The 57,671-nt window shown below is 44.9% G+C and carries 32 protein-coding genes (2 of these 32 cut by a window edge); 21 read left to right on the top strand and 11 right to left on the bottom strand.

The features are described 5' to 3' along the window. The 6 genes from E2R66_RS08670 to E2R66_RS08645 form a co-directional block, all read right to left on the bottom strand. Window positions 1-175: the beginning of a porin gene (locus E2R66_RS08670; protein ID WP_133228796.1), read on the bottom strand. Its footprint begins 971 nt before the window's first position; only the first 175 of its 1,146 coding nucleotides appear in the window; the start codon lies at window positions 173-175; the stop codon falls past the left edge of the window. A 111-nt stretch (window positions 176-286) separates the two neighbouring features. Next, window positions 287-1,717 (bottom strand): class II fumarate hydratase, encoded by a 1,431-nt coding sequence (gene fumC, locus E2R66_RS08665; protein ID WP_133228794.1) that lies wholly within the window; start codon window positions 1,715-1,717, stop codon window positions 287-289. A 114-nt stretch (window positions 1,718-1,831) separates the two neighbouring features. After that, the gene (locus tag E2R66_RS08660; protein WP_133228792.1) at window positions 1,832-3,436 is read right to left on the bottom strand and encodes a L,D-transpeptidase family protein; all 1,605 of its coding nucleotides are present in this window, start codon (window positions 3,434-3,436) and stop codon (window positions 1,832-1,834) included. Window positions 3,437-3,442: 6 nt separating this feature from the next. Further along, window positions 3,443-5,845, bottom strand: coding sequence for a phosphoketolase family protein (locus E2R66_RS08655; protein WP_133228790.1), 2,403 nt, complete (start codon window positions 5,843-5,845; stop codon window positions 3,443-3,445). Between the two features lie 7 nt (window positions 5,846-5,852). After that, window positions 5,853-7,049, bottom strand: coding sequence for an acetate/propionate family kinase (locus E2R66_RS08650; RefSeq protein WP_133228788.1), 1,197 nt, complete (start codon window positions 7,047-7,049; stop codon window positions 5,853-5,855). A 135-nt stretch (window positions 7,050-7,184) separates the two neighbouring features. After that, on the bottom strand, window positions 7,185-8,039 hold the full coding sequence (locus tag E2R66_RS08645; RefSeq protein WP_133228786.1) for a universal stress protein: 855 nt from the start codon (window positions 8,037-8,039) through the stop codon (window positions 7,185-7,187). A gap of 465 nt (window positions 8,040-8,504) precedes the next feature. Between E2R66_RS08645 and E2R66_RS08640 the strand changes: the two genes are divergently transcribed. From E2R66_RS08640 to E2R66_RS08575, 14 genes are all read left to right on the top strand, one after another. After that, window positions 8,505-10,874, top strand: coding sequence for a glycoside hydrolase family 31 protein (locus E2R66_RS08640; protein ID WP_133228784.1), 2,370 nt, complete (start codon window positions 8,505-8,507; stop codon window positions 10,872-10,874). A gap of 311 nt (window positions 10,875-11,185) precedes the next feature. Continuing rightward, a complete protein-coding gene (locus E2R66_RS08635) occupies window positions 11,186-15,376 on the top strand; it encodes a hybrid sensor histidine kinase/response regulator transcription factor (RefSeq protein ID WP_133228782.1) in 4,191 nt (1,396 codons plus the stop codon). Between the two features lie 693 nt (window positions 15,377-16,069). After that, on the top strand, window positions 16,070-19,204 hold the full coding sequence (locus E2R66_RS08630) for a SusC/RagA family TonB-linked outer membrane protein (protein WP_240049265.1): 3,135 nt from the start codon (window positions 16,070-16,072) through the stop codon (window positions 19,202-19,204). A 32-nt stretch (window positions 19,205-19,236) separates the two neighbouring features. Next, window positions 19,237-20,826, top strand: a complete 1,590-nt coding sequence (locus E2R66_RS08625; protein WP_133228778.1) for a RagB/SusD family nutrient uptake outer membrane protein — start codon at window positions 19,237-19,239, stop codon at window positions 20,824-20,826. A gap of 25 nt (window positions 20,827-20,851) precedes the next feature. Beyond that, window positions 20,852-22,348, top strand: a complete 1,497-nt coding sequence (locus E2R66_RS08620) for a glycan-binding surface protein (RefSeq protein WP_133228776.1) — start codon at window positions 20,852-20,854, stop codon at window positions 22,346-22,348. Between the two features lie 79 nt (window positions 22,349-22,427). Next, the gene (locus E2R66_RS08615; RefSeq protein ID WP_133228774.1) at window positions 22,428-23,963 is read left to right on the top strand and encodes a cellulase family glycosylhydrolase; all 1,536 of its coding nucleotides are present in this window, start codon (window positions 22,428-22,430) and stop codon (window positions 23,961-23,963) included. Between the two features lie 232 nt (window positions 23,964-24,195). After that, the gene (locus E2R66_RS08610; RefSeq protein WP_240049264.1) at window positions 24,196-26,331 is read left to right on the top strand and encodes a beta-galactosidase; all 2,136 of its coding nucleotides are present in this window, start codon (window positions 24,196-24,198) and stop codon (window positions 26,329-26,331) included. Between the two features lie 22 nt (window positions 26,332-26,353). Further along, a complete protein-coding gene (locus tag E2R66_RS08605) occupies window positions 26,354-27,913 on the top strand; it encodes a GH39 family glycosyl hydrolase (protein WP_133228770.1) in 1,560 nt (519 codons plus the stop codon). Between the two features lie 383 nt (window positions 27,914-28,296). Next, window positions 28,297-30,339, top strand: a complete 2,043-nt coding sequence (locus E2R66_RS08600) for a beta-galactosidase (protein WP_133228768.1) — start codon at window positions 28,297-28,299, stop codon at window positions 30,337-30,339. 31 nt (window positions 30,340-30,370) lie between these two features. Then, a complete protein-coding gene (locus E2R66_RS08595; protein WP_133228766.1) occupies window positions 30,371-32,737 on the top strand; it encodes a PDZ domain-containing protein in 2,367 nt (788 codons plus the stop codon). Between the two features lie 161 nt (window positions 32,738-32,898). Further along, a complete protein-coding gene (galA, locus tag E2R66_RS08590; protein ID WP_133228764.1) occupies window positions 32,899-35,379 on the top strand; it encodes a beta-galactosidase GalA in 2,481 nt (826 codons plus the stop codon). Window positions 35,380-35,412: 33 nt separating this feature from the next. After that, the gene (locus tag E2R66_RS08585; RefSeq protein ID WP_133228762.1) at window positions 35,413-36,876 is read left to right on the top strand and encodes a glycoside hydrolase family 2 TIM barrel-domain containing protein; all 1,464 of its coding nucleotides are present in this window, start codon (window positions 35,413-35,415) and stop codon (window positions 36,874-36,876) included. Then, window positions 36,815-37,096, top strand: coding sequence for a sugar transferase (locus E2R66_RS29255; RefSeq protein WP_133228760.1), 282 nt, complete (start codon window positions 36,815-36,817; stop codon window positions 37,094-37,096). The genes E2R66_RS08585 and E2R66_RS29255 overlap by 62 nt, the downstream gene beginning before the upstream one ends. Window positions 37,097-37,146: 50 nt before the next feature. After that, window positions 37,147-38,532, top strand: a complete 1,386-nt coding sequence (locus tag E2R66_RS08575; RefSeq protein ID WP_133228758.1) for a protoporphyrinogen/coproporphyrinogen oxidase — start codon at window positions 37,147-37,149, stop codon at window positions 38,530-38,532. A 324-nt stretch (window positions 38,533-38,856) separates the two neighbouring features. On the opposite strand, the gene E2R66_RS08570 is transcribed toward E2R66_RS08575, so the two are convergent. Together E2R66_RS08570 and E2R66_RS08565 are read right to left on the bottom strand one after the other, a co-directional pair. Then, complete coding sequence (locus E2R66_RS08570) at window positions 38,857-39,213, bottom strand: GNAT family N-acetyltransferase (protein ID WP_133228756.1); 357 nt, start codon at window positions 39,211-39,213, stop codon at window positions 38,857-38,859. Between the two features lie 174 nt (window positions 39,214-39,387). Beyond that, on the bottom strand, window positions 39,388-39,594 hold the full coding sequence (locus tag E2R66_RS08565) for an SDR family oxidoreductase (RefSeq protein WP_133228755.1): 207 nt from the start codon (window positions 39,592-39,594) through the stop codon (window positions 39,388-39,390). A 492-nt stretch (window positions 39,595-40,086) separates the two neighbouring features. On the opposite strand from E2R66_RS08565, the gene E2R66_RS08560 reads away from it, so the two are divergent. The 5 genes from E2R66_RS08560 (at window position 40,087) to E2R66_RS08540 (ending at window position 55,450) form a co-directional block, all read left to right on the top strand. Next, window positions 40,087-40,914 carry a hypothetical protein gene (locus tag E2R66_RS08560; protein ID WP_133228753.1) on the top strand — a complete coding sequence of 276 codons (828 nt, stop codon included), beginning with the start codon at window positions 40,087-40,089 and terminating at the stop codon, window positions 40,912-40,914. A gap of 11 nt (window positions 40,915-40,925) precedes the next feature. Further along, complete coding sequence (locus E2R66_RS08555; RefSeq protein ID WP_133228751.1) at window positions 40,926-42,881, top strand: T9SS type A sorting domain-containing protein; 1,956 nt, start codon at window positions 40,926-40,928, stop codon at window positions 42,879-42,881. A 24-nt stretch (window positions 42,882-42,905) separates the two neighbouring features. Further along, window positions 42,906-52,406, top strand: coding sequence for a SpvB/TcaC N-terminal domain-containing protein (locus tag E2R66_RS08550; protein ID WP_133228749.1), 9,501 nt, complete (start codon window positions 42,906-42,908; stop codon window positions 52,404-52,406). A 3-nt stretch (window positions 52,407-52,409) separates the two neighbouring features. After that, window positions 52,410-52,652 carry a hypothetical protein gene (locus E2R66_RS08545; RefSeq protein ID WP_133228747.1) on the top strand — a complete coding sequence of 81 codons (243 nt, stop codon included), beginning with the start codon at window positions 52,410-52,412 and terminating at the stop codon, window positions 52,650-52,652. Between the two features lie 206 nt (window positions 52,653-52,858). Beyond that, entirely contained in the window at window positions 52,859-55,450 is a 2,592-nt protein-coding gene (locus E2R66_RS08540; protein WP_158288363.1) for a T9SS type B sorting domain-containing protein, read from the top strand. 72 nt (window positions 55,451-55,522) lie between these two features. Here E2R66_RS08540 and E2R66_RS08535 read toward each other — a convergent pair whose 3' ends face one another. From E2R66_RS08535 to E2R66_RS08530, 3 genes are read right to left on the bottom strand one after another with little or no spacing between them, the layout of a single operon-like run. Next, window positions 55,523-55,828 carry a hypothetical protein gene (locus E2R66_RS08535; RefSeq protein WP_133228743.1) on the bottom strand — a complete coding sequence of 102 codons (306 nt, stop codon included), beginning with the start codon at window positions 55,826-55,828 and terminating at the stop codon, window positions 55,523-55,525. A gap of 4 nt (window positions 55,829-55,832) precedes the next feature. Further along, window positions 55,833-56,105, bottom strand: coding sequence for a hypothetical protein (locus E2R66_RS28295; RefSeq protein WP_158288362.1), 273 nt, complete (start codon window positions 56,103-56,105; stop codon window positions 55,833-55,835). Between the two features lie 22 nt (window positions 56,106-56,127). Then, window positions 56,128-56,433 (bottom strand): hypothetical protein, encoded by a 306-nt coding sequence (locus E2R66_RS08530; RefSeq protein ID WP_134737916.1) that lies wholly within the window; start codon window positions 56,431-56,433, stop codon window positions 56,128-56,130. A 270-nt stretch (window positions 56,434-56,703) separates the two neighbouring features. Between E2R66_RS08530 and E2R66_RS08525 the strand changes: the two genes are divergently transcribed. Continuing rightward, window positions 56,704-57,525, top strand: a complete 822-nt coding sequence (locus tag E2R66_RS08525; RefSeq protein WP_133228741.1) for a hypothetical protein — start codon at window positions 56,704-56,706, stop codon at window positions 57,523-57,525. A gap of 68 nt (window positions 57,526-57,593) precedes the next feature. Next, window positions 57,594-57,671: the 5' portion of a HEPN domain-containing protein gene (locus E2R66_RS08520; RefSeq protein WP_133228739.1), read on the top strand. The gene runs 498 nt beyond the window's last position; 78 of the gene's 576 nt are visible here — the first part of the coding sequence; the start codon lies at window positions 57,594-57,596; its stop codon lies off the right edge, out of view.

Raw genomic sequence — 57,671 nt, 5'->3', positions numbered from 1 at the left:
TGGTGAGCGAACCCAGGAAGCGGGTTTGCAAAAGGCCGGCGAAGGTGATAGCCCTTTTATAAGTAGAGAAGTTTTTGATGGTATCGGTATTTGCCTTTGGCGATGCCGCGGGTTGTTGCGCTGATGCCTGTAAACAGGCAAACAGCAGGAGTATCGGAAGGGTAAGATTTTTCACATGGTGATGATAAAGAACGTTTGATTGAATATAACAAGTTGATGCACCAGAACAGGTTATAACATGCCCCGGTGCATAATATAAAAACGATATGCGTAATTAAGGAGGAAATTAGAGCGTGCCGACCATATTAGCGGGTTTTACCCATTCGTCGAACTGTTTGCTCGTCATTAGTTTTAAACCAATGGCCGATTCGCGCAGCGATAAATTTTCTTTCATGGCCTTTTGGGCTATCCGGGCAGAATTTTCGTAGCCAATATGCGGGTTTAAGGCCGTTACCAGCATCAGTGACGCTTCCAGATGCTTTTTGATGCCATCATAATTGGGTTCTATCCCCATAGCACAATGCTCATTAAAGGAAGTGCAGGCTTCGCCGATAAGGCGGGCAGATTGAAGGAAACTTGCTGCCATAACCGGCTTAAATACGTTTAGCTGAAACTGTCCGTTCGATCCGGCTATCGATATAGAAACGTCGTTCCCCATCACTTGCGCAGCCACCATGGTCACCGCTTCGTTTTGGGTAGGGTTTATCTTGCCGGGCATAATAGATGATCCCGGTTCGTTTTCGGGCAAGTGCAATTCGCCAATACTGCAGCGCGGGCCCGATGCCAGCATACGGATGTTGTTGGCAATCATCATCAGCGATACTGCTATTTGTTTTAGCGCGCCGTGGCTTTCTACCATAGCATCATGGGCAGATAATGCCTCAAACTTGTTGTCGGCTGTCCTGAAGGGCAGGTTGGTGAACCGGGCGATATATTCAGCCACCTTCACGTCATAACCTTCGGGGGTGTTCATGCCGGTACCTACTGCCGAGCCGCCAAGGGCCAGTTCAGAAAGGTGATCGAGCGTATTTGTTAAAGCCCGCAATCCGTGATCTAGTTGAGATACATAGCCGGATATTTCCTGCCCAAGGGTTAAAGGTGTGGCATCCATTAAATGCGTGCGGCCAATTTTTACAACGTTTTTAAAGGCTTCAGATTTAGCTTTCAAGGTATCACGCAATGCTTCAATACCTGGTATAGTAACATAGATGAGCATCTTGTACGCCGCTACATGCATGGCTGTTGGGAACGTATCGTTTGATGATTGCGATTTATTGACATCATCATTGGGGTGAATCACCGTTTTGCTATCGCCCAGCACGCCGCCATGTAATACATGCGCCCGGTTGGCTATAACTTCGTTCACGTTCATGTTAGATTGCGTGCCCGAGCCGGTTTGCCAGATAACGAGCGGGAACTCATCAGGCAGTTTACCTGCTAATATTTCATCGCAGACCATCGCAATCAGGTCGCGTTTATCTGCAGGCAGCACATCCAGTTCGGTATTTGCATAAGCAGCCGCTTTTTTAAGGTAGGCAAAAGCTTCGATAATCTCTGCCGGCATGGATGCCTTAGGGCCAATTTTAAAGTTATTGCGCGAGCGTTCTGTTTGTGCTCCCCAGTATTTCTCTGCCGGTACCTGCACTGCGCCCATGGAGTCGTGCTCTGTTCTGAAATACGGTTCGGTATCCGGAATGTTTATAGTTAATGTTGACATAGGAGGTGTAGTTTGATGTGCCGTAAAGGTGGACTAATAACCACGGGCAGTTATGATGGCGGTCATTAAAAAAGATGATGGCTGTCACAAAATAATTCGTTAAATGCTTAAATATTAATTTGTTACGTCGGTTTCTGATAGAAGTATCTCTGCGAGTCGCCCGTCCAGGTTGTAAATGTCTTTCCTGAAGTTAAGGTGGCCTGCCCGGTCTGTAAAGGCAGTAAAGTAGGCTATAAATACCGGCACCTTTTTGTTTAGGGTTACATAGCGTTCTTTGCCTGCATGCATGTATCGGCTGATTTTAGCATCGGTCCACGTGGTATTATCTTTTAACAGGAAGGCGGCGAGCTTTGCAGGTTGGGCTATGCGGATACAACCGTGGCTAAAGGCCCGGGATGTTTCGCCGAAGAGTGATTTTGAGGGGGTATCGTGCAGGTAGATGTTGTAACTGTTTGGAAAAAGGAATTTCACCAGGCCTAAAGAATTATCCTTGCCGGGTTTTTGCCGCACAACAGGCAAACCGTCGCTGTGCCCGGTTATTTCCATATTGTGATTGCGCAGGTAATTGCCGTTCCGGTTCATTCCGGGTATAACCTCGTTAACTAAGATCCCGTGCGGCACGTTCCAATAGGGGCTGAAAACTACATATTTTATTTCCCCATAAAAAGCAGTTGTAGGGTGCTCAGATTTACCAACCACCACGCTACAGCTCCAAAGCAGGCTATCGGCATGGTACACATGCATTTTAAATTCGGGTATGTTTACGGCAACATAATCTGCATCTAAACTTACCGGTAGCCAGCGGCTTCGCTCCATATTTACCAATATTTGTTTTATCCGCGCCGATAAGGGCACATTCAGTTCCGCTAAAGTTTCTTTATTCAAAAGCCCATTGCCAGGTAGTCCGTGCCTTTCCTGAAATACTTTAATTCCGCTTTGTATTTCGGGGTCATAACTGTTCTTTAACGTATCGTCGCTAAAATCCTCCAATTTATACAAACGGGCTCTAAGTAATTGAATTGCTGCCGCTGTATCGCCCAATGCCGGTTTCTTACTCAGGGTTATAGGCAGCCATTTGTCATTTGCGGCCAACAGACTGTACTTTCGCAGGTAGGTTCTCAGTAATTCATACTGGCGGTAAACCGGCTCTTTTGCCGCAAGCTGCTTGCCGGGCGTTTTCAGCAAACTATCCAGGTATTGTGCGTACGCAACCTTCTTCCTGGGCAATAACCAACCGCTTGCTTTGCTTGCCGAAACGTCTATTCCCTGGTAAACCGATTTTGAAAAATTGAAGTATTGAGCGGTAAGCATTAATTCTGCCTCAATTTCGGGCGGATGGCCGGCTACGTTTGGTTTTGCTTCGTTTATCAAGGAATCCAGCACGCGCTGATAGGGCGAACTTTTGCTTAGTCCGTCGCTTTTAAAATTTAGGACCCTACTGGTTAAGTTACTTGCCTGTTCAATAAGCAAGCCATTGCTAAACCATGCATAGGTAAAGTTCCGTTGCCTGTAGAAACCGGCAACTTCGGTTTGGTTTTCTGCAAGTAAGGGGTAGCGCTTAAAAAAGCCTGCAATTTGTAAGCTATCAAAAGGTATGACGGCTATAGCGGTATCCCGATGCATGCTGGTAGCCGGTTTCGGAGTTCCCTGCCCGCAACCGGCCAGCGAAGCGCAGGTTGCGGCACCTATGATTAAGGATTTGATAGCGTATATTTTCATGGCAGGTTATTGTTTGGCAGCAGGTTTAGTACCCCATTTCCAGTCCAATATTTCTGGCATGTCCTTGCCATGTAATTTTATGTAATGTTTGTGTTCGATCAGTTTATCTGCAAGCGTTTGTTTGAGGTAAACACCTTTGCTGCCTGTTTGCGGTAAGCGATCGATCACGTCCATCACCAAATGAAACCGATCCATCTCGTTCAATACAGCCATATCGAAAGAAGTGGTAATGGTGCCTTCTTCTTTATACCCGCGCACATGCATGTTGATGTTGTTTGCCCGGTTGTAGGTTAACCGGTGTACCAACCAGGGATATCCGTGAAAAGCAAAAACAACCGGCTTATTCGTAGTGAAGAGGGCGTTATAATCGGTATCTGTAAGCCCATGGGTATGTTCGCTGCTTTTTTGCAGTTTAAACAGGTCTACTAAATTCACTACCCTAATCTTTAGTTCGGGCAGGTGTTCTCTTAAAATGGATACAGCCGCCAGCGTTTCTAAGGTAGGCACATCGCCACTGCAGCCCATTACCACATCGGGCTCGCAATCCTGGTCGTTACTGGCAAAATCCCAGATACCTATACCGCGTGTACAATGTTCAACCGCCTGCTGCATATTCAGCCACTGCGGTGCCGGGTGTTTACCGGCCACAATTACGTTTACATAATGTTCGCTGCGCAGGCAATGATCCATTACCGATAGCAGGCAGTTAGCATCGGGTGGTAAATATACCCTCACGATGTTGGCCTTTTTGTTCACTACATGGTCTATAAAACCCGGGTCCTGGTGGGTAAAGCCATTGTGGTCCTGCCGCCAAACGGTAGAGGTGAGCAGAATGTTCAATGAAGCTATCTTTCTGCGCCATGGTAACTCTAAACAGGTTTTAAGCCATTTAGCGTGCTGGTTGAACATGGAGTCGACAATGTGAATAAAGGCTTCGTAGCTGTTAAAAAGGCCATGCCTGCCTGTGAGCAAATAGCCTTCCAGCCATCCTTCGCACTGGTGTTCGCTCAGCATTTCCATCACGCGGCCATCGGGAGCCAAAAACTCATCGCTTTTAATTACGGGCGCATCCCATTGCCGGTTAGTAACTTTGAAAACATCATCCAAGCGGTTAGACATGGTTTCATCCGGCCCGAATATCCTGAAGTTTCGCTGGCTCTCATTTTCTTTGATCACATCACGCAAAAAACGGCCGCAAACGTAAGTATCGCCCTCGCCATTAGCGCCGGGAGCTTCTACAACAACTGCGTAGTTCCTAAAATCGGGCAGGCGCAGCGGGTGAAGCAATTCGCCGCCATTGGTATGCGGATTGGCACCCATGCGGCGGTCGCCTTTCGGTGCAAGTTCGGCTAACTCAGCAACCAGCTTTCCTTGCGTATCAAAAAGTTCTTCGGGCCGGTAGCTTTTCAGCCAGCTTTCAAGCATTTGCAAATGCGCCGGCGGCGAGCTGGCCGATACCGCAAGCGGGATCTGGTGCGACCGGAAGTTACCCTCTATTTTGTAGCCGTCTACTTCCTTTGGTCCCGTCCATCCTTTGGGCGACCGCAGGATAATCATCGGCCAGCGCGGGCGATGCCCGTTGGGGTGTTCGGCATCGTACTTTATTTGCTTTATACGATCTATCGCGTAGTCCAATGCGGCGGCCATATCGCGGTGCATCAGTTCTGGGTCTTCGCCTTCTACAAAGATCGGGTTCCAGCCGTAACCCATAAAAAGCTGTTCCAACTCTTCATGGCTTATGCGGGCCAATACCGTAGGGTTGGATATTTTATACCCGTTGAGATGCAGTATGGGTAATACCACACCATCTGTTAATGGATTAAGGAATTTATTAGAATGCCATGCCGTGGCCAATGGCCCCGTTTCTGCTTCGCCATCGCCAACCACGCAGGCCACTATCAGCCCGGGGTTATCCAGCACTGCGCCGAAAGAATGGCTTAAGGAGTAGCCTAATTCGCCACCTTCGTGTATAGAGCCAGGTGTTTGAGGCGATGCATGGCTGGAAATACCACCCGGAGAGGAGAATTGGGTAAATAGTTTTTTCAAACCTTCTTCGTCCTGGCTAATGTCCGGATAAATTTCGCTGTACGTGCCTTCCAAATAAGTGCCCGCCACCACAGCCGGCCCGCCATGCCCGGGACCCGACACGTATAGCATACTCAGGTCGTATTTCTTGATGATACGGTTAAGGTGCGCATAAATAAAATTCTGGCCTGGCGTGGTTCCCCAATGGCCCAGCAGCATAGTTTTTACATGCTCCAGTTTAAGCGGCTCCTTTAATAAAGGGTTATCCCGCAAATACAGTTGCCCAACAGACAGGTAGTTGGATGCACGCCAGTAAGCATGGATATTATGTAGTTCTTCCGCGCTTAAAGCACCGGGGATTGTGTCTATCGTTTTCAAATCCATGATAATTTTATTTAGTTGTAATATTATTTACAACCCGGCTAACCAGCCGGGCTATCACCAGTTCTTCATTTGTTTGCATGGCCTGTACGGTTACCCTGCCCGGTTGGGCCGATATCATCTCGATATCGCTGTTGTTTGCTTTTTCGCCTATGGCTATCCCCATAAACCCTAGGCCGCTGCATATGCGCTCCCGTATTTGGGGCGAATTAGCTCCGATCCCGCCGGTGAAAACCAGCCTGTTTAAGCCACCCATTGCGGCGGCAAGCGCACCTATAAATTTGCGCGCCTGGTAGCAGAATACGGTAAGTGCCAACGCTGCTTTTGGGTAATGTTCTTCCATTTTTAATAATTCGGCTACATCGCCGGTTCCGGCAATCCCTTTTAAGCCAGATTCGTTGCTGAGCAATTTATCCAGCTCATCGGCGGTTAAATGGTGTTCTTTTAGCAGAAACAGCAGCACTCCGGGGTCCAGGTCGCCGCTGCGTGTACTCATTACCAGGCCACCAAGCGGCGTTAAGCCCATGGTGGTATCTACCCCCACGCCATTATCAACCGCAGCCATACTGGCACCATTACCCAAGTGTGCTATAACTATCTTTTCCTGTTTAGCTTCCGGGTGGGTTTCCATAAGCTTTTGCATAATGTATTGGTAGGAGAGGCCATGAAAACCATACTTCATCAGGCCTTTGGTTTGAAACTTATGGGGCAGCGGGTAGTATTTTACATGATCGGGCATATCGCGGTGAAATGCCGTATCGAAGCACGCAACCTGTGGCTGTTTCGGATAATTTTTTTGAATGGCTCTGATTACCTCGAGTTCGCCGGGTAAATGATTGGGAGCGAGATAAATCAAGTCCTCAAGCTGTTGAAGCAGATCATCGGTGATCAGTTCCGGCTCGCGGTGGTTGGGGCCTCCCTGAACTATCCGGTGCCCAATTGCAGATAGCGTGAAATCTTGCTCGTGCTCGCCCAGGTACGCTATGATCTCCCCGGTTGCATCGTGGATATTAGCACAGGCGGAGGTTTTTCCGCTAAGCAAATGATGTACGCTGTCAAAAATTTCAAATTGGCCCTGATGTCCACCTATCTGCGTAATGGCACCCGACCGCAAAAGCCTTAGATCGGAGGCCCCATACAGACAAAACTTAAGGCTAGATGAGCCACAGTTAAGCGCAAGTATGCAAGGTATGGAATGAGTGGGCATTACATTTGAATTAGTAGCAGGTGATGCAGATATAAATCAAAGGTAAGGCCCACGGGTATTTGAAACGTGATGGATTAAGCCCTAAAAAGTGATGATTATCACTATTTTACGCAAACAATTTGCCCCGTATTGTTATTACGTTGCCTGGTAAACCAATAATGGAATAGCTATATGGGCGGCCATTTTTTTGGTATGGCTCAGTTTTAAAATATCATCAATAAAATTGTAGGGGCCGTGGTTCATGGCCAGTATATCTATCTGGTCGTTTTCACAAAGCCAGGTCAGTCCCTTTTCCACTTTGCTGTCCTTAAGCGCCCGGTAGTAGATCTGCGGATAGTTGGCCTTGTTGGATAGTTCGGTCATTAATTGGTCTATCAACAGTTGCAGCGCCGGCGAATGGTGATCATCTGTATAAATATGGGTTAAGAGAATATCAGCGCCCATCAGCTTTGCAAATTCAATAAGCTTGTATATCGACTTCGTATCTTTTCCCACTTGATTAAAATCGGTTGCAAAGGCTATCTTTTTAATTTTCCTGACGGCTGCCTTTGCCGGAACAATTAAAAGCGGTTTGGTTGCAGTATCGATAAGGTTACTGCAATGATTGCCCAATAAAAAAGTGCTTAGACCATCACTGCTATGGCTGCCTGTTATAATCATGCTTATTTCTTCATCAGCAAGGTGTGCAATTACATCCGTAACTTTTCCGGCTTCGGCCCTGTAGCTTACAGCGGGTTTAAAAGTATCCGAGTAATCATTTTCCTCCAGGTGTTTTTTTAATTTTTGAAGTTCGGCCTTGCTGTCATTACTCATTTCTTCACTTTCGTACATGGGCCATACGATCATTCCGGATTGCGGCACTTCTGCGGGTACTGTAATGGCATGTGCTAATAAAATGTTGGCTTTTGTCTGCTTAGCAAGGTTATAGCCATAAACTGCAGCATGAGCGGCCACCGGCGAGAAATCTGTGGAGATGAGAATAGTTTTCATGCCCAAAGCTGAAACTAATATAGTGGCGTAGAAATGATTACAAGCACCTAAGAATGTGATTAATATCAATAACAGATAGGTGAAAGCGTATGATCGCCCCTGGCTCTGGCGTAATCAAAGCGATGATAGCGCTATAGGGCCTTTCAAATTGTCTATTTCCGTCCTAAGCGTTAGGCTATAATATTAAGTGGCCCATCTGATAGCGTGGACCGCGCAAAGTTTTGTCAATTTGAACATTTCGTGCCCTATTTATTCAATTTTGTACCCCTTCATCCACTTTTCTGGTCTATATTTTTGGCCAGCCCGATTGATAGACCTGAGCGCTTTTGAAAGATACACCTAGCAATTTATTTGTTCCCCAACCAGGAACGGGATTATGTTGGTTTATTAAAAATCGCTTCATCAGCTATAATTTTTATAGCCGGAACAAATGCAATTTATTACCAATCAGATAAACCTATATTCATGTTGAACAAGACGCAAGTATTGAAGCAGGCTCGCTTCATGCTGATTATCTCTCTGCTTTTGCTTTGCATCAGCACCTCCATTAAAGCATCAGTCATATCGTATAAAAAAGATGCAAACGGATTACTATTTAAGCTGGATAATGGCTTAATGTATATCGCCGTTTGTAAGGAAGATATTATTGAAGTTAAATACACCACTTTCAACAGTTTTAGCACCAAATCCTCGCTCATAGTTAACAAAAAATGGGGGTTTGTCAATTTTGGCGTGCGTGAAAACAACAATCAGGTTATCATCATTACTGCCAGGCTAAAAGTATTCATTAACAAAGCCACAAATGCCATAACCTATGCCGACTTTAATGGCAAGGAGATTACTTCTGAGGATGAGAAAAGCATTACACCGGCCACCATTGCGGGCATAAACACATGGAATATAAGCACCCGGTTCAATTCGCCCAAAAATGAGGCGCTTTTTGGGTTGGGCTGCCACCCGGTTGATACGGGTGCCATCAACTACAAAGGCAGGAACCAGGATATGGCCATAAAGTATTTGACGGGTGCTATACCGGTATTGTTATCTACAAGGGGCTATGGCCTCATGTGGGATAACTATTCGGCATCTAACTTTTACGGCGCTGAAGAAGGCAATACCAAATTCAAATATGTATCCGAAAGCGGGAGGGAGGTTGATTATTACTTTTTTTATGGCCCCGGTTTCGATCAGATTATCAACTCTTACCGTATTGCTACCGGCAAGGCCCCAATGTTCCCTAAATGGGCATTCGGATTGTTCCAATCGCAGGACAGGTATTTGAGCCAGGACGAAGTGCTTTCTGTTAAAGATAACTACCGCAGTAATCATATCCCCGTAGACGTTATTGTGCAAGACTGGTATTATTGGGACCCATTCCCGATAGGGGTACATGTAATGAACCCGGCCCGTTACCCCGATCCGAAAAAGATGGTTGATGAATTGCACAAGGCAAACATCCATGGCATGATATCCATATGGCCGGTCTTCGGCAAAGGGACAAGGGATTTCGACACGCTGAAAAAAATGGGCGGCTTAACCAGTATTACCTGGGACAACGTTGTTACACACACTTTCGATACCTATTATGATGCCCATAACCCCAAAGCACGTGAACTGTATTGGGATATGGCCCGCGACAGCCTCGTAAAAAGATACGGCTGGGATGCATGGTGGGTTGACCAATGCGAACCTGATAATGGCGCCTTGTTAGATGAGCGGCGCAAAAGTGATTTCTGGACCGGTAAAGGCATCGATTATTTCAACACATACGCTTTGCAGCATTCTACTGGCCTATACAAAGGTTGGCGCAGGGATATCCGGAACAAAAGAGCGTTTTTCCTGCTTAGGCAATCCTTTGCAGGCGAACAGCGAAATGCAGGCACCCTTTGGTCATCGGATATTTCCTGTTCGTTTGAAGCTTTTAAAGTCCAGGTACCCCAGGGCATTAACGCCTGCGCATCGGGCATTCCTTACTGGACATCGGATATCGGCGGATATCACTACAACTGGAGCGTTCCGGATTGGTCGAAGCCGGAATTCAGGGAGCTGTTTACCCGCTGGTTTCAGTTTGGTACTTTTTGCCCCATTATGCGCATCCACGGCAAGGGCGAAAGGGCTATATTTTCTAAAAACTGGGATGAAGATACCCGCGCTACACTAATGAAATTCGATAAACTTCGTTATCGTTTGCTTCCTTACGTGTATTCCCTGGCGGCAAAAACCACCCTGGAAAATTATACGATGATGCGGTCGCTGGCATTTGATTTCCGCAAGGACCCGAATGTTTATAAAATACCCGACCAATATATGTTCGGCCCCGCATTTTTGGTAAACCCGGTTACCGGCAAAGGCGATACGACCAGGAAACTCTATTTACCGGGGGCTGAGTTATGGTACAATTTCTGGACGGGTGAAAAATTGTCGGGAGGCCAATATATTGATGCCGATGCTCCTATAAACCTGATGCCATTGTATGTTAAAGCCGGCTCTATCGTTCCTTTTGGTCCAGACGTTGAATACGCTACACAGGCAAAAAATAAGGTTATCGAATTGCGCATTTACCCGGGTGCCAATGGGCAATTTACTTTTTATGAAGATGAAAATGATAACTACAACTATGAAAAGGGGATGTACAGCATTTTTTCGTTGACCTGGAACGACAAACAGAAAAAGTTAAGTATTTCCGGCACTAAAGGCAATTTCCCGGGCGCATTAAAGCACCGTACTTTCAACATCGTCCTGGTTAACGGCAAGTATGGATCGGGGCCCCTGGAAACCGTCAAAACCGATAAAAGAGTGGTTTACAATGGTAGTGCCGTAGCGGTAAAATTATAGTCTGCAATAAAAATTAAACCGCTGCTAAGTAATTAAGCGATTTGTTGAACAACTTACTATTCGCCCGGTTTCAATGGCATTCTGGAGCTCGTAATCTTAGTTTATAAAATGCAAGTGGATGCGTTCCGGGTTGAGAGCCGGACGCATTTTTTGTTTAATAACACCCCAGCGGCAGGGGTTCATAATTATTGTAAAATGCCGGGTTTTATGAAGCTTAAAAATGGGCCATTTATCAAGCATTTGTACTATCTTAGTGTATTGACTTTAAACAGGTGATCTATTGGCCCTGTGCGTTCCCAATTATAAACTCAATGCAGTTAAAATTTTATTGTCTACTTGCAGTTTCGTTGTTTTTTGCGTGCATTCATTCTTTTGCGCAAAGCAATCAATACCGGTTTTCACAACTCGACGTAAGTAACGGGCTGTCGCATAATCAGGTTAACGCCATATTCAAAGATTCCCAAGGCTTTATGTGGTTCGGTACGGCATCTGGCCTTAACAGATTTGATGGCTATACTTTTAAGGTATTTAAACACGATGTTAACAATAAAAGCTCCGTACGAGCTGATTTTATATATAAGATTTTTGAAGGCCCTAATAAAAAACTGTGGATATCAACGCGTAGCGGGTTCTGTTTTTACGACCCCGATACAGAGCAGTTTAATGATGATATGTCATTATTGTTGCTGCCTTTAAAACTTCCGGTCAATCTGTCGGTAACTAAAATAGTACAAACTAGTGCGGTAGATTTCTGGTTTTTGTCACCAGACTCTGGTATCTACCGATTTAATACCCTGAGCAAGCAAACAAAACACTATTACCATCATATTAGTTCCAACGCATCTTTATATTCAAATTCCGTTACAGACATCACCGTTGATAATAAACGTAATGTATGGATAGTTTACAGCAACGGCACAGTTGAAACGTTAGATAGTAAGGCCGATAAAATTACTTATCACACAGATGTTTTTAGTAAGATAATCAAGGGTAAAAACGGTTATTATTCTTTAATTATCGACCGCGATAACGATCTTTGGTTTTACGGGTCACTTGTTGAGTTGGGTGTATATTACTATAAACCGTCAACAGGTACTTTTTTACATATTGATAAAGAATCACAGGCGCCAAGGTTAAAGGCTAACCTCATCAACAATATCATTCAGGCGGACGATGGCCGTATATGGATCGGCACCGACCATGGCGGTATTAGTGTGCTGGATAAAAAGAAATTTGAAATTACCACGCTGCTAAACCGGGAAGACAATGCTCAATCATTAAAGCAGAATAGTGTATCGCTCTACAAAGATAACTTTGGTATTATTTGGGCGTTCACCTTTAAAAAGGGAATAAGTTATTATCATAAAAACATTATTAAATTCCCGCTTTACAAACACTTTGCCTCAGACCCCGGCAGCTTGAGCTTTGAAGATGTTGACAAATTTGTTGAAGACAAACTTGGGAATTTGTGGATAGGAACTAACGGCGGAGGCCTGATTTACTTTAACCGGAAAACGGGTAAGTTTAAACAGTATAAGCACGATACCGGGAATCCGAATAGCTTGAGCAATGACATTATTGTTGATTTATGTATTGATCATAACCAAAAACTATGGATCGGTACCTATTTTGGCGGCCTGGATTGCTTTGACGGAAACACCTTTATCCATTACAAACACGATGATAGATCGGCCAACAGTATTGCTGATGATAGGGTGTGGAGCATTCTGGAAGATTCTACACACCGTTTGTGGATAGGGACCTTTGAGGGCGGCCTTGAAATTTTTGACAGATCGAAAAAAACGTTTTTCCATCCTTTTAAACAATCAGATATAAGGTCGTCCATGGTGTCTTCTATTTTTGAGGATAAAAAAGGGAATATATGGATTGGGGGATATTTGGGGGTAGATGTTATTTTAAAAAACAACGGGCGGGTTATCCATTACACTTCAAATAGCGAAACCCCAAATAGTTTAATAGATAATAACGTAAACAGTATTAACGAGGATAGTCGCGGTTTAATATGGATAGCGACAGCGGGTGGATTGAGTATTCTGAACCCTAAAACAAATACTTTCACCTCATTGACAAAAAAGAACGGGCTTCCTGCTAATTCAATATCTAACACAGAAGAGGACAGAGAGGGAGCCATGTGGTTAAGCACATCTAACGGGCTAAGCCGCGTTACCCTAACACCAACAGCCAAAGCGTTTACGTTTCACTTCGAAAACTTCGACGAAATGGATGGCTTGCAGGGCCGGGAGTTTAATCTAAACTCCGCTTTGAAAACACGCAACGGCGAACTGATATTTGGGGGTGGTAATGGCTTTAATATTTTTGATCCGGCAAGTATAAAACCAGTTACCAATAAGCTCAAACTGGTGTTTACCGATTTTCAACTATTTAATAAAAGCGTGGTAGCCAATGAGGATATCAACGGCCACACGGTACTGTCTAAAGCAATAGCCGTAACGCATGATATTACACTCAATCATAGCGAAAATGTCTTTTCTATAGAATTTGCAGCCCTCGATTTTTTAAACCCCGGCAAAGTAAAGCATCAATATATGCTGGAAGGTTTTGACAAAGGATGGGTAAATGCCGATAACAGGATAAGGAAAGCCAGTTATACCAACCTGGATCAGGGCGATTATGTTTTTAAGGTAAGGGCCTCCAATTCAGAAGGAGTGTGGAATCCGGATTATATTTCATTAAGGATTAAAATACTACCGCCTTTTTGGGAATCGACACTCGCTTATATCATTTACCTGGTACTGTTTGTCAGCCTTCTTTTGTTTATTCGGCGAAGGGGAATACAAAAAATAAGACGGGAGTTTTTAGTAGAGAAAGAAAAGCAGGAGGCAAAATTAATTATTGAACAGGAGCGTCAGGAAATAAAGCGGATGCAGGAACTCGACCAACTGAAGACTAAATTCTTAACAAATGTAAGTCACGAGTTTAGAACGCCGCTGTCATTAATTATGGCACCGGTGGATAAAATGCTTACCCGGGCCGGTCCGGAACAGCATCAGCAACTGAACATGATACGAAAAAATGCCAGGCGATTGTTGAACCTGGTAAACCAGCTGCTCGATTTCCGTAAGATGGAAGTGCAGGAATTGAAATTGCATAGCAGACCGGGAGATATCATCAGGTTCATTAGTGAGGTGAGTTTGTCATTTACAGATATTGCCGAAGAAAAAAAGATCGATTTTGTATTTGATACTACCGTTGAATCGCTGTTTACCAGTTTCGATCATGATAAGATAGAGAGAATATTGTTTAACCTGATATCTAATGCCTTTAAATTTACTTCCGCCGGCGGTAAGGTGAGCGTGCTGCTTAATGTAGAAAAGGGAGCATGTAGCGGCGCTTGTGTTGAAATTAAAGTAATTGATACAGGGATCGGTATCCCACTGGAAAAGCAAAATAAGATTTTCGAGCGTTTTTTTCAGCACGATATCCCGGAATCGATGATTAACCAGGGTAGCGGCATCGGCCTTGCCATAACGCGCGAGTTTGTAAAGATGCACGGAGGGGAAATAGCCGTTGAGAGTGAGCCTGATCGTGGCAGTAGTTTTATCATCAAACTGCCGGTAGCTATATCTGCCGATAAGCAAATTGTAACGTTGGCTGATGAAGAAGCAGATAGTGAAAATCTGGCTGATGTACCCCATCACGAAAGTAAAGCTACACCCAAACAGGAGCATACAAATAAAATGCCTGTGGTGCTTTTGGTGGAGGATAATGATGATTTCAGGTTTTATTTGAAAGACAATTTAAAAGACATATTCTTTTTGATAGAAGCATCTAACGGGCGGGAAGGCTGGCAAAAGGCCCTTTCGCAGCATCCGGATATCATTGTGAGTGATATCAGCATGCCCGAGATGTCGGGAATCGAATTGTGCCAAAAGCTAAAAAACGACAAGCGAACATCGCACATCCCCGTTGTTTTGCTGACCGCATTGACTGGAGAGGCCGAACAAGTAAAAGGATTGGAAATAGGTGCAAATGAATACATGACGAAGCCATTTAACTTCGAAATACTAATCTCAAAAATCAAAAATATCCTTACACTGCGTGATACTTATAAACGTACATACAAAAAGCAAATGGATGTGCAATTGCAGGAAACGCCTTTACAAAATGAAGATGAGAAACTGCTAAGAAGCATAGTAGAATATATAGAACTTAATATAGCTAACGACAGCCTTTCTGTTGAAGAATTGAGCCGCCAAATGAATATGAGCCGTGGGTCGCTTTATAATAAAGTGTTAATGCTTACTGGTAAGTCACCTATTGAGTTTATCCGTGCCATAAGGCTGAAAAAGGCGGTGTATTTGCTAGAGCATAGCCAGATGACCATTAGCCAAATTTGTTATGAAGTTGGCTTTAACACCCCCAAATATTTTACCAAACTATTTAAGGAAGAATACAATACCCTCCCTTCCGCTTATATCAGTTCTATCCGCCAGCAAAAATTATCTGAAGAAGAAGAGTAAACAGTTTCATCAGGTTGGGATACTGTCCTCCAGAACGCTCGATATGGAGCGTTAAATACCCCATTATTAGTATGGCCAGGCGGCCTCAATGGCGTTGTGTAGAGCAGTTTTCTATTGGCCGATAATATTCTTGGGTTGAAATACGCCGAAAGAAGCGTCAATCCCGCCTGCCTGAAGATGATATCAAACAAAAATTTTTGTCACCACGGAAGCCATAATGACTTTTAGATTCCTATTTAATTAACTCATTTTAAGTTAGTTATGATTTATTGAACATTTGGTCTATATTTTTAGTCAACTCTGCCCCGCCTGCTTTTTTAAGTTATCATAGTTTCATCCTCGGAATATAAGCTCAAAGTGAATTGTTTAAAATTTACCGTAAGCCATATGCCACCAATAACCAATAGGACCAACAGATAATATTTTCCGGATAATGAGCAAGCGTTTTGGCTGCACTTGAAGTTTTTTAAGACTTGTTTGGGCAGCTATTTCTAGCCCTAACAGCAAATTAGCTGCAATCGATTGCTTTTTTTGGTGGTTTAAAAGTTTTGATAAACAATGAATTATGAATTAAATAGAACCAATTTACTACTAACCAACAACCAATGAACCAATTATCAAACTTTAAAATTCCTGTATAAGATGGATAAAAATTTACAAAAAAGAGTGAAACGCCGATTTTCATTAATTATCATGGGCCTATTGCTTTATTTTTCGGCCCATGCGCAAACTTTCAATATCACCGGAAAAGTAACCGGTTCTGATAATGGCCAGCCCATACCAGGCGTAAACGTTAGGATAAAAGGGACAACCACCGGCGCTGTGACCGGCGTTGACGGAGGCTATTCTATAACCGCCGCGCCCGGAAACATCCTCGTTTTTAGTTTTTTAGGCTACTCCTCTCAGGAGATAAACGTAAAGCTAACCGGGGTAATAGATGTTAAGTTAAGCCCTACATCCAGCAACTTAAACGAAGTAGTGGTTACCGGTTATGCCCGCACCAAAAGAAAAGATGTTACCGGTGCGATAAGTTCAATATCGGGAAACGACCTGCGCCAAACACAACCAACCACTTTCGACCAGGCCCTGCAGGGCAAAGTAGCCGGCGTTGTGGTTCAACAGGTCTCCGGCCAGCCTGGCGGTGGCGTATCTATTCAAATACGTGGCGTATCGTCAATAAGTGGCTCTAATTCGCCGTTGTACGTAATAGATGGCGTTATTATTCCCCCGGTAAACGACCCGGGTACTGGTTCCAATCCATTAAATACCATCAACCCTGCTGAAATAGAATCAATAGATGTATTGAAAGATGCTTCGGCAACTGCCATATATGGTTCGCAGGCAACCAATGGCGTAGTTGTGATTACCACAAAAAGAGGCAAATCAGGCCCGCCGCGCATCACTTATGATTTCTATGCCGGTTATCAGGAACTTGCCAAGCGACTCCCTACAGTAGATTTGCAACAGCTTGCCACTTTCATTAACGCCCGGGCCGCAGTTTGGGGCTTTGATTCGAGGCCCGAATTTGCAAATCCTCAATATTTAGGTAAAGGTACCGACTGGCAAAAAGAATTATTCCGCAAAGCGCCGATGAACAGCCATACCATTACAGTAAGCGGCGGCGATGCCAGAACACAATATTTGCTATCAACCTCGTATTTCAACCAACAGGGCATAGCCCTTGGGTCTGATTTTACAAGATACTCCGCACGGTTGAATTTGGATAATAAAACCACCAACTGGCTAAAAATAGGTACCAGCCTTCAATTGGCCCACGTTGACGAAAATGTAGCTGCAACAGGCAGTAGTGTAATCAGAACCGCGCTGGATAATACACCCGATATTCCGGTGACAAACGCCGATGGCTCCTGGGGGGCTGTTACCAACACCAGCGGTTGGGTGCAACCTTCGGCCAACCCGGTGGCACTAGCCTCTATTATCAAAAACCTGAGAAAAAGAAATCAAATATTTGGTAATGTTTACGCCGAAATACAATTTGCCGAAGGTTTAACGCTAAGAAATGAACTATCCGGTAATTTTGATTTTAGCACACAAAATCAATTTTCGCCATCTTACGTTTTTGGTAAAGGCACTCCTAGCCCCAACAGCGGTTCTTCAGCCTCCGGCCAGAATTTTTACACAGTAATACGCAATTTCCTAACCTATAACCATAGTTTCGGGAAATTCAAATTCGATGCATTAGCAGGGCATGAAGCGCAGGAAAGCTCTTTCGAAAATGTTAGTGCCGGGCGAAGAAATTTTGCTTCAAACAATGTGCAGGGCGTTAGTGCCGGGGATCCTACTACGGCCACAAACGGAGGCGATAATTCATATTCAAACCCTCCTGGTGGCGCCGCACAGGAATCCTGGTTCGGTCGCGTTAATTTTTCCTGGGAGGATAAATATCTGCTTACCGGCAATCTACGTAACGATGGTTCTTCGAATTTTCCAACCAACAATCGTTGGGTTACTACCTATTCTGGTGGGTTTGCCTGGAAAATAAATAAAGAGGCGTTTTTAAAAGATATTAAAGCTATAGACGAACTTAAGTTGAGGCTTGGTTACGGGCTTACCAACAACCAGGGTATACCGGGCAATACTTTTATAACTCAACTTACATCGGTGTCTAATAGCCTGTCGGGTACTGCACAATTTCAAAGCAATTTGAAAAATGAGAAAGTAAAGTGGGAAACAACTGATTATTACAGCGCAGGGATTGACGGAACGTTTTTTAACGGGCGCCTGAGTTTTTCAATTGATGTTTATGACCGCGAAACACACGGCCTTTTATTAAAGGTGCCTCTTCCGTTATATACCGGTACTGCTGCGGGCTATTCGCCCGGAACCATGGTGGCACCCTATGCCAATGTGGGTTCTATGAGTAATAAAGGGTTTGACTTCCAAATCAATACCACCAATATTAGTTCTAAAAACTTTAATTGGAGAAGCAGTCTTACCCTATCGCGAAATGTTAATAAAGTGCTTGATTTAGGTTCAGGTGGCAGCCAGGCTAACCTAAGCCAGACATTTAATAACGATGTAATTCAAACAACCCGGGTAGGCCAGGCTATTGGCGAATTTTATGGCTATGTATTCGACGGGATTTATTCAACGCCAAGTGATTTTGTAACACATGCCCGCCCGGCTAATTCAGCCGGCGTTCCCTATCCAATTTCCCCATCGGGCGGCGGTATTTGGTATGGCGACCGTATGTTTAAAGATTTGAACGGCGATGGTATTATCGACTCAAAAGACGAGACTTTTTTAGGCTCCCCGCTGCCGAAATTCCAGTATGGTATCAATAACACATTTAGCTACAAAAATTTTGATTTGAATATCTTCTTCGCCGGCAGCTATGGCAACAAAGTATTCAATCAGGTGTGGGTATCGCAAACCGATTCGCAAAACAATACCAGCTATTATACCGATATCTTAAGTTATGCGAGACTGGATTTGGTAGATCCAAACGGCTCTGCATCTGATATTAACAATGTATATGTTACCAACCCAAATACAACAGTTGTTGGATTAAGGAACGACAATACCAACGGTAATAATCGGCCTAACAATTTGTTTATCCAGGATGCTTCATTTCTGCGGTGCAAAAACATCACGTTAGGTTACCGGGTACCCGAAACCATTTTATCAAAAATCTCTGTAAGTTCTTTAAGGGTATTTGCTACGGTATCCAATGCCTTTGTAATTACGAAATATAAGGGTACCGATCCTGAAATTGGTTCATGGAATCCGCTTCAGTCAGGATGGGACGGTGGTTATTACGCACAGCCGAGGGTATTCACGCTGGGTGCAAACATAACCTTGAAATAAGATACAATTACCGATGTTAAAATATATGTTTTATGAAATCAATTAACAAAATTATCATCATCCTGCTACTTGCAGCAGCAATTGCCGGATGTAAGAAGAGTTTCCTGGACCGACCATCCAACTCGCAAATCAGTTCAAATAATTTTTATAAAACCACCTCTGATTTACGGCTGGCTACGGCAAGCCTGTACGCCGGCGGCGAATGGTGGCGGTGGAACAGGAACGGTATGTTACCACTTGGCGATGTATTGGCCGGCACGGGTAGTTTTGGATATAGTAATGATCTGGTACAGCTTTTTACACGCACCATTACTGCGCAAAATAGTTATGTTACAGAGGGGTGGACTGGTTTGTACAGTGTTATTGCCCAATGTAATACGGTTATTATTGCCATACAGGAACAAGCTCCCGCATCCATCCCGCTGGCAGAGAAGAATGCCGCCATAGCAGAGGCAAAGTTTATGCGTGCAGTAGCTTATTACCATTTGGCAGTATATTGGGGTGCTGTACCCATTGTTGAAGATAACAGCAAACTGATAGAAAATCCGCTGCTTCCACGTAATATTGTTGCAGACGTTTACAAATTTGCTGCGAACGACCTGACTTACGCAGCGCGATACCTTCCCAATACTGACGAAAAAGGCCGGGTGACTACCTGGTCGGCGCAGGGAATGCTGGGCAAATTGTACCTGACGATGGCCGGCTTGGGAAAAAACGGCAGCCGCGACCAGGCCTTGCTTGACAGTGCCAAGAAGTATGCCGGCAATGTGTGCAAAAATAGCGGATTGACGTTGCTCCCCAACTATGCCGACCTTTTTAAGGCCCAAAACAACGATAACCAGGAATCATTATTTGCTCTTCAGTGGACCGCAGGCGTGAGCTATGGGAATGGAAACGATCTGCAAACCTGGTACGCACCAACCAGCGAGGTGCTGCCCGCAAAGAACGGCGGATGGCAATCATTAGCACCAAGTTATGATCTGTACCGGATGTATTCGGCCAAGGATACCGTTAGGCGCAAGGCCACTATTATGCTCAACGGAGATTTTTATCCCGAATTGAACCAAGCTGCCGGTGGTTATAAGGCTACCGGTACGGGTATGAAAAAACACGTTATAGGCAACGAAAAAGACAACAATGCGCCAACAATGGACATCTGGTCGTCTATAGAACACAATTCATACCTCAGGTTAGCCGATGTGTATTTGATATATGCAGAATCCATTTTAGGTAATAACGCCAGCACAAGCGATGGTAATGCGCTACTCTATTTCAACGCTGTGCGGAAACGGGCCGGCGTAGATCCTGTGGCAGTGCTTGATGCAACTACACTACGCATTGAAAGAAGAGTTGAGCTTGCTTATGAAGGGCAATATTGGATAGACCTGGTTAGGTATTCTTACTACGATCCAAACAACGCCGTGAAGGTGCTAAATGATCAGGATGCTACTCACGGCCGTATCTCGTTTACTTATGATCCTAAAACACGTACGGCAACAAGGGATACTACGGCCACTCCAACTGCGCTTCCGGCCACTATCAATTCATTTACCTTGCCCATTCCGGCATCAGAGTTGGTTAGCGACCCCAAATTGACACAGCCACCAGTACCATATTATTAATTAAAAACTTTTTTAAAATATTGTCATGAAAAATAAATCATACTTACGCTTGTTGTGTTGTTTGCCGCTTATCTTGATGATGGTGGCTTTACTGCCGGCATGTAAAAAAGATGGCGCAATTGGTCCCGCCCCTATTATTTCGAGCATCAAGAGTTATGTAGCATCGCCAAACGATACGGTTTTGCATAGTGCTGTGGCAACTGGCCAATGGGTGGTAATAACCGGGCAAAATTTGCAAAATGCTACGCAGATAAATTTTGATGGTGTAGCGGCCTCATTCAATACCGCATTATTTGCGCCTAACAGTGCTGTGGTACAAATACCTGCCATTCAGTTTTCACAAATTGATACCGCTAAACTCTATACAGTGGAGTATGCTACAGCAAGCGGTTCAACAACGTTCTCTTTTAAACTAGGGCCTGCAGCACCTACCATCACCGCTATTTCTAATGTGTTTGCCGCCCCGGGCGATTCCGTATTCCTTTATGGTACAAATTTAGTATTGGTTCAAAACTTTTCTTACGGGGGTACAAAAATTTCATCGTTTAAATCGAACCTTGACGGAACTTCGCTCGGTTTTCTTATGCCACCACTAACGCCATCCGATCAGATATCGCTGGTAACCAAAAGCGGTTCAGTTAATTTAAAAATAGTGGCAACGCCAACCATCAGCCGCATTTCTAATGAAAACGCTTTGGCCGGTGATTCGGTTTATGTTCATGGTACCTACCTTAAAAATATTGAAGCGCTAACTTTTGCCGGTACTACAATTACTTCGTTTAACGTAGCAGCCGATGGCAGTTCCCTTGGGTTTGTTTTACCTGTGCTCACGCAAAGCGGCCCGGTATCAGTCACTACAAAATTTGGCACAGCAACTACGGTGTTCAATGTAAATGATGTTCAAACCGGCAGGATATCAGACTGGGAGTGGGGTGGCAACTTTAATTGGCAATGGTGGGGTGGTGCCAGCGTTTACAGTGGCGATCCCTCGGCCGGATGGCCTCCATATAACCCTGATTTTCCCGGAAATTTAACGCAGTTCATGACGCTGAAAAACAACATCCTGTCAGCCGGTGAAGGAAATACATACTCCAGTTATGCGATATTGATGAATGGCGCACAGTGGGTGCCAACGGCTAACCTAAGCGACCCGGTTGATAAATGGGCGTTTAAATTTGAGGTAAGCGTACCCCAAGCCTGGAATGGCGGTACCATCGATATTTTAAGTGGAGTGAGCGACAGTCCGATAGCCAGGTGGGAACCATGGCAAACATCTGGTACTACAACAAAGCCTTATTCTACAAAAAAATGGGTAACTGTAACCATACCGTTATCAGAGTTCCGCAAAAAAGATGCTACGCTGGGAGAAGGCAAGGGTGCGTCTATAGCCAAAATCTCTGATTTAACAGGAACTTCAGGGAATACTGCGTGCACGGTGTATTTACATAACTATAACACCACTGCAACATCAACCGGCTTCTATGGTGCTTTTGACAACTTTAGAGTTGTAAAAATCAAATAAACTAACGGTCCCCGGCGGCATGCTGCCGGGGACCGTTAACCAATTAACAGACGGCCTTTTTTAGATAGAACAAAATAACATGAAAATAATTAAAATGAAAATGGAAACGGCATATTGGGTTGTGGGGATAGCTATTGCTATGATAGTTGCCGTTTCCTGCAAAAAAAACGACAAAGTAATCCCGCAGCTTACGCTAGGCAATATAACAGATACTATACCCGAAGGTGGCGGTACGGTGCCTTTGGCCTTTTCTGCTAATGCCTCATGGAGCGTTGATACAACAGGTATAGGATGGCTTCATCTAAGCCCAACATCGGGCAATGGTGGCGATGCAACCATCGAATTTAAAGCCGCAGCGAATTCAACAGGCGCAAGGCGCTCGGTTCTTTTAACTATAGCATCAGGCAATGGCCAAAGCAGGCGCATCACTGTACTACAGGATGCTATAATTTATCCATCGTACAATGTATCGCCAAAGGCGCCCGATGCCACGGGTATGGGCAGCACTGCTGCGCAACTTGCCGCGAAAATGACGATGGGATGGAATATTTATAACACTTTGGATGCGCCCGGATGGGAAACCGGATGGGGAAACCCGAAAGTTACCCAGCAGCTGATTGATCTGGTAAAATCAACCGGTATGAATGCTATAAGGATTCCCTGCACCTGGAGTAACCACATTATCAATAACCGAACTTCAGAAATAGACCCGCTGTGGCTCGCCCGCGTAAAGGAAGTTGTTCAATATTGCATCAACGACAATATGTACGTGATATTGAACACCCACCACGAGGGTTATGTTGATTGTACAGTTACGGGTGCTAAGCAGGATACGGTTAATGCCAAACATAAGGCAATATGGCAGCAGATAGCCACATCGATGCGTGATTTTGACGAGCATTTGATATTTGCCAGTGCCAACGAACCCAATGCGAATGATGTACCTACAACCAATACCTTAATGCGTTATCATCAGTCGTTTGTTGACGCAGTGCGCAGCACCGGTGGTAAAAATACTTATCGTACAATAGTCATTCAGTCGCCTTCTACATCACTTGATTTGCTTACGTCGTATCTCGATCCGGCTAATGTGTATAAACCGGCAACACTGCCTACCGACCCTACGCCTCAAAAAATGATGGTAGAGTTTCACTATTATAGCCCGCCGCAATTTTGCATATTAGGTGGGTATGGTAGTACCACACCTTACGATGCAAGCTGGGGAAAAGAGCTATATTTCTGGGGGAAAGATTTTCATACAACCAACCCGCTCTTCCTGGATCGCAATTGCGTTGCCTCAACAGAAGAATCATACATGGATAACGCCTTTAAAGCCGTTAAAACAAAGTTTTCTGATAAGGGTATTCCGGTGGTTATGGGCGAATTTGACATTCAATATCACGCGCAGAGATTGACCGGATACCCGGCTGATTCGGTATTGGCGTTAAGATCGGGTTGGCATTATTATGCTTATATTACAAAGCAAGCCAAAGCACATGGTGTTATACCGTTTTTATGGGCCAGCGGTATATTTCAACGGCCAAATACCGGTGCGCCTGCATATATTGGAGACCAAAATGCATTAGATTCGCTAAAAAAAGGCGCAGGGTTTTAAAAAAAATCAGCATTAATATAAAACCTTTCGCTAGTTCACCTATTGCGGGTGGTAAAAAAGATCATCTGAACAGAATACAGTTCAGATGATCTTTTATATAAAAAAAAGGACGATATAAAAAATAATGCCCTATGAATCAAGCTTTGATAATGGCATTTATGCCGGTAATAGAACTTATATATCCCCCGAACTTATAACCTACGACATTATTGATAATGTTGAATAGAAATTGATGATACAACGTATAACACCTTCTACCGTAAAGCAGTATTTACAGATGCGAAAATTAGTAACGATATTACTATTATTAATGCTGCTGATAACATCAGTAGCATTAAAGGCACAGCAAGCCAACCAGTTCTTCCCGGAGCGCGATTTGGTTACAACGGGTATTTATTATTACCCCGAGCATTGGAGCGAAACCCAGTGGGAAAGGGATATAAAAAAAATGTCAGAGATGGGTTTCGAGTTTGTGCACCTGGCCGAATTTGCCTGGTATAAGATGGAGCCTGAAGAAGGGAAATTCGAATTTGCCTGGCTCGACAAAGTGCTCAACCTGTGCGCAAAATATCATGTAAAAGTATTGCTATGCACACCTTCTGCAACCACCCCAACATGGATGCGGATAAACTACCCGGAGACATTTGTAATGGATGGCCATTATATCCGCGCGGAGAACGGCACGCGCGGACTGGAGTCTATGGTCAACCCCAAATTTCGTGGCTATGTAAAAAGGATAGTAACCGAAATGGCCAGGAGATACGGGCAAAACAGCAATGTAATAGGGTGGCAGATAGATAATGAACCCGGCGCTGTTCCCGATTATAGCCCCTCATCGCAGGAAGCGTTCAGAACGTGGCTGAAAAATAAATACAAAACCATCGATGCCTTAAATACAGCCTGGGGTGCCGCCTTCTGGAGCCAGTGGTTTAATAACTTCGATCAGGTAATCATCCCCAATACCAACCTGGTAGGCTGGTGGGGTAACAATCCTCATGCCTTGCTCGATTTTAAAAGGTATTCGGCAGATGCACAAGCTGCCTTTCTTGATTTTCAGGCCGATGTTTTACGCAATTACGTTTCAAAGACACAATTTATTACAACCAACTATACCGCTGTTTGTACCGGGTCGGACCCTAATCGTACCGGGAAACTGGACTTTGCGATCTATACAGCCTATCCAAACGGCGGTACGGACAATATTGGCGATTCTGGTTTTCGATTAGGCAATCCGGATTTGGTCCTTTTTGCTTCAGAATATTACAAATCTGTGGGCGGAGTCTCCGGGGTTATGGAGATACAGCCGGGGCCGGTAAACTGGGGCAGCTACAACCCCCTGCTTTTGCCGGGTACCGTGCGCTTATGGCTGTACCACAGCTTTGCTGCCGGTGGAAAGATCGCTTGCTCTTATCGTTTTCGTCAAATTTTATCTGGTGCAGAACAATATCATTCGGGTGTGATTCAAACAGATGGCGTAACACCTTCGCAGGGCGGTAAAGACTACATGCAGTTTATGAAAGAAATAACAGCATTGCGAAAGAGCTTTATATCCGGCTCAAAAATGCCGGCAAAGCTGGCAGCACGGTCAACAGCCCTGCTTTGGAATGTAGAGAACTATTGGAGCATCGACAGACAAAGACAAACAGGACAATGGAACACGTGGGATTATCCGGTAAAATTTCTTAAAACGGCAAAGTCGTTAGGAGCCCCTGTGGATGTAATAGCGGAAACAGCCGATTTGTCGAAGTATAAGGTTGTGATCGTTCCCGCCTATGAAATGGTTGATTCTGCGCTGGTAAAAAAATGGAACGACTATGTAGCAAAAGGCGGCCACCTGATTGTTACTTGCCGTACCGCTACTAAAGATCGCAGAGGTCATTTTTGGGAAGGAGAGGCGGCTATGCCAATTTCAAACCTGATAGGTGCCCATATCAGCCAAACGGATATGCTTTCATCATACGGTAAAGGCGATATATTGATGAATTCGAATCATTATCCATGGCATAGCTGGGCGGATCTGCTTACGGCTGACAATACTGCTGAGGTGCTGGCTACATATGCTAATCAGTTCTATAAAGGAAAATCGGCTGTGGTAAAACACCGGATAGGCAAAGGGGACGTAACCTATATTGGCGTAGATACCGATGATGCTAAATTGGAAAAAGATCTGTTGAAGCAGATTTATAAAGATGCCGGTGCTACAACTGAGGACTATCCTCCCGGCGTTTTTGTTTATTGGCGCGATGGTTTTTATACGGCATTAAATTATTCATCAGCGGATTATACCGTGAACCTGCCGGGAAATGCAAAAATTTTAATTGGGGAAAAGACACTAAAGCCCGCAGGCGTACTGGTGTGGACAGAATAATTGTATGAAGAGTAACAAACAAATGAAGAAAATAATTTGGGTACTGGTGGTTTGGCAATTTGCTTGTTTTGCAAATGTATATGGCCAACGCGTTATCAACGTAGATTTAAATAAAACATCGGGCAAGCTTGCTACTATGTTTAACACCTGCATAGGTGCAGGCCGGGCAAACGAAGGACTACGTGCCGACTGGCAACAACAACTGGAATACGTAAAAAAGCAATGCGGCTTTAAGTATATAAGGATGCACGGGCTGCTTACCGATGATATGGCCGTGTACACCGAAGACTCGAAAGGGATTCCGCAATATAACTACATGTATGCAGATGCGCTTTTCGATTTTCTGCATAAAATTGGGATGAAACCTTTTGTAGAGCTGGGATTTATGCCTAATGCCCTCGCAAGCGGAAACCAAACCATTTTTTGGTGGCGCGGCAACGTTACCCCGCCGAAAGATTATAACAAATGGCAGGCACTCATTAGCAACCTTGTTCAGCATTTTACAGAACGATATGGTGCCGAAGAGGTAAAATCCTGGTATTTTGAAGTATGGAATGAGCCTAACTTATCTCCCGGATTTTGGACGGGTACGCAGGAGGATTATTTTAAACTCTATGATTATACAGCAAAGGCAGTTAAAGGCGTAAACCCTTCATATAAGGTGGGCGGGCCGGCTACCGCAGGTGCTGCCTGGGTTCCGGAGATGATAGCACATTGCAGCAAAAACAATATCCCTATCGACTTCGTCAGCACCCATTCCTATGGTGTAAAGCAGGGCTTTTTGGATGAGTATGGCAACTCGGGCACGGTGTTGAGTAAAGATTCGCTCTCGGTAAGCGGCGACGTGTTGAATACCCGTAAGCAAATCGCCCAATCGGCTATACCCGGCCTCGAGCTGCATTATACAGAATGGAGCTCATCCTACACGCCGGCTGACCCTGTGCACGATAGCTATCACGAGGCTGCCTATATTTTAGAGAAACTAAAGCAAGTTGGCAGCGCAGCCAACTCCATGTCGTACTGGGTTTTTACCGATGTGTTTGAAGAACCAGGTCCGCGTTACACGCCTTTTCATGGTGGCTTCGGTTTGCTCAACATCCAGGGCATAAACAAGCCGGCGTTCTATGCTTATCAATTGATGAATAAACTCGGAAAGACTGAGTTAGCTAATACCGATACCCGTTCATGGGCTTGCAAAAATGATAAGGGAGGAATGCAGCTATTGCTGTGGGACTATACCTATACACTGCCCGATTCGGTTAATAACCAGGCTTATTATATCAAAGATCTGCCGGCGAGGTCAAAAGGTAAAGTGAAACTCAATTTATCCCATATGCCTGCCGGAAAGTACACCATGGAAATTTATAAAGTAGGCTACCGCGTGAATGATGCCTATACGGGTTATATGGATATGGGGCGGCCAAAGCAGTTGAACAAGCAGCAGGTTGAAAAGTTGAAAGAGCAAAACGGCTCTCCTGTAGCCATACGGCAAATTGAAATAAAACCGGGTGCCAGGTATTCCGGCGAAGTAGATATCCGGGAAAATGATGTTATCCTGGTAAACCTGATCAAACGATCTTAATTCACGCATTTGAACACAATTATGAAAAAAAATCAATGCGCTCTTAATATTTTCAATCCTGTTGATCACGTCCTGGTCGGCTACAGCCCAATCGTTATAAGTTAGCACCAATTATCATCCGCACGATGATAATGAGCAAATGTCGGTTTTGTATAAAAGAAAGTCCCTTTTTAAGTAAACATTAGGGCTTCTTTAAGCTAAATTTGACTCACCAGTTATCAATTCCTTATAATGAATTAAGTGGAGAATCAATTGTTGACCTCCATGCTTCTACCTGTCTGGATTTGCGAAACCCTGCTTAACAAATAACAAAGGGATTTATACTCCAGTTAGGTAATTCATCACGTAATATTTCAAAAACGGTAAAAATATTTGTCAAATAAATGAAGATACACATTAAACAACTTTTGATAATTTCAACGCTCTTACTTGCTACCTTGTCGGTTAAAGCTCAGGAATTATATGTTGGTGCCAATTATCATCCACATGATGATAAAAACCAGGAAAAAATAAAAAAGGATATCATGCTGATGAAGGCCGCCGGATTTAGGGTGGTACGGATGGGCCACCTGGCCTGGGATAGTTATGAACCTGCAGAAGGTAAGTTCGATTTTCAATGGTTTGATGGTGTGATGGATATGATGAATAAAGCAGGGATCAAGGTTATCCTTGATATCGCTATTCGCCCTGCACCTATTTGGCTGCACCATAAATATCCATCTATTGATGTTACCAGTCCCGGCGGCGTTGCGCAATATGCAAATCATCGCTATATGGATGATGTGGGCGATCCGATGTATCAAAAATATGCTGTACGCTATGCGGATACACTTACAAAGCATTATGCCAAACACCCGGCGCTCTTAGCTTTCGGTGTTGATAATGAATCTGGCGATGGCCCAATTTCCTATTCGGAAACGGTGAGGAAAAGATTTGTGGTTTGGTTGGCGACGAAGTATTCGAACCTCGATAATTTTAACAAAGCCTGGGCTACGCAGCGTTGGTCACGCAGGATCAACGATTTTGATGAGGTAGGACTACCCGCAGCGGGCGAAAAGAACGGCGCCCCTGAGAAAATATTGGATTTCAGGCGTTTTATATCAGATGAGGTAAACCAGATCTTATTCAAAGTGCTTGATAAGATTAATATTAATGCACCCGGGGCGCTTACCAATACCAATGCCTGGTATTATAGCGTCTTAAAATATTTCGACTATGCACAGGTTGCTTATTCGGGCAAAATGACCCGTGAAGGCGCAGGCTTTTATCCCGGTAATTCTTTAACAACCAATTGGGGGGTGATGAATGCCTTGTTCGGCATATCCCGTATTCAGTTTGAAAGTACAAACCCTTTCTGGTGCACAGAATTCACTACCATGACAGCGGTACCCAATTCAATCAGGAAATCAGCGTATGCCACACTGATGTACGGCAACGAAATGGTTTGCGGATGGACGTGGCAAAGTATGTGGTCGGGCGAAGAACAATACCTGGAAGGGATGCTCGACTGGGACGGCACTGCCAACCGCAAATATGACGAGTATAAAAAGGTAGCTGCCGAGTTCAGGAAGATCGAAAGATTCTTTCCGTATAAACCCAAGCCCGAGGTTGGTTTAGCATTCTCTTTTCCCAGCCAGATAGCCAGCAGTGCATTCCCCGAGCAGCAGGACCAACAGTTACAAAGCTGCTGGAATTTGTTTTATAGCCGTAATATGGATGTCAATGTTGTGGAGATCAGTAAAAGCGCATTAAAGTACAAACTGCTTTTTGTGCCCGGCGTAACGGTAATGGATGAGGCGACCGCCGATAAAATCCGCGAATTTGTAAAAAACGGCGGGACTGTAATTATGACGAGCAATTCTGCCGTGGTTGACGAAAACGGGAAAGTTTTTGCCTCTGCCCACCCCGGGCGTTTAAGCGATGTGTTTGGAATACGGGTAGCTGGTTATGAGGAAACAGAAACGATGAACGAAATATCAAGAATGTCTTATCGTGGAAAGAAATTAGCGGTCAACTATAAAGGGGCTGTTGTTAATGCAGAATCGACACGGTTTGACATCATTGATCCCAAAGCAGCCCAGGTTTTGGGCAGTATCACAAGTTTGGATAAAGATTACCCAATTATAACATCTAACAAATATGGCAAAGGCAGGGCAATTTATGTAGGATTACCTGCCGACGGCAATGTATTGAACCCATTGCTTGACGGACTGATAGAGGAACTTGGTATAAAAAAAGGCCCCCAGGTGCCCGCGGGAGTTATGGCCAGGCAAATTGATAAGCACCACTTTTTATACCTTAACGTAACGGGAGAAACCAAGGAAATACCGATGGGTGGAAAATCAAGAAGTATCCTTTTTGATAAAAGCTATACCGGTAATTTCACTGTAGCGCCCTACGAACCGGAGTTTATAGAAGTAGAATAGACAAGTTTTTTTTATATAGCGATAGGACGAAATGGCAACTATTAGGACGCTTACGGCTGCAGCATTATTTGCTGTTTTGTTATGGCCGGTGCACGCAGCCGCACAAACAAACCTGTATGTTTCTGCCACGGGGAACGATGGCAACCCCGGCACCCGCAGCAAGCCGGTTGCTTCCATAAGCGCCGCTTTGACTTTGGCGCGGAAAACACCTGGGGCTGTTTTCATCAGGTTATTTGGCGGTACCTATCACTTAAGTAAACCGGTAATATTTACCCCGGCCGATTCGAGGAAAGATAATGAACCCTTGGTTTTGACCAGTGTAGAGCACCAGGTAGCTGTTGTGAGCGGCAGCGTGGCGCTTAGCCGTTTGAACTGGACGCCATATAAAAATGGTATCTGGCAGGCAAAGATTACGCAGCACCTTGTTTTTGATGAGTTGTTTGTTAACGGAAAGCTTCAGCACATGGCCCGTTACCCTAATTATGACGCTTCGGCACAAATAATGGGTGGCACTGCGGCAGATGCCATCGGCAAGGGCCGGGCAGCAAAGTGGGCATCGCCTGCAGGAGGATACGTACATGCATTGCACGAAGCCAGGTGGGGAGATTTTCATTTCCTCATTAAAGGGAAAGACAGTAGTGGCCTGCCTGTGCTGGAAGGGGGCTGGCAAAATAACCGCCGCTCTGGCATGCACGAAAGATATCGCTATGTAGAGAATGTTTTTGAAGAACTTGATACCGCTAACGAATGGTTTTATGATCATAACACCAGAATCTTGTACTATTCGCCGCCGAAAGGGTTCGATTTGAAGACTGCAAAATTTGAGACACCCCAGGTACCCCATTTATTCGAATTCAGAGGCACCGAGGAACAGCCGGTGAAGAATATCACCATCTCCGCCCTTACCTTAACGCAAACTGCACGCACCTTTATGCAAAACAAAGAGCCCTTGCTGCGCAGCGACTGGACAATTTACCGGGGTGGTGCGGTATTCTACACAGGTGCGGTAAGTTGCCGACTGGAAAAATGTGTACTCGAAAATTTGGGGGGTAATGCTGTGTTTTTCAATAAATTTAATCGCGGCTGCGAAGTATCCGGGTGCCGGATCTCCGAAATTGGTGCAAGTGCGATCTGTTTTGTAGGCGACCCGGCAGCTGTACGATCTCCGAGTTTTGAATATAACGAGTACATATCACTGGCGAAAATAGACCTTACACCCGGGCCCAAAACAAACAATTATCCAAAAGACTGTAAAGTTTATGATAACCTGATGTTTAACCTCGGTTACGTAGAAAAGCAATCGGCAGGGGTAGAGCTATCCATGTGTAGCGATATTGTGGTAAGCCACAATACCATTTACGATGTTCCCCGTGCAGGCATCAATGTGAGCGAAGGCACATGGGGAGGGCATATAATTGAATATAACGATATCTTTAATACCGTGAAGGAAACCGGAGACCACGGTTCTTTCAACTCCTGGGGGCGCGACCGCTACTGGCAACCGGACAAAAAGAAGCTTGATTCAATTGTTGCCGAAAACCCCGGTTTAGCGCTCCTTGATGTAGTGAAACCAATCACCCTTCGGTACAACCGTTTCCGCTGCGATCACGGTTGGGATATCGACCTGGACGATGGATCAAGCAATTATTATATTTACAATAACTTGTGTTTAAACGGAGGTATTAAGCTGCGGGAAGGTGTAAAACGTGTAGTTGAAAACAATATCATGGTCAATAATACTTTTCACCCCCATGTTTGGTTTAAAAACAGTGGGGATATATTCCGCCACAATATCGTGCAGGCGGCATACCTGCCCATCGGTATTGCCGACTGGGGCCGTGAAATTGATTACAACGCTTTTCCTGATTCCGCTTCACTAGCCGAAGCCCGCTCACGCGGAACAGATAGCCATTCTGTATACGGGCCTTTAACCTTTGAAAATTCCGAAAAAGGAGATTTTCGGGTAAAACAAGGTGCCGCTGCTTTGTCGGTTGGCTTCAAAAATTTCTCGATGGATAGCTTTGGCGTAGTCTCGGTAGGGCTGAAGAAGATCGCTAAAAAGCCTGTTTTCCCGACGACCATAATTGCCAATAATTTAGCCAAAGATGAAACGATAGACTTTATGGGGGCGAAGGTAAAAAGCCTTAGTACAGCCGGCGAGCAATCTGCTACAGGCATGGATAGGATAAGAGGTGTATTAGTCCTCTCGGTTGCACCCGGATCGGCTGCCTCAGCATTCCTTCAGACTAATGATGTAATTCTTGCTTTTAATCGCAAACAGGTCGGCACTCTTAAAGAACTGCAAGAAGCCCGGAATACGGTTACCTGGAAAAATACCGAAATAGTGATCTTTCGTAACCAGCAGCAACTGAAGCGAAAGATGGAAGTGAAAATGTAATGATATGCATTTATGAATACGATGTTTTTTGGAGGTAACGTATTCTTGTCGCGTACAAAACTATAGGGTAACTATTACAGAGGATACGCAGAAGTTAATGTGATCACAAGCCAGCCCGCTTAACCGTTCGGTAAGTCAGGAGTTGCTTATCAATTTAAATTATGAACAGATATACACACTTTAAAAATCAGGTGCTTCAAATATTGCTTTTGGGGGTATCATCCTTCTTGCTTTCGGCTTTGAATCTTACGGATGCAACTGCACAAAACAAACAGGCGGGCTCGCCCAAAAGAACAAAAGAGAAATTCGACTTTAACTGGCAGTTTCATAAAGGCGATATCGCTATAAAACTTGCAGTAAGGGTAGGCCAGGGCGGCATAACAGATACGAATGTGCCCGTTATTACAAAAAAAGATACGGCCCTTGATTATACGAACTTTGAAAGTGCCAGAGTATTAAAACAGGTCGACTGGAATGAAGTAGATCTTCCGCATGACTGGGCCATTGAGGGTACTTTCGTGCATGATAATACCCTGGGCAGTCAGCCTGCCGGCAGCGGGTATTTACCCACAGGTATAGGTTTTTACCGTAAAGAATTTGAAATTCCTGAAGCAAGTAAGGGTAAAAAAGTATCTGTGGAGTTTGATGGTATTTTTAGAAATAGTACCGTTTGGGTTAACGGGCATCTGATGGGCACCCATCAAAGTGGCTACACGCCATGTAACTACGACCTGACCGATGTTTTACGATACGGCAACGAAGGGAAAAACGTGATGCTGGTAAAAGTTGATGCTACCCAGCCCGAAGGCTGGTGGTATGAGGGTGCCGGCATTTACAGGCATGTTTGGCTTATAACAACAGACAGGTTACATGTTGGCCGGTTTGGAACTTATGTGACCACACCCATAGTTTCCGATGCAGCGGCAACGGTTAACATGAAAACTACTTTGAGAAATGAGTACAGCACGCCAAAAAACGCGAAGCTTGTTTCAACCATTTTGGATAGTAAAGGCCTTGTATTAGATACCAAAACATCTCTTTGCTCAATTGAACCATTGGGTACAACTGAAATAAGCCAGACCGGCGCAATTAACAAACCCCGGCTATGGTGGCCCGAAACCCCCAACCTTTATAAAATACGGACGGAGGTTTGGGAGAACGGGAACATGGTAGATACTTATGAAACAACCTTTGGTGTAAGAACCGTGGAAATAAACCGCAACGGGGTTTTTCTAAACCGGAAGTATTATCCGGTGAAAGGTACTTGCAACCACCAGGATTTTGCCGGTATTGGTGTTGCCCTGCCTGATAAGATAAACCTCTACAAATTAAAGCTGCTCAAAGAAATGGGCAGCAACGCCTATCGTTGTTCTCATCATCCGCCTACGCCTGAGCTATTGAATATGTGCGACAGTATAGGGATGCTGGTTATGGACGAAAACCGTCACTTGTCGGGTTCGGAACAAGGGCTGAAGGATTTGTCGACCATGTTGTACCGGGACAGGAATCATCCGTCGGTATTTATGTGGGGCATGGAAAACGAAGAAGCGATACAGGGAACGGTAACCGGGGCACGTATCCTGAAAACATTAGTGGAAACCGTACATAAAATTGATCCCACCCGACCGGTAACCGCTGCAATGAACCATGCAAGGAATGATGGAGGATACAGCAATGAATTAGATGTTGTTGGCTATAACTATGGCGATAAAGGGCTGGCTTATGTAAAAGATCATGAGAATTATCCCAACCGGGTGATCTTTTGTACCGAATCTACAAGCTATGTTTCCACCCGTGGGGAATATGTGAATGATTGGGGTAAGACTTATGTATCAAACTTAGGTAAATGGCAACCCGACTGGGGACCGTTACCGGGCGAGGATTGGGCCGACATTGTAAAATATCCTTTTTTGGGTGGAACCTTCGTATGGACAGGCTTCGATTACCGCGGGGAGCCTACACCGTTTCAGTGGCCAAGCGTGTCTTCGCATTTCGGTATTATGGATGTATGCGGATTCCCTAAAGATGGCTATTATGCCTATAAAGCCGCCTGGGGGGATAAACCCGTAGTCCATATTTTCCCGCATTGGAACTGGCCTGGCAAAGAAGGCGACAGCGTAACCGTACATTGTTATACCAACTGCGACGAGGTGGAGTTATTCCTCAATGGCAAAAAAATAAGCAGGCAAAAAGCTGTTCCCTATACCAAGCTGATATGGAAACTGGTATATAAACCCGGTAAACTGGAAGCCAGGGGATATACAAACGGCAAATTAGTAACCAGCGATGTTGTTGAAACCACAACGGCTACGGCACAGGTGGCGTTAAATAGCGATGTTGAGGTACTTAAAGCAGATGGTACCGACGTTGCGGTTATACGGGTTGCCATTAAAGATGCCAAAGGTAGGGTAGTGCCTACAGCGGCGAACCTGGTAAAGTTTTCGATAGAAGGCCCCGGAAGGATTATTGGTACGGGTAATGGAAACCCCAGCAGCCACGAACCGGATAAAGCCAGCCAGCGAATGGCCTTTAACGGATATTGTTTGGTGCTGGTTCAATCAAATAAACAAGCAGGGGAAATCCGGTTGAAAGCATCTTCCGAAACGCTTAAGGGAGATGAAGTTGTTATTAAAGTGCAATAGAACAGAAATTGCTATAAGAAAGTACACCCTAATATGAATCTGCGTAAAACCTACATTATTACCAGTTATATTAAAGCGATAGTTGTAACCATTTTGTTTTTGGCTGGTAACCTTGTGTGCCGGGCTCAAAATTCCGGCGAGTTGGAACGAAAGCAATTGTTTGATGATCAATGGAAGTTCTTTCTGGGAGATACAGCCTCGGCCAAATTGAGGGATTTTAACGATAAGGCATGGAGAAGCCTCGGTCTACCCCATGATTGGAGTATAGAAGGTAAAGTAAGCCCTAAAAACCCAACGGGTGGTGCCGGCGGATATTTCCCGGCGGGTATTGGCTGGTATCGTAAAACCTTTAAAGCTCCGGATGAATGGAATGGCAAAAAAGTGTCCGTTTATTTTGAAGGGGTTTATATGAATGCCGAAGTTTTTATCAACGGAAAATCGCTTGGGACTTACCGGTATGGCTATTCATCCTTTAGTTATGACCTTTCTCCTTACCTGGATTTTAATAAGGAGAACGTGATAGCGGTGCGGGTAGACAATTCGCAACAAGTTAACAGCCGCTGGTACAGTGGTTCAGGCATCTATCGCCACGTTTGGATGATCGCTACCGAAGCTGTGCACATAGCCCATTGGGGCGTTGCCATTACAACCCCTGCTGTATCTTCAAAAAAGGCAATCGTTCAAATTAAAACACTGGTAAAAAACGAAACCGGTTTGCCTAAGCGCATCGTTTTAAGTACACCATTACAAGGCGCAGGTGCTAGAAATGCCGGTAATGGTGAAATCAAGTTGGAGCTGGCGGCTAATAGCGAGAAAGAAGTTGCCCAAACGATAACGGTAACAAATCCACAGCTATGGACACCGGAAAGCCCTGCATTATACAATGCCCGCGTACAGGTACTGCAAAATAAAAAGATAGTTGACGAAACAGAGACGGGTTTTGGCATACGTTCTGTAAAGTTCACTACCGAAAATGGGTTTCAGCTCAATGGCAAAACCGTAAAGCTGAATGGCGGTTGCGTGCATCATGATAACGGTTGCCTGGGTGCAGCCGCTTTTGACCGTGCAGAGGAGCGCAAGATAGCGTTGCTCAAAGAAGCGGGATTTAACGCGGTAAGAACTTCTCACAATCCCCCTTCGGAGGCTTTTTTAAATGCTTGCGACAGGTTGGGCTTACTGGTTGTTGACGAATCATTCGATTGTTGGAAAACAGGCAAAAATAAACAGGATTATGCCCAATATTTTAACCAATGGTGGAAACGCGATATAGATGCCATGGTTTTGCGCGACCGTAATCACCCCTCCATCATCATTTGGAGCATTGGTAACGAAGTAGTGGAAAGGGGTAGCCCCGAAGCAGTAGAAACAGCGAAAATGCTTGCCGATGCTATAAAAAAGATAGACACCACACGTCCGGTTACATCAGCCATTGTAGATGTTGGTAAGGAGTGGGCTACGCTCGATCCGCTTAATTGGCCCACGCCCTGTACCGGTTAATTTTTACGATTATTACTTGCAAAACATCCCCAACTATAATAGGCGGCACGAGATACGCCCTGGCATAACGGGGCTTGCCCAAGTTAGACAGGGATATACGACCACCTTAGATGAGGAACGTATGAAATTTAAATACGATTTGTTTTACATCCGCTCACTCTCGCTTAAATTAGATTTGGCGATATTACTGCAATCAGTAAATGCCGTCAATAAAAATTAATTTATCATTGATTTGGACCCATTATCAATCCTATTGTTTAATCAATCATAATGAGTAAAAACCCAATAAAAATTGCAGTTTTGGGTGCGGGGCCCGCCGGGCTGACCACAGCCCATCAGCTTACAAAAAACGGCTTTGTTGTTGATGTTTACGATACGGCTAAAGAAGTTGGCGGTTTTGCCAAATCGATCAGACTATGGGATAGGAACATCGAAATAGGACCTCACTTTTTAGACGTGGGTAACAAGGCAGTCGTGAAGGAATTGGTACTAACAGCACTTGCCGGAAAATACAAGCCGTATGAGCGCCGAACATTTATCCTTAGCTTAAATAAACTTTTTATATACCCTCCAGGCCCGGCAGATCTTATCAAAAAACTTAGCGTTAAGCAATTATTAGCAGCAACAGCCGGTATGCTAAAACAAGTGTTCTCTGCCCCAACGCCTAACGATGGTACTGCCGGCATATTTGTTAAAAAATATCTGGGCGAATTTTTGCACAAAAACTTTTTCGAAAGTTTTTGTACGAAGTTATGGTCGCTAAACGGCGACCAGGTATCAGATGTTTTTGCTAAAGCCCTCTTAGGGTTTAATGACTTTTCTTCGCCGGTACGTTTAATCTCACGCAAATTAACGCAGCGGCTCCAACTAAAAAAAGAACCTGCAAATTACATTTATCCCACCAATGGCTTTTCCGATCTGTGGAATGCATTAAAAACCCAAACTGAGCTACAAGGCGGAAAATTTTGTTTAGGGGTTTCCATCAATAAATTGGTATGCACAGCGTCCCGAGACAGCATAACTCAATTGGTTTTGGCCGATGGAACTACCAAGGAATATGACCTTATTATTTGCACAATCCCGGTTCTATCGCTAATTGGCTTATTAAAAACGCAGGAAGGCCTCTCTATTATACCACACGCAGCAATGACCTTCAGGAGTGACATCCTCGTATATTTAAAAGTACATTTTGACCAAGCTGCCGAAGGCCAATGTATTTATATCTATTCAGATCTGATAAAGATTACAAGAATCACAAATTTTAACGAGTTTAAACCTGATGAGTCAGACACCTTTAACATACTTTTAGTTGAAATATGGTGCGATAAAACTGACTTGATATGGAATTACGGCGATAGTGATTTAATGCTTTTTTTGGAGCAGGAAATAAAAAAAACCAATTTATACATCAATTTAAATGTAATCGATCATACCATAAAGAAGGTTGCAGATGCATTCCAGGTTCCCGATTTAAATCTGGAGGATAGCCGGGCTAAGCTGTTAGATCAGTTGGTCGGGTTTAGAAACCTTTACATTACCGGCAGGATAGCATCCTTGCATTTTAATTATGGGATGGAAAATGCTATTGATGACGGCATTATACTAGCGGAGGAAATCACCAAAAAGTATCAGCCAGAGCTGTTACAACCGGATTGATCCGTGATTTATACATTTCCTTCTACTTGATTAACAATAAAATAAACCACCAACGAAGAGGGCGGGTGACCGATTTCTATCATCAAACCAGCGTTAGACCTCCGATTTCGCAAAATAACTGCAGGGTCCGATTCGATAATGAATTATTGTTGGTGTCTGCCGTAGAATTAGGATACAACTAAGCTCCACGCTTAAATGAAAGGTGACCCGGCAGTCAACTCTCATAAGCCCGCAAAAACCATCTCGCAATTTTTGATTCATACATTGAGGACTGTTGCATGAATCGACACGTGATTCGTTTCGAAAGAAAATCTAAAAGCCTGTTCAATGCAGATCGATGACCATTATTTTCTCTGTTCGGTTGAGTACATCCATTTGTTTTGGAGCGGCTTTATCCTCAAATCCGAGTTTATAATAAAGTTTATGTGCCTGTGGCATAGACATCGTAGTTTGCAGCCATAATTCTTTCGCATCGTTTTCCCGGCATCTGCTGATACAGCGTTCAATTAATTTCGTAGCAACCCCTAAGCCACGAGCCTCGGGATAGACGAAAAGTTTTGCGAATTCAAAACTATCCTCATCGAGCCTTTTCAATGCAACTTTCCCCATACATTTATCGTCCAGCATAGCAAAAAAAATAAAGCCGCCGTTGAGCAGATAGGCCTGGTCCGGATTGTGCACGGTAAATTGGTCTTCCGTTTCAAGCGTGCCTTTGAGTACTCCGGAAAGTCATGCTTTAACTAAACTGGTAAAATGATTTTTGAAGGATGGACGGTAATCTAAGATGGTTACAGTATTCATAATTGATTTTTATGTAAGTAATTTTTGCAAACCCTTATTTTCGCTGGCTTTTGTTTAAATAGTTCGGATCGTTCCGCCATCTATTACGAATTCGGTACCGATCAGGTAGCTTACCCTGGTTGAAACAAGAAAGGCCACCAGTTCGGCAATATCATCCGGCATTGCCGGCCTGCCCATCGGAATTCCGCCCAATGATGCTATAACGCCCTTGGTTGTTTCTTGAATAGAGTAATTTGCGCTTTCGGCAATTCGTTCCATCATTCTTTTCACGGAATCTGTTTGTAAATAGTCGGGAGAAACCGTTAATAGTGGACGCCTTTTGATGATACTTCGTTAGATAACCCACTGTAAACCCATAGCTGTATAAGACCGTTACCGTGCTACACGTGAAGCGATCGTTACGGATTATTCAAGCAGAGGCTTATCGGGCGAGGTATCCGGGGTATTAATGTACTAAGATAACGTCGATTTGTGTGCCGTTAATCGAAAGGATTGCAATAATGAACTTGTACGGTCCGACCAGGGGCTTCGCTGTACTCATTTAGTGTCAATGTTGTGTTGACGCCCCTTTGCAGGTTAAAACGCTTAAAGCTGCATTTTTGCTTACTTATGTCATTTAACAGCGAACGCATAATCCCCGTCATCTATTTGATGATTTACGCGGATATAATTTAATATTATTAAATACTATTAAATTAAAAAAATCTGTTGTAACTTGACCCCTATTACGTTACGGCCTAAACCTGTTAAATCATGCTACTTAAATCAGCCCCTTGGAAATTATTTTCCGTTTTTTTACTTTTTGCGCTAAACTCATTTGCACAAACCGATAAATCTAAATTCGGCATCAATGCCGATGCCAACCGGCCCATTTGTATACAGTTTGGAATAACCGGGGGTACTTCTATACAAAAGTTCGCTGGGCTTACCTCTCAGGTAAGTTACGTAAACACACAAATACTTAGCGAAGATTATTTTAACGATCAATATTCTCTTGACCAAAAATTGAAAAATGGCGCACATTATGGTGTTTTTTTCAACATCATCGCCAAAGCCCCGGTATCTTTTTATGTAGAAGCTTCCAGCTCGGCGCAAGAGTCTGACCTGGTTTTCGTAAACAGGGAGAAGGATTTTGGCTACGATATGCAATTTAAATATAACTATTTGAATTTTATCGCCACCATGCGCTATTACCCGCTGATCAACTACGATCACGAAGTGTTTAAGGGTATTTACATCGGTTTTGGGTATCTTTTTGGGAAAAATACTGCGCCGGATAGCATCGTCTATAAATCTAATGGCGCAGGCTACCTCCCCGCCTTTGGCACCGATCTGGTTCAGCAACAACAGCTGAGGAATGTATTGAAAGGGCGCAACGATCAGGGCCCCGTGTTTGAATTGGGTTACAAAGTACCTTATGTACCGCTTGAGGTTGGCGTAAGATACCACTGGGGTACAAAAGACATCATAGCTGTGGCGCCAAACCCTTACAATTTTATCGAAAAACAAAATCAGATTCATATTATACAGCTGAGCTTGAAGTTCGATATCGTGCCGCTCTTTAGGCCTTACAATCCTTAATTCTATTCTTGATGAAAATAACAAGATGTTTTCTGTTGTTTCTTGCGGCCCTACTTGCGGATATCAGCGTTTTTGGGCAGCAACGTATTTCGCCGGGAGGTGTTAAAGGCCCTTTGGTATGGTTTGCAACCGATAGCAACGCCGTAAAACCGTCGTTCCGTAGCTTAATCGGAATTAAGGATTCGATATTGGTAATGCGTAACGCTGCACCGAATTTATCAATGAATTTCCATCCGTCGCTCTCTTTTAAAGGCACTGATTCGCTGTCCATACCGCTTGGCGATAGCAGCCTGGCGAGCGCCACTTTTTTTTTCGTTTACCGTTCTCAAACACCAAAGGCAGAAGGGGCTGTATGGTATTTATCTAAGCATAACAAAGCCGGGCTTATATCCACAACCAGCAGGATGGCCGATTTGGAAACGTATCAATACATGAATTTCAGCGATCTGTATCCCACTAACGCCAAGGTATCAACTTACATGCACCAAAAAATAAAGGATACTATACCTTCGAGCCAATTTCTTAAAATTGGGCGCAAGCCTGTTTCGCCTTCGCTGCCTATTTACGCTTTTACCGGCCTTATCCCCGAGGTAATTGTTTATAACAGGGTGCTAAGTTCCCTGGAGCGCCTGAAGGTAGAATCCTACCTGGCTATAAAATATGGCGTAACGCTCTCTGCCCCGTCTGCCACTTATTTAAACAGCAGCGGAAAGATTATTTGGGAAGGGATGGCTTACACCAATTATTACCACAACATCGCTGGCATCGCGCGCGATGATTCGTCAGGTCTGGTTCAGCCTAAAGCAACAAGCACCAATCAGCCCGGCTTGCTTACCGTAACAGCCGAAAAGCAATTGCAAAACAATACCTCGCTTGTATGGGGCGATAACGATAAATCATTATCGGAAGGGCCCAAAATCCTGGGGATGCCAACACTTTTGCAAAAAAAATGGCTGATGGTTACCGTTAACAACAATAAGCCCTTGTCTGCCGAAATCGTATTAAATACAAAAGATATAGACGCACCTACGCCTGCCGACCCCGTTTACTGGATGTTGATAGACAGAAGCGGTACCGGAGATTTTACCCTGCCCGCAACTAAATACGTTAAAATGAGCAGCCTGGATAAAGATGGCAAAGCGCATTTCGAAGGCGTATCATGGGGCTCCAATCCCAATCATTTAGATATAGTGGCCTTTACCGTTGGCAATAACTTACTGGCCACCATCACCGCTAACAGTCCCGATTGCGGCGGTGCAAATAATGGCAGCATCGCCGTGAAAATCAGCGGCGGAGTAGCACCTTTTAACTTAGTTGTTACCAAAGCAAACGGCGAAACAGTTGCTGCTAAAAGCTTAAGCAGCATGACCACCGAAACTATAAATAAGCTTATTGCGGGTAAATATTTTATTAAGCTTACAGATGCCATGAATGCCAAATACAGCGATTCGGTTTACCTGAATGACCTGCACGGCCCGCAGCCAATAGCCCTCGCCCCGGCTTACGCCTTACCCGCAAACGGCATGCTGTTTATTAAAGCAGATTCGCTGATGCCGCCGGGTTTATCCTACCAGTGGACGGGGCCAAACGGATTCAGTTCCTTTAATGCCGACGTGAGGTTAACCAAACCAGGCACCTACACGCTCAAATGCAGTAATGAGGGGTGCAGCTACCTGCAGGATGTAACGGTAACGCCCTACCCGACGGGCTTGTTTACCGATAAGAACGTCACCATCTATCCCAATCCGTCCAAAGGGGCCTTCAGTGCAGGCATAACGCTGGATGCGCCCGGCGACGTAAGAATGCTGATACACAGTTCAGACGGCAAACCAGGCGGAACGCCAATACAGGGCAGCGGCAAGGCAAACTATACATTTACCGGCAGCATCAACAATAGCGGATTATTCCTGCTCGAATTCCGGACGAACACAGGCGTGGTTACCAAAAAATTAGTTGTTATTAATTAAAGTTCTGATGGCAATACGGTTATTATGAATAAAAACACCTGCTTCGCTTTTATTGGATTGTTTGTATTGAGCATAGGCTTTGGGGAAACTTTGAAGCTATTGCCCAAAAAAAGTGCCGTTGTACCCAAAACCAAGGCGACTACCCCAGCACCGGTCGTAACAAAAAGAACAGTCGAAAACTTTTTTAATGCCGATATATCGGGCGGCGTTATTGGTACTACCAACGAGTTACGTGCAGATGCAGCCTATGACAACATCTTTCATATCAGGTTGCCGCAGTTGCCAAAAAGCGGCGAAATAGTTACGCTAAGGTACCGTTTGAAAGGCGTTAAAAATAATGCATCTATTGCGCGCAGTGTAAATGATGCACAGGCCACGGGCGGGTATTTAACCGAATTAAGCGGTGACTGGACTGCGCAAAAAGAATATTTAGCTACTGTTACTTTACGCAAGGGAGATAATGTTGTGCGATTTGGACTACCCTCAGACGCCGGCTTTAATTACGAGGTCAAAAACGTATCATTGGTGATCGAGCAGGTGGAAAAAAAGAAGGCCATCTTTCTAAATTCAGACGGTGGCCGCTATTATGGCTCGCATGCATACCTGAGCGGCGTACTTAACACACCAGCCAGGTTGTTTTTTAATAATGTACCGGTTACCGTAAGGCAGGGTGAGTTTGAAATTGTAACAACCGCTCCCGAAAAATCAGTCAAACCGTTTTCGGGCGTGTTGAAAGCTATTCTACCCTCCGGTGAAGCAATTGTTAAAACCATCAACTTTACAGCCACCAAAACAAGTGCAGTTTATCATACGCCCGGTGAAAAAGGCATCAGTAATACCGGTTTATACCATGTAGCGGCAGGCCTATCCCTTACCCTTAAAAACGCCGGTGTGCAAGCCTCTGTCAATATCCCTTCGGGCGCTTTGGCTGCCAACACAAACGTATCTATCACCGCACTGCGTTATCAGGATACGCCGCCCGTGGGTACGGATATGGTGAATGTAACCAGCGGGGCCGTTGCTTATCGTTTTTTACCGCACGGCAGCCGGTTTGCAAAGCCGGTTTATCTACGCCTGCCTGTAGATAAAACACTATTGCCGGAAGGTTACACCACGGCCGATGTGCAAACTTTTTATTTCGATGAAACAGCGCGTAAATGGGTAGCCTTAAAAATCGACACAGCCGCTGCTCAGGGCGAAACAGCAGGCGCGGTAACTACCCATTTTACAGATATGATCAATGCGATCATCAAAGTGCCCGAATCGCCGCAAACACAGGGTTACACGCCTACGTCGATCAAAGATTATAAAGCCGCCAATCCATCCGCCGGTATTGACATGATTGCGCCGCCCGATGCAAACGATATGGGTACGGCATCACTATCATACCCTATAAAATTGCCAAAAGGCAGGCTTGGTATGCAACCCAACCTAAATTTGCAATACAGCAACGAAGGGGGAAACGGCTGGTTGGGTTTGGGTTGGAGTCTGCCGGTTGCCGTAATAGATATTGATACACGCTGGGGCGTGCCACGCTATGATGCCACATTGGAAACAGAAACGTACACCATGGGCGGAGAACAGCTAGCGCCCCTGGCCAACCGTACTGCATATGTAGCCCGCGTAACCGAACGGCAGTTTCATAGCAGGATAGAGGGCTCTTTTCAAAAAATCACCAGGCATGGCAATAACCCTATGAACTACTGGTGGGAGGTTACCAATAAAAACGGTGTAAGGAGTTTTTACGGCGGAACACCTTCCACAGGCTTGATAGATGCTGCCGTACTAAAAGACGACGCAGGTAATGTGGCGCATTGGGCCCTTGTAGAAACCCGCGATCTGCATGACAACTTTGTTGCTTACCAATACCAAACTATTTTAAATACAGGCGTTGTCGGCGGCACGGTACCGGGGAAGCAACTGTATCCTAAAGATATTACCTACACAGGCTCGGGCAGTACGCCGGGTTTTTACAAAGTTGCTTTTACGGTAGGTAGCCCTAATTATAAGCGCAGGGACATTGAAATTAACGCCCGCCTGGGTTTTAAAATGGTTACAGCCGATGTACTCAATAGCATTGATGTAACTTATAAGGGGCAACTCATCAGAAACTATGTGTTCCTTTACCAGGAGGGGCAGTTCCACAAAACGTTATTGAAAGATATAAAGGCTAACGATGATGATAAAAGGTTGTTTTATACCCATAATTTTGAATATTTTGATGATACGAAAGTAAACGGAGCAAACGCTTTTTTGGGTAACGTTGAGGATTGGAGCCCCACAAACGACCATATACAGGGCGGTTTGCTAAATCCCCTACCTAAATATACCGATCAAAGCTCGGCCTTAAGCACGGTTAAATCAAGCTCAATAGGCGGAGGGCTGGCGCTTACCATCGGCATAGGCTACTCGCAGGATAAATCGTTTAGCGTAGGCGGTGGCGTAGGCTATCAGGGCGGTGGTAATGAGGGCTTGGTTACCATGGCTGATATAAACGGCGATGGCCTGCCCGATAAGATTTTAAAAAAAGACGGCGCATTGTACTACCGGCCCAACCTGGGCGTTTTAGCACATTCTTTTGGCGATTTACACCCAATAACCGGCATCGGGAACTTTAGCAGTGGAAACTCCCGTACTATAAAATGGAATGTGCAGGCGGTGCCGCCATTTGGTTTTGTAGGGTACGAGCGCAGCACAACAACCAGCACCACAAGCGAGTATTTTACAGATTTTAATGGCGACGGGCTCATTGATATTGCATCGAACGGGCAGGTTTATTTCAATCACCTCGATAAAAATGGTAACCCGTTTTTTGAACCCTCAAGCGCGGCAACGCCAAGCCCTATTGTGCCCTTCGGCAGTATAGATAAGCAGTTTTTGGCTCCTGATCTGGCACTGCAGGCAACACAGGAAGCCGATTATCCCTTGCAGGATGCAGTACGATATTGGAAAGCCCCTTTTAAAGGCAATATTACCATTACCGGCCCGGTGCAATTATTGCCGGTCAATAACTCGGGCCTGGTTAATGCTAAAGAAGATGGCGTGCGGGCAAGCATCCAGCTAAATGGTGGTAATCCGAATTGGAGTACAGTAATAGCTGCGGGCGATTACAGCATAAAAACCCCTTCGAACGTAAGCAATATATCCGTAAACGCGGGCGACCGGCTTTACTTTAGGGTGCAATCTGTTTACAATGGCGATGGTGATAAAGTAAAATGGGATCCCGTTATTACGTACCAAAATACACTTGCGCCTGCAATTGATGCCAACCACAGGGCAAGTAATAAATACCAGGCATCAAAAGATTTTATCCTGCATAATAAAAAGGGTGTGTATATGGCCTCTGCCGGCAATATAAAAATAGATGGTGATTTTATAAAAGGAGTTACATCAGATACTGCAACGCTAATCATCAGGATTATAAAATCGTCTGGCGCAAGCAACGTACTTTATACGCACAGTTTTAATAACCTTGCCACTACGGCGGCGCCATCCGTAGCTAATGTACCTGTAGCTGCTGGCGATACGGTAAAGTTTTATATCCAAACAGATTCTTACGTGGATCGCGCCGCATTTAAATGGAACGCGCATTATGTGTACACCTCTTTTGATGATAATTCGCCCGTTATTAACGCCAACGGCAAACCGGTAGTAGAGGGTTATGTTGTGCCCGACAATACGAATTACAACGAATGGTATAAAAAAGCACCTGTATTTTCGCGCGTAACGGCAGATACGATTGCCCTTGTACCCGATGTAATAGGCAGCGGTGCAGCAAATGGCAAAGTGGTATTTACCATAAAAGGCAATGATACCGTATACGCCAAAAAAATACTTTCGTTAAGCGGGGGGGCGGTTACTAATATGCCCGATACCATTAAGCTCATTTTAAAACCCGGACAGGAGTACTTTTTTGATTATGCCGCTACAGATCATGCTTTGGCCGAAGCCCTTACCCGCAGCCGGGTGGTTATCCATACAGGCACCGCAAAAGCTACCGTGGAGGCCAATATCTACACTAACCCCAAAGATGATTTGTTTGGTCCGTTATTTAGAGGGTGGGGGCAGTTTAGCGTCAAAGGTGTAAAGGAAGGTACCGCGCCGATTGATGAAAGTAAACTCAACAACGATCAGTATAAAAATTATCCTAACGACCCCAATAACTATCCCGACCCGCAAAGTTTGCAGGGCTTTGCCAACCCCACCAGCTCTGATTTTATAACCATGTTTGCCGATGCCCAACGGCAAGCGTGGATGGGGCTTGATACCGCCGTGTTTGTTAGTGATGCAATGGCAGGTAGTGCCAGGCTTTTTTTACACGATGTATCTGTAGACCCGCTCATGACAGGATCCGCCCTACAGGCAGCAGCCAAGATAAACTCATCTACCACCAAAAGTTTTACCTACGGCTTTGGGCTAAACAAGAGCGAATCAACATCTGATAATACCACCAAATTAGACATGATGGATATGAATGGCGACCGTTATCCCGATGTGCTGAACGAAGATAATGTTCAATACACCCAGCCAAACGGGGGGCTCGAGCCGTTTATCAAGTCATCTCACTTTTTGGGTGGTTCGTCTGGCGAGGGAAAAATGACTGGTATTACTTTAGGCGGCGATTTTTTAAAAGCTGCCGGTACTAACAAAACCGCTTCAACTGCGGTGGATGTTATTCAAAATGCGCAGGCATCATTTGGGATATTTGATTTCGGCAACAGCAACACCCAGGAAGGCAACACCACCTGGGCCGATGTAAACGGCGATGGATTGCCGGATAAGGTATATAAAAGCGGATTGGTGGCTTTAAACCTTGGCTACCGTTTTGCACAACCCGAAAACTGGGGAATTACAGCCATAAGTAAAAGCAGCACGAAGGCCGACCAGGCAGGGCATAGCTTTAACTTTTTCGGTGGTTCATGGGAGGGGGGCTTTGGCCTTTCCCGGTCAGAAGATACAGGCTCCTTTATACTATCAGATGTTAATGGCGATGGCCTAACGGACCAGGTTTATCAGGATGGCGTACAGTTGAATATAGGCAACGGCTTCGATCAAAAAATATCCTGGTCCGATTTGAGTAATTTCAGCAATAACGTCTCCACCGGCGAATCTTTGAACACCGCATACACCATTGCTTTTAATCCGTTTTTCTTTCTGCCAATTAAGATATGTATTAACCCCTCATTCAATATCGGCCACAGCGTATCGCGCGAGCTGGATCAGATAACAGATATTGATGGCGATGGTTATCCGGATATCCTGCATTCAGAAAACGATGGCGATTTAAAGGTTAGGCGCTCGTTAATCGGCCGCACCAATATGCTTAGCGTGGTGCGTCGCCCAATGGGCAGCTTTTTCGCGATAGATTATGCGCGGCTTGGCAATACCTACCAAATACCTCAAAACAAATGGGTGCTAAAAAACCTGAAGATTTTTGATGGTGTAAGCGGCGATGGCGTTGATACCATGCGTAACACTTTTACTTATCTTGGTGGCCACTACAACCGGCACGAAAGGGAGTTTTATGGCTTTGATACCGTTATTACAAACCACCTAAACACAGCAGATAACGATAAGGTTTACCGCAGCAGCGTTCAGCGCTTTATCAACAGCAGCTATTACACAAAAGGACTGATGATGGCCGAGTGGCTGCAGGATGGCGACGGCCATCGTTTTACCGAAACTGATAACCTGTATGATATGCGGCAGGTAGCCGGCGTGGAAGATGTATTTTTCCCGGCGCTGGTACAAAGCACAAAGCTTTTTTATGAAGGGCAGGCAACCGCAGGAGTAAGCACTGCTACCAAGTTTGATTATGATGCCATTGGCAATATGACCGATATTTTTGATCAGGGCGACGGGACCCCTGATGATATCATACAAGCTAAAGTTACCTATCATGATAATAACGCGCTATACATAAAAGGCATCCCGCAAAGTATTGAAGTTACCACCACCGAAGGGCTTAAACGCAGGCGCAGCACCAGCATAAGTAACCTGGGAGATATTACACAGATAAACCAGTACCTGGCCGATGGCAGTGCATCTGTGTACGACATGACGTACGACCCTTACGGCAACCTGGCACAAATTACCCGCCCGGCCAACGCCACTAAGCAGCGGATGTTTTACAGATACGTTTATGACGATGCCGTGCATAGTTATGTAACCAAGGTAACCGATGCCTACGGCTACAGCAGCACCAGCAATTATGAATACCGTTTTGGTAACGATACCCTAAACGTAAGCATGAACAATGAGCTTACGCGGTTTACCATTGATAATAAAGGCCGCATAACCAGTATAACCGGCCCGCACGAAATTGCAAGCGGCGATACCACCATAAGCTTTGAATATTACCCTACCGAAATTAATAAAGTACCCTATGCCATTACGCATCATTTCGATCCGCAATATGGCAGGGGGAATGATATCAGCACCGTTACTTTTATGGATGGCCTGGGCAGGCCCCTGCAGGTAAAAAAGCAGGTTGCTATTTTTGGCGGTAAAAACAAGGCCGATATAGCCAAGCTGGTGGTTTCGGGCAGGGTTAAGTTCGATGCTTTTGGCCGTAGTATTGAGAACTATTACCCCGTTACCGAAGATGCGGTATTTGGCCGGTTAAGCCCGCTTAATACCTCGTTTAATACAACCTACGGCAACATCAACAGCAAAACCACTTACGATGTGCTAGACCGCACACTTACCGAAACACTTGCTGATGGGGCGCTGAGCAAAATGGCCTACACCATTGATAACAGCTTTTTTGTAACAACGGCTACCGATGCGCTTAATAACATACGGCAAACCATAAACGATGTACGCGAACGTAAACGGGCAGATAAAGCTTTAAGCGGCCCGGCGGGTACCATCACCACTAAATTTGATTATAACGCCCTTAGCGAATTGGTTAAGGTAGAAGATAATAACGGCAACACCACTAAATACACTTACGATAACCTGGGGCGTAAACTTACGGCTGAGTACCCAGATGCTGGCCTCGTAAACTTTGCTTACGACCTTGCCGGTAACTTAACCCAAAAAATAACCGCACAAATACGCAAAGAAATACCCAACGGCGGCGCCATTAACTACCAGTACGAATACGAGCGTTTAATTGGGATAGATTACCAGCGCCAGTATCAAAACAAGGTAACTTATAAATACGGGGCACCGGCCACGGGCAAATCGCAATTGCAGGACGACCGCGCCGGCCGCCTTATACTACAGGAAGACGCCAGCGGCGGGCTGGAGTTTTACTATGGCCGCCTCGGCGAAATTACCAAGCAGATACGCACGGTAATGGTAAGCCCTATATTTTACACCACCTACGTAAGCCAGCAGGAATACGACACCTGGAACCGGCTAACGTACATGACCTACCCCGACGGCGAAAAGCTAACCTACCATTACAATCACGGTGGCACGCTTGATAAAATTACCGGCAATAAAGAAGGACAGCCTTACAGCTACGTAAACCAATTGGGTTACGATGAGTATGAACAGCGCGTGTACCTGCAATATGGCAACCTTACCGAAACCACCTACGCCTATGATAATTTGCGCAGGCGTTTAACTACACTGAACGCAACTACCGCAACAGGCCGGTACATGATGAAAAATAGCTATCGCTACGATTTCCTGAGCAATATCCGCAGCATTACCAACAGTGCCGATGCGCAAAAAGATAAACTTGGCGGCGGCTCGGCACAAACTTACGGGTACGATAACCTCTACCGGCTGGTAAGTGCCAAAGGCAAGTACATGGGCCCTAAAGATACCGTAGAGTATTCGCTTAATATGGCGTATGATAACCTGTATAATATTACCTCAAAAACCCTCAAAAACCCAAAACCTGCCGATAGCTACAAACAGGATTATACCTATGCGGCAACTATACACCAACCAACTAAAATAGGCACAAAAGAGTACACCTACGATTTAAACGGCAACCAGCTAACCTTCGGCAAGCGCGAAAACTTTTGGGACGAAGAAAACAGGCTGATGGCCGTCATCGATAGCGGTACCCAAAGCCGGTACACCTACGATGCCGGAGGTGAAAGAATCGTAAAAAGCAGCGGCGGGCTGCAGGGCAACTGGGTAAACGGCGCGCCCGCAGGTACGGTAAATCATTACGATAATTATACCGTTTATGTAAGCCCCTACCTGGTATGCAGGCGGCTAACGTTTACCAAGCATATCTATATCGAAAGCCAGCGCATCGCCACTAAAATAGGCAACGGCCAGTTTCTGAACATATCGTTCCCCGAGTCGGCGCTTACGGCAGGAAGTATAAACTATATCAACCGGGCCAAACAACTACAGCGCGACCGTATCTTGTACTACGGCCAGGAGAAAGTAAGTCCCGGCCCGCCTACCAGTAAACTGTTTTTTGCCGAGCCGCAGAATAACGGTATTGCCGCACCTGTTTTAATAGATAGTACCAATGCCGTACCAAAAGGCTGGCCGGGCAATACTACCCCGCCCCTCGGCGGGCCACCCGTATATACGCAACCCATCCCGGGCAATGATTCTGTATTGGCCGGTTACGGTTTTGTAGATACCGCAAAAGTTAAAGTAGAAAATAACCGCTATTTTTACCATTCGGACCATTTGGGCAGCACGGCCTATATTACCGATGCCCTTGGCGAAGTAACACAGCACCAGGAATACTCGGCCTTTGGCGAAACTTATGTAGATGAGCATACCGGCAATTACCTTTCGCCCTATCTGTTCAACGCAAAAGAAAAAGACACCGAAACCGGGCTTTATTATTACGGTGCTAGGTATTATAACCCGCAGCAAAGCCAATGGATAAGCGTAGACCCGATGGTGGATAAATATCCGGCCTTAAGTCCGTATAATTACGTGTTGAATAATCCGGTGAAATTGGTGGACCCGGGAGGCAAAGATGTAAAAGAATATCTTGGAATTGCTGCATCAACTGCCCTTAATTTTTCGCCTTTGGGCGAAGTCAAAGGCATAGCCGAAGCTTACACAGGGCGTGACCTAATAACCGGCCAAAAATTGGCATGGTGGGAGCGGGGCTTAGGTGTCATTCCTGTTGTTGGCGGGTTAACAAAAGCCGCAAAAGCTGCGAAAGCTGTAAACAACGTTGCGCATGTTGCAGAAGAGGCAAATGGAATTGCTAAAGCGGCTGAGGGCATCCAAAAACTTGAAAAAGCGGAAGAGGCCATTATTACAACAGCAAAAATCGGTGATGACGCTACGGTTGTACGCGGAGGACTAAATAAAGCAAAAGATATAGAACGGGGGACTGGAAAACACCCTTCCGGAATTGTTGGGGTGTCGGTTGAATGTGGCAATTGTTCAGTTAAAGAATTGTCAAAAGACTTGCCACACGGTAGTGTCGGTGTAACTACAGCAGGCAAAATAAGAGAAGCAGGAGGCGATGTGGTTAGAACAAGTGGGCGTAGCCCAAATCATGCTACCGTAACTGGACTGTCGAATGAAAAGGCCAGCGAATTATTAAATCCCGTAATTAAAAACCCTAATAAACAGTAGTATATGGAAAAAGGTGTAATCATTTTCGCTGACTTTAATAACGCTGATATGCAGGGGCGCGTTCGTTTAAATACAAGAGGAACATTTGAAGATATTAAAACATTCAATATCGATTTACGGCCTGGACTAAATGTGGTTTTAGATGATAAAGATGAACTTACAATTGAAGGGGTACTCGAATTCTCAGAAGAAGAAAATATCTGGGTTGCAAAAATAAATTGGAATGAGTTTAACAAGCCAACTTGATGCATTTGTTTTTGACGGGAATGAGCAGAAACACCATAAGAAAAATTGGCAAACTAATGTCTATAAACGCTTGATAGGGGTTGGTCAATCAATCCACAAACCTCGCCATCTATTTAATTATGCGACGCGTAAATGCAATATCATTAATTCCTAGTATTTTACTTTTCTGGAAAGTTCGTATTTGTATGTTGATCATATCAATGATCATGCCTATTAGAGCAACTTTCGCTGCTCCTAAGCTTGGTTATTTTAATCGAAAACAATATGCTTCTCGGAAAATTACTCTCCCCTTTCCCGATACCCTCCGCCTCAAAACTTCTGCCGTTACCCAGCCGGTAATTACGCCTTTGCCGGGGCCGGTTGTTTTAAAGTTGAAGGCAGATGGCACCTATGCGGTTACTTTTGATGAGTTGGCAACGGTAACGCCGGTAAATAATGTTATTACTAATGTTAGCCCCAATGTGCTTACCTGTAATGATCTGGGTGCAAAAAATATCACGTTATCGGCCCAGCTCATCCAGCTTAACCCGGGTAATGTTAGTTTCAACAACCCTGGTGTGTTGCTGGTAAATGCCGATGGCAGTATAATCGTGTCTGATAATGGTAACAATTCGCTCAGGCTTATTAGTAAGGATGGTGTGGTAACCACTATTTTAGAAGGCATATTGGGGCCAAGTGGTATTGCTAAAGATAAAGAGGGTAATATTTATGCGGTTGCAGCGGCCTATGACGAAATTTATAAACTGGCAGCAGATGGTACATTCAGCAAAGTGGCCGGTAATATCAATAATACCCAGCACTCTACCGATGGCAGTAAGGATGTAGCTACCTTTGCCGGCGTCTACGGCATAGCGGTAGACGATGCCGGCAACTTATACGTAACAGAATCGACCAATAAAATCCGCAAAGTAACGCCCGATGGCTCGGTAGTAACCATTGCAGGCTCCGAAGCGCACGGAACCAGCGATGGTATTGGTGTGCTAGCGCAGTTCGATAACCCCCTCGGCATTACTTTCAGCAGCGATGGTAACCTTTACGTGGCCGATGGTACCAACAACGCCATCAGGCGGGTAACGCTGCAAGGGGTGGTAACCACCATTGCGGGGAGCAAAAACTCGCCTGAATTTAGAAACCCTTCGGGCGTTGCTGCCGATGATAAGGGGAATTTATACGTTGCCGATCAGGACAATAGCCGCATCCGCAAAGTGGCAGCCGATGGTAGCATAACCACCATCAATTTTACCACTACCGAGGATATCTCTACCTTTGATAAGCCTACCGCCGTAGGCGTAGATGCCGCCGGAAACGTGTTTGTGGTTGATCATAACAACAATGTTATCAGGCGTATTACGCCCACAGGTGTAATGGAAACCTATGCCGGGAGTGCGCTGTATGGTAATAAGGATGGCAATGTTTCTGCAGCGGCCGGTCCGCCGGTAACGCAGCAGGTTGTGGTGCAGGTTGTAAATGAATCGCCCGAAGCAGAAATTACCATAACCGCAGAGCCGGCCACAGCCGCATGCGTTGGCAGTACTGTAAAGTTTACAGCGGCAATAAAAAATACAGGTGATAATGTAACCTACCAATGGCACCTAAACGGTGTAGATATAGCCGGGGCAACCGCCGCAACCTACAGCAACAACAACTTTACCGATGGGGACAAGATAAGTTGCACGGTAAAATTTAACGATGTAAACTGCGCCACCCCGAGGGAGGTTACCTCAGAACCTACGCCCGTAGTCGTAAATATGCAGGTAAGCCCGGGCATCAGTATTGCCGCCGATAACAAGTCGGTATGCGCAGGCACCCTCGTGAATTTTACTGTAACACCGGTTAACGGGGGCACTGCGCCACAGTTTCAGTGGCGGGTAAACGATATTGATGTTGCCGGTGCCAACCAAAGTACCTACAGCAGCAACAGCCTTGCTAATGGCGATAAGGTAACGTGCAAACTTACATCTGCCGCGCCTTGTACGGTTCCATCGCCCGATGTGGTTTCTGATGAAATAGCTATGCAGGTGTTACCGGTGATAACTCCGCAGGTGAGTGTAACCCCGCAAAGTCCCACTGCTTGTAAGGGCCAATTGGTGGTTTTTAATGCGCAGATAAACAACAATGTAAGTGCGCCAAATTATCAATGGCTGGTTAATGATGTGCCCCTGGGGGCCGATAGCCCGGTATTCTCAGGTACCGATTTTAACGATAATGATAAAATAACCTGCAAGGTAACAGCCGGTAAAGATTGCCGTTCAACGGGCGCGAGTATGCCTGTTTATATTAAAATAAACCCTTTGCCTTCGGTTACTTACAAAGAATTTAATTTTATACAAAAAGGAGGCTCTGTTAAATTAAGCCCCATCAGTAGTGAAGGCGTTGTTTCATACGCATGGATAAATAATACGGCAGGCTTAAGCAATACCACAATTGCAGACCCTATTGCCAGCCCATCAGAAAATACAACCTATACATTAAAAGTTACTTCGGTATATGGATGCGAGTACTTAAAAACGATTACGGTAACCGTAGCGCCTATTCTTAGCTCTGTTATTAACACTTTTACGCCCAATGGCGATGGCGTAAACGATGTATGGAGCATACCGGAGCTGGCCTTCTATACTAACTGCCGCGTTAGTGTTTTTAATCGTTACGGTATTGTGGTTTATTCGTCTATCGGCTATTCAAAGCCCTGGGATGGAAGTAGTAACGGCACCGCATTGCCCACAGGGACTTATTACTACATCATTTACCCCTTAAAAACCTCCGGACCTTTAACCGGTACAGTAACGATTATCAGGTAAATTAAAATCGATTCCGGCAATGTTGCATCTGCGGACGTCTTTGTAGATTAAAGGTAGAAGGTGTAAGCCGCGTTACAAATTTATAAAGGCTTCATCAATTTTCGCCTTTAAAGCGTGGGAGGCTCTGCCGTCTACTTGCAGAAAAATAACCAATTCTCGTCGTTCTTCCGTAGTGAATTTCACGGGATCTTCTTTATTTATTTCAAAGAAATATTGTTGAATAGTTGGTGAAGTAAGGATTAACCGCGACAGTTCTGTTTCCAACATCAGTTCCTTACTCGCCAACTTCGGTTCGCTATCATGACTTTTTCTTAAACCAAAGTTGATTCTAAAAAAAAGGGAAGTATGCGTTATCCAAGTCACATTTTCTCTCTTCAAGAAATTAAGGTGTGTGAACGGGAAAGTTCAATGGTGTATGAGCCTGCAAAATGCCATTTCCGTAGTAAGCCTTACAATCGACCCCTTTTGGTAGTTTTTTTCTTCCAGAGGAGAAAGGTGCATTTCGAATAACCTCAACAATCATAAAAGGTTCCGATAGCTTGTTGAGTTGCTCATAGCATTTTGCATAATATACGGCATCGGCAATTTGGGGTGTCGCCAATGAGGTGCCATTCCCCCTTATGCCAAATATCTTTTCTGCCGCCAAATCGCCCACGACACGTTTGGCGTAAAAGCAGCTAAAGCTGATAAGAAAGTAAAAGCGATAGCCGGCAGGCTGGTACGGGAACTACAAAGGAAATTACCGGTAGAAAGTTACCAAACCGATCTGGAGCTGGGCCACGGGAGCGGCGTGCATGGCCACGGCTCTTCGAGCTCCTCCAGTTCGGTTCGATAGAATTGATGTTTTGGTTGCTTTCGGTGGTGCGTGTGTCTGGCTCGGGCAGACAGGCGTTTATTCGCTCTTGCACTGTCATCCTTTGGGTCGAGCCGCTGTAGGTGATCTTTATCAGGCTGATGAATGACAAGGATACATTATGGGTCATGGAGGAATTGCTGAAATGCCCAGGATTGACCGCTGCCGGCTAATGGTTTTCTGACCTGGTCTGAAGAATGCAAGCGTATTTATACTGTTCCTGATAATATCCAGATTGATCTCGACATCTTTACGTCGCAGATCTACGAGGAGGATAAAACTAATGTACTGGCAAAAATCGGGTCAAATCTAAAAAAAGAATAAATCATTAACTTTTAGATAGATACACTTGTTCGCTTGTTGTTTTTTTGATATTTTTATAGAACCTATCACCTGTAACATGAAATCACTAAAAAAAACCTTCATCATCTCGCTCGTCGGCCTGAGCCTGACGATGTTGAACAAACCGGTCATTGCCCAAACACCGGGTGCAACCACTACCGCAATAACCGATTCCACAAAAAAACAAAATCCCGCTGCGGCAACGGCACCCAAGACCGTACCGCTAACCATACCAAAAGTTATCGCTATCAGGCCCGTCTATCTCAACATATCACAGGCGAAAAACGCGGTCTCTGATAATATCGATGTCAACAATAGTAATATTTCCGTAGCTGTCTATCCTGGAAATATCGTCAAATTCGTCATCAGCAATCCTAAAGCATTTTTAAGTTCCAGGCCGACCGACAATAGCAAAGTTGTGCTGTATGTAAACGGTGTGGAGATGAAAGGCATTACCTCCGACTGGATGAGCAGCATCACCAAGCTGCAGGTTACATCCGGCGACACTCCGGCACTCAGCGATTCCGCAGTAGTTTTCATATCCCTCAGGCGGAACGAAACTACGCGCGAGGCCTGGCGGTTTTTTTACGCCAACACAGATAAATTTTACCAGAACTTCGCTAACCTTAATGCATCGATCGGCTGGGAGGGCATGTCCGAACTGCAGAAAAAAGATGGCATCCCCCACATTACGATCATTCACTATCGTAAATCCATTTTTTATACATGGATCGTGATCTCTTTATTTTTCCTCGCATCGGCTGTTTATATCTGTAGCTTTACAGATGCGCTTCGGGACAGTGGAAGCGGCGCTGCTTTCAGCCTGTCGCTGAGCCAGCTCATGTTCTGGACCATACTGACCAAGTCAATAATAAGATAGAAGACAAGTGCAGGCCGCTATCGCATGTCTTTGCCTTTTCCCATAAGCTTTCAGGCTATGAGACGGCATTGACGGAGGAACGGCGATTCTTTATCGACGCGATAAGGAATGGCAGCTATGCGTACAGTTCCGATGATTTCGTGATG

The sequence above is a fragment of the Mucilaginibacter psychrotolerans genome (assembly GCF_004519315.1).
GTDB classification, from domain to species: domain Bacteria; phylum Bacteroidota; class Bacteroidia; order Sphingobacteriales; family Sphingobacteriaceae; genus Mucilaginibacter; species Mucilaginibacter psychrotolerans.
Note: the sequence above shows the minus strand (reverse complement) of the source record. Positions and strands in the feature narration are given on the sequence as shown.

Bases quoted from the DNA above. Each gene is read 5' to 3' on its own strand.
- fumC (WP_133228794.1), bottom strand. From the start codon at position 1,717: ATGTCAACATTAACTATAAACATTCCGGATACCGAACCGTATTTCAGA.
- E2R66_RS08660 (WP_133228792.1), bottom strand. From the start codon at position 3,436: ATGAAAATATACGCTATCAAATCCTTAATCATAGGTGCCGCAACCTGC.
- E2R66_RS08655 (WP_133228790.1), bottom strand. From the start codon at position 5,845: ATGGATTTGAAAACGATAGACACAATCCCCGGTGCTTTAAGCGCGGAA.
- E2R66_RS08650 (WP_133228788.1), bottom strand. From the start codon at position 7,049: ATGCCCACTCATTCCATACCTTGCATACTTGCGCTTAACTGTGGCTCA.
- E2R66_RS08645 (WP_133228786.1), bottom strand. From the start codon at position 8,039: ATGAAAACTATTCTCATCTCCACAGATTTCTCGCCGGTGGCCGCTCAT.
- E2R66_RS08640 (WP_133228784.1), top strand. From the start codon at position 8,505: ATGTTGAACAAGACGCAAGTATTGAAGCAGGCTCGCTTCATGCTGATT.
- E2R66_RS08635 (WP_133228782.1), top strand. From the start codon at position 11,186: ATGCAGTTAAAATTTTATTGTCTACTTGCAGTTTCGTTGTTTTTTGCG.
- E2R66_RS08630 (WP_240049265.1), top strand. From the start codon at position 16,070: ATGGGCCTATTGCTTTATTTTTCGGCCCATGCGCAAACTTTCAATATC.
- E2R66_RS08625 (WP_133228778.1), top strand. From the start codon at position 19,237: ATGAAATCAATTAACAAAATTATCATCATCCTGCTACTTGCAGCAGCA.
- E2R66_RS08620 (WP_133228776.1), top strand. From the start codon at position 20,852: ATGAAAAATAAATCATACTTACGCTTGTTGTGTTGTTTGCCGCTTATC.
- E2R66_RS08615 (WP_133228774.1), top strand. From the start codon at position 22,428: ATGAAAATAATTAAAATGAAAATGGAAACGGCATATTGGGTTGTGGGG.
- E2R66_RS08610 (WP_240049264.1), top strand. From the start codon at position 24,196: ATGATACAACGTATAACACCTTCTACCGTAAAGCAGTATTTACAGATG.
- E2R66_RS08605 (WP_133228770.1), top strand. From the start codon at position 26,354: ATGAAGAAAATAATTTGGGTACTGGTGGTTTGGCAATTTGCTTGTTTT.
- E2R66_RS08600 (WP_133228768.1), top strand. From the start codon at position 28,297: ATGAAGATACACATTAAACAACTTTTGATAATTTCAACGCTCTTACTT.
- E2R66_RS08595 (WP_133228766.1), top strand. From the start codon at position 30,371: ATGGCAACTATTAGGACGCTTACGGCTGCAGCATTATTTGCTGTTTTG.
- galA (WP_133228764.1), top strand. From the start codon at position 32,899: ATGAACAGATATACACACTTTAAAAATCAGGTGCTTCAAATATTGCTT.
- E2R66_RS08585 (WP_133228762.1), top strand. From the start codon at position 35,413: ATGAATCTGCGTAAAACCTACATTATTACCAGTTATATTAAAGCGATA.
- E2R66_RS29255 (WP_133228760.1), top strand. From the start codon at position 36,815: ATGTTGGTAAGGAGTGGGCTACGCTCGATCCGCTTAATTGGCCCACGC.
- E2R66_RS08575 (WP_133228758.1), top strand. From the start codon at position 37,147: ATGAGTAAAAACCCAATAAAAATTGCAGTTTTGGGTGCGGGGCCCGCC.
- E2R66_RS08565 (WP_133228755.1), bottom strand. From the start codon at position 39,594: ATGATGGAACGAATTGCCGAAAGCGCAAATTACTCTATTCAAGAAACA.
- E2R66_RS08560 (WP_133228753.1), top strand. From the start codon at position 40,087: ATGCTACTTAAATCAGCCCCTTGGAAATTATTTTCCGTTTTTTTACTT.
- E2R66_RS08555 (WP_133228751.1), top strand. From the start codon at position 40,926: ATGAAAATAACAAGATGTTTTCTGTTGTTTCTTGCGGCCCTACTTGCG.
- E2R66_RS08550 (WP_133228749.1), top strand. From the start codon at position 42,906: ATGAATAAAAACACCTGCTTCGCTTTTATTGGATTGTTTGTATTGAGC.
- E2R66_RS08545 (WP_133228747.1), top strand. From the start codon at position 52,410: ATGGAAAAAGGTGTAATCATTTTCGCTGACTTTAATAACGCTGATATG.
- E2R66_RS08540 (WP_158288363.1), top strand. From the start codon at position 52,859: ATGCCTATTAGAGCAACTTTCGCTGCTCCTAAGCTTGGTTATTTTAAT.
- E2R66_RS08530 (WP_134737916.1), bottom strand. From the start codon at position 56,433: ATGACCCATAATGTATCCTTGTCATTCATCAGCCTGATAAAGATCACC.
- E2R66_RS08525 (WP_133228741.1), top strand. From the start codon at position 56,704: ATGAAATCACTAAAAAAAACCTTCATCATCTCGCTCGTCGGCCTGAGC.